This is a genomic window from Pseudoalteromonas sp. Z9A5 (assembly GCF_011378875.1).
Taxonomy (GTDB): Bacteria; Pseudomonadota; Gammaproteobacteria; order Enterobacterales; family Alteromonadaceae; genus Pseudoalteromonas.
The window spans coordinates 1-57,671 of record NZ_WTLC01000006.1; the positions used below are offsets into that span (position 1 = coordinate 1).

Annotated in this window: 46 protein-coding genes and 1 tRNA gene (1 of these 47 running past the window's edge); 12 read left to right on the forward strand and 35 right to left on the reverse strand. The window is 40.4% G+C overall.

Annotated features, from left to right (window positions below):
* From GQR56_RS04820 to deoC, 15 genes are all read right to left on the reverse strand, one after another.
* The coding region (locus GQR56_RS04820; RefSeq protein ID WP_240914468.1) for a GTP-binding protein at nucleotides 1-143 on the reverse strand (143 nt) is incomplete at its 3' end.
* A gap of 62 nt (nucleotides 144-205) precedes the next feature.
* Complete coding sequence (gene fusA / locus GQR56_RS04825; RefSeq protein ID WP_166109339.1) at nucleotides 206-2,320, reverse strand: elongation factor G; 2,115 nt, start codon at nucleotides 2,318-2,320, stop codon at nucleotides 206-208.
* Nucleotides 2,321-2,347: 27 nt separating this feature from the next.
* A complete protein-coding gene (rpsG, locus tag GQR56_RS04830) occupies nucleotides 2,348-2,818 on the reverse strand; it encodes a 30S ribosomal protein S7 (RefSeq protein WP_010392135.1) in 471 nt (156 codons plus the stop codon).
* 96 nt (nucleotides 2,819-2,914) lie between these two features.
* Nucleotides 2,915-3,289 (reverse strand): 30S ribosomal protein S12, encoded by a 375-nt coding sequence (rpsL, locus tag GQR56_RS04835; RefSeq protein WP_008165517.1) that lies wholly within the window; start codon nucleotides 3,287-3,289, stop codon nucleotides 2,915-2,917.
* Between the two features lie 194 nt (nucleotides 3,290-3,483).
* Entirely contained in the window at nucleotides 3,484-7,659 is a 4,176-nt protein-coding gene (rpoC, locus tag GQR56_RS04840) for a DNA-directed RNA polymerase subunit beta' (RefSeq protein WP_166109340.1), read from the reverse strand.
* Nucleotides 7,660-7,763: 104 nt separating this feature from the next.
* Nucleotides 7,764-11,789 (reverse strand): DNA-directed RNA polymerase subunit beta, encoded by a 4,026-nt coding sequence (gene rpoB, locus GQR56_RS04845; protein WP_024610768.1) that lies wholly within the window; start codon nucleotides 11,787-11,789, stop codon nucleotides 7,764-7,766.
* 273 nt (nucleotides 11,790-12,062) lie between these two features.
* Nucleotides 12,063-12,425: a 50S ribosomal protein L7/L12 gene (gene rplL, locus GQR56_RS04850; protein WP_002958882.1), complete on the reverse strand. Its 363-nt coding sequence runs from the start codon at nucleotides 12,423-12,425 to the stop codon at nucleotides 12,063-12,065.
* Nucleotides 12,426-12,499: 74 nt separating this feature from the next.
* Complete coding sequence (gene rplJ, locus GQR56_RS04855) at nucleotides 12,500-12,994, reverse strand: 50S ribosomal protein L10 (protein ID WP_024610769.1); 495 nt, start codon at nucleotides 12,992-12,994, stop codon at nucleotides 12,500-12,502.
* Between the two features lie 323 nt (nucleotides 12,995-13,317).
* Nucleotides 13,318-14,022 carry a 50S ribosomal protein L1 gene (gene rplA, locus GQR56_RS04860; RefSeq protein WP_166109341.1) on the reverse strand — a complete coding sequence of 235 codons (705 nt, stop codon included), beginning with the start codon at nucleotides 14,020-14,022 and terminating at the stop codon, nucleotides 13,318-13,320.
* A 3-nt stretch (nucleotides 14,023-14,025) separates the two neighbouring features.
* A complete protein-coding gene (rplK, locus tag GQR56_RS04865) occupies nucleotides 14,026-14,454 on the reverse strand; it encodes a 50S ribosomal protein L11 (protein ID WP_002958879.1) in 429 nt (142 codons plus the stop codon).
* A 212-nt stretch (nucleotides 14,455-14,666) separates the two neighbouring features.
* Nucleotides 14,667-15,224 (reverse strand): transcription termination/antitermination protein NusG, encoded by a 558-nt coding sequence (gene nusG / locus GQR56_RS04870; protein ID WP_024610772.1) that lies wholly within the window; start codon nucleotides 15,222-15,224, stop codon nucleotides 14,667-14,669.
* Between the two features lie 4 nt (nucleotides 15,225-15,228).
* Nucleotides 15,229-15,606 (reverse strand): preprotein translocase subunit SecE, encoded by a 378-nt coding sequence (gene secE, locus GQR56_RS04875; RefSeq protein WP_002958877.1) that lies wholly within the window; start codon nucleotides 15,604-15,606, stop codon nucleotides 15,229-15,231.
* A gap of 132 nt (nucleotides 15,607-15,738) precedes the next feature.
* Nucleotides 15,739-15,815: transfer RNA gene (locus GQR56_RS04880), tRNA-Trp, on the reverse strand.
* Between the two features lie 106 nt (nucleotides 15,816-15,921).
* On the reverse strand, nucleotides 15,922-16,770 hold the full coding sequence (locus GQR56_RS04885; RefSeq protein WP_166109342.1) for an SPFH domain-containing protein: 849 nt from the start codon (nucleotides 16,768-16,770) through the stop codon (nucleotides 15,922-15,924).
* A gap of 10 nt (nucleotides 16,771-16,780) precedes the next feature.
* Nucleotides 16,781-17,527 carry a deoxyribose-phosphate aldolase gene (gene deoC, locus GQR56_RS04890; RefSeq protein WP_166109343.1) on the reverse strand — a complete coding sequence of 249 codons (747 nt, stop codon included), beginning with the start codon at nucleotides 17,525-17,527 and terminating at the stop codon, nucleotides 16,781-16,783.
* Between the two features lie 280 nt (nucleotides 17,528-17,807).
* Between deoC and cysG the strand changes: the two genes are divergently transcribed.
* Together cysG and cysQ are read left to right on the forward strand one after the other, a co-directional pair.
* The gene (gene cysG, locus GQR56_RS04895; RefSeq protein ID WP_166109344.1) at nucleotides 17,808-19,235 is read left to right on the forward strand and encodes a siroheme synthase CysG; all 1,428 of its coding nucleotides are present in this window, start codon (nucleotides 17,808-17,810) and stop codon (nucleotides 19,233-19,235) included.
* A gap of 236 nt (nucleotides 19,236-19,471) precedes the next feature.
* Nucleotides 19,472-20,242: a 3'(2'),5'-bisphosphate nucleotidase CysQ gene (gene cysQ / locus GQR56_RS04900; RefSeq protein ID WP_166109345.1), complete on the forward strand. Its 771-nt coding sequence runs from the start codon at nucleotides 19,472-19,474 to the stop codon at nucleotides 20,240-20,242.
* 211 nt (nucleotides 20,243-20,453) lie between these two features.
* Here cysQ and GQR56_RS04905 read toward each other — a convergent pair whose 3' ends face one another.
* Nucleotides 20,454-23,255, reverse strand: coding sequence for a P-loop NTPase fold protein (locus tag GQR56_RS04905; protein WP_166109346.1), 2,802 nt, complete (start codon nucleotides 23,253-23,255; stop codon nucleotides 20,454-20,456).
* Nucleotides 23,256-23,562: 307 nt separating this feature from the next.
* Complete coding sequence (locus GQR56_RS04910; protein ID WP_166109347.1) at nucleotides 23,563-24,360, reverse strand: alpha/beta hydrolase; 798 nt, start codon at nucleotides 24,358-24,360, stop codon at nucleotides 23,563-23,565.
* A 539-nt stretch (nucleotides 24,361-24,899) separates the two neighbouring features.
* Between GQR56_RS04910 and GQR56_RS04915 the strand changes: the two genes are divergently transcribed.
* Nucleotides 24,900-26,183, forward strand: a complete 1,284-nt coding sequence (locus GQR56_RS04915) for an aromatic amino acid transport family protein (protein ID WP_166109348.1) — start codon at nucleotides 24,900-24,902, stop codon at nucleotides 26,181-26,183.
* A gap of 60 nt (nucleotides 26,184-26,243) precedes the next feature.
* On the opposite strand, the gene speD is transcribed toward GQR56_RS04915, so the two are convergent.
* The 8 genes from speD to GQR56_RS04955 form a co-directional block, all read right to left on the reverse strand.
* The gene (gene speD, locus GQR56_RS04920) at nucleotides 26,244-27,056 is read right to left on the reverse strand and encodes an adenosylmethionine decarboxylase (RefSeq protein WP_002958864.1); all 813 of its coding nucleotides are present in this window, start codon (nucleotides 27,054-27,056) and stop codon (nucleotides 26,244-26,246) included.
* An 88-nt stretch (nucleotides 27,057-27,144) separates the two neighbouring features.
* Nucleotides 27,145-27,558: an OsmC family protein gene (locus GQR56_RS04925; RefSeq protein ID WP_166109349.1), complete on the reverse strand. Its 414-nt coding sequence runs from the start codon at nucleotides 27,556-27,558 to the stop codon at nucleotides 27,145-27,147.
* Between the two features lie 87 nt (nucleotides 27,559-27,645).
* Nucleotides 27,646-27,993 (reverse strand): DUF3802 family protein, encoded by a 348-nt coding sequence (locus GQR56_RS04930; protein WP_166109350.1) that lies wholly within the window; start codon nucleotides 27,991-27,993, stop codon nucleotides 27,646-27,648.
* A gap of 125 nt (nucleotides 27,994-28,118) precedes the next feature.
* A complete protein-coding gene (astD, locus tag GQR56_RS04935) occupies nucleotides 28,119-29,588 on the reverse strand; it encodes a succinylglutamate-semialdehyde dehydrogenase (RefSeq protein WP_024610431.1) in 1,470 nt (489 codons plus the stop codon).
* A 15-nt stretch (nucleotides 29,589-29,603) separates the two neighbouring features.
* Nucleotides 29,604-30,620: an arginine N-succinyltransferase gene (gene astA / locus GQR56_RS04940; RefSeq protein WP_166109351.1), complete on the reverse strand. Its 1,017-nt coding sequence runs from the start codon at nucleotides 30,618-30,620 to the stop codon at nucleotides 29,604-29,606.
* Between the two features lie 85 nt (nucleotides 30,621-30,705).
* Complete coding sequence (locus GQR56_RS04945) at nucleotides 30,706-31,911, reverse strand: aspartate aminotransferase family protein (protein WP_024610429.1); 1,206 nt, start codon at nucleotides 31,909-31,911, stop codon at nucleotides 30,706-30,708.
* Nucleotides 31,912-32,290: 379 nt separating this feature from the next.
* Nucleotides 32,291-33,451 (reverse strand): HDOD domain-containing protein, encoded by a 1,161-nt coding sequence (locus GQR56_RS04950; RefSeq protein ID WP_166109352.1) that lies wholly within the window; start codon nucleotides 33,449-33,451, stop codon nucleotides 32,291-32,293.
* Nucleotides 33,452-33,498: 47 nt separating this feature from the next.
* Entirely contained in the window at nucleotides 33,499-34,080 is a 582-nt protein-coding gene (locus tag GQR56_RS04955; RefSeq protein ID WP_166109353.1) for an aminodeoxychorismate/anthranilate synthase component II, read from the reverse strand.
* A gap of 227 nt (nucleotides 34,081-34,307) precedes the next feature.
* Here GQR56_RS04955 and GQR56_RS04960 point away from each other — a divergent pair, with 227 nt between their 5' ends.
* A complete protein-coding gene (locus GQR56_RS04960) occupies nucleotides 34,308-34,550 on the forward strand; it encodes a YdcH family protein (protein WP_024610426.1) in 243 nt (80 codons plus the stop codon).
* Nucleotides 34,551-34,658: 108 nt separating this feature from the next.
* On the opposite strand, the gene GQR56_RS04965 is transcribed toward GQR56_RS04960, so the two are convergent.
* Nucleotides 34,659-35,012, reverse strand: a complete 354-nt coding sequence (locus GQR56_RS04965; protein WP_166109354.1) for an antibiotic biosynthesis monooxygenase — start codon at nucleotides 35,010-35,012, stop codon at nucleotides 34,659-34,661.
* Nucleotides 35,012-35,830 carry an SDR family NAD(P)-dependent oxidoreductase gene (locus tag GQR56_RS04970; RefSeq protein ID WP_166109355.1) on the reverse strand — a complete coding sequence of 273 codons (819 nt, stop codon included), beginning with the start codon at nucleotides 35,828-35,830 and terminating at the stop codon, nucleotides 35,012-35,014. The genes GQR56_RS04965 and GQR56_RS04970 overlap by 1 nt, the downstream gene beginning before the upstream one ends.
* 266 nt (nucleotides 35,831-36,096) lie before the next feature.
* Between GQR56_RS04970 and galE the strand changes: the two genes are divergently transcribed.
* The 7 genes from galE to glpD all read left to right on the forward strand — a co-directional run bounded on the left by galE (nucleotide 36,097) and on the right by glpD (nucleotide 45,120).
* A complete protein-coding gene (gene galE, locus GQR56_RS04975) occupies nucleotides 36,097-37,110 on the forward strand; it encodes a UDP-glucose 4-epimerase GalE (protein WP_166109356.1) in 1,014 nt (337 codons plus the stop codon).
* A gap of 1 nt (nucleotide 37,111) precedes the next feature.
* Complete coding sequence (locus tag GQR56_RS04980) at nucleotides 37,112-38,176, forward strand: UDP-glucose--hexose-1-phosphate uridylyltransferase (RefSeq protein ID WP_166109357.1); 1,065 nt, start codon at nucleotides 37,112-37,114, stop codon at nucleotides 38,174-38,176.
* Nucleotides 38,166-39,314, forward strand: a complete 1,149-nt coding sequence (gene galK / locus GQR56_RS04985) for a galactokinase (protein ID WP_024610421.1) — start codon at nucleotides 38,166-38,168, stop codon at nucleotides 39,312-39,314. Before GQR56_RS04980 ends, galK begins: the two co-directional genes overlap by 11 nt.
* A gap of 24 nt (nucleotides 39,315-39,338) precedes the next feature.
* Complete coding sequence (locus GQR56_RS04990) at nucleotides 39,339-40,349, forward strand: Gfo/Idh/MocA family oxidoreductase (protein ID WP_024610420.1); 1,011 nt, start codon at nucleotides 39,339-39,341, stop codon at nucleotides 40,347-40,349.
* Between the two features lie 29 nt (nucleotides 40,350-40,378).
* Nucleotides 40,379-41,707, forward strand: coding sequence for a dienelactone hydrolase family protein (locus GQR56_RS04995; RefSeq protein ID WP_166109358.1), 1,329 nt, complete (start codon nucleotides 40,379-40,381; stop codon nucleotides 41,705-41,707).
* Nucleotides 41,708-41,904: 197 nt separating this feature from the next.
* Complete coding sequence (gene glpK / locus GQR56_RS05000) at nucleotides 41,905-43,404, forward strand: glycerol kinase GlpK (protein WP_033024294.1); 1,500 nt, start codon at nucleotides 41,905-41,907, stop codon at nucleotides 43,402-43,404.
* Between the two features lie 210 nt (nucleotides 43,405-43,614).
* Nucleotides 43,615-45,120: a glycerol-3-phosphate dehydrogenase gene (gene glpD / locus GQR56_RS05005; protein WP_024610417.1), complete on the forward strand. Its 1,506-nt coding sequence runs from the start codon at nucleotides 43,615-43,617 to the stop codon at nucleotides 45,118-45,120.
* 54 nt (nucleotides 45,121-45,174) lie between these two features.
* On the opposite strand, the gene GQR56_RS05010 is transcribed toward glpD, so the two are convergent.
* Together GQR56_RS05010 and GQR56_RS05015 are read right to left on the reverse strand one after the other, a co-directional pair.
* Nucleotides 45,175-46,131 (reverse strand): 2-dehydro-3-deoxygalactonokinase, encoded by a 957-nt coding sequence (locus GQR56_RS05010; protein ID WP_024610416.1) that lies wholly within the window; start codon nucleotides 46,129-46,131, stop codon nucleotides 45,175-45,177.
* A 3-nt stretch (nucleotides 46,132-46,134) separates the two neighbouring features.
* Nucleotides 46,135-46,893 (reverse strand): SDR family NAD(P)-dependent oxidoreductase, encoded by a 759-nt coding sequence (locus GQR56_RS05015; protein ID WP_024610415.1) that lies wholly within the window; start codon nucleotides 46,891-46,893, stop codon nucleotides 46,135-46,137.
* 198 nt (nucleotides 46,894-47,091) lie between these two features.
* On the opposite strand from GQR56_RS05015, the gene GQR56_RS05020 reads away from it, so the two are divergent.
* Nucleotides 47,092-47,793, forward strand: coding sequence for a FadR/GntR family transcriptional regulator (locus tag GQR56_RS05020; protein WP_024610414.1), 702 nt, complete (start codon nucleotides 47,092-47,094; stop codon nucleotides 47,791-47,793).
* Between the two features lie 69 nt (nucleotides 47,794-47,862).
* On the opposite strand, the gene GQR56_RS05025 is transcribed toward GQR56_RS05020, so the two are convergent.
* From GQR56_RS05025 to GQR56_RS05050, 6 genes are all read right to left on the reverse strand, one after another.
* The gene (locus GQR56_RS05025; protein WP_166109359.1) at nucleotides 47,863-49,995 is read right to left on the reverse strand and encodes an alpha-galactosidase; all 2,133 of its coding nucleotides are present in this window, start codon (nucleotides 49,993-49,995) and stop codon (nucleotides 47,863-47,865) included.
* 322 nt (nucleotides 49,996-50,317) lie between these two features.
* The gene (locus GQR56_RS05030; RefSeq protein WP_166109360.1) at nucleotides 50,318-51,790 is read right to left on the reverse strand and encodes an SLC5 family protein; all 1,473 of its coding nucleotides are present in this window, start codon (nucleotides 51,788-51,790) and stop codon (nucleotides 50,318-50,320) included.
* 36 nt (nucleotides 51,791-51,826) lie between these two features.
* Nucleotides 51,827-52,588, reverse strand: a complete 762-nt coding sequence (locus GQR56_RS05035) for a SapC family protein (RefSeq protein WP_166109361.1) — start codon at nucleotides 52,586-52,588, stop codon at nucleotides 51,827-51,829.
* A 12-nt stretch (nucleotides 52,589-52,600) separates the two neighbouring features.
* Nucleotides 52,601-54,127, reverse strand: coding sequence for a tryptophan halogenase family protein (locus GQR56_RS05040; protein WP_166109362.1), 1,527 nt, complete (start codon nucleotides 54,125-54,127; stop codon nucleotides 52,601-52,603).
* Nucleotides 54,128-54,386: 259 nt separating this feature from the next.
* Nucleotides 54,387-57,158 (reverse strand): TonB-dependent receptor, encoded by a 2,772-nt coding sequence (locus tag GQR56_RS05045; protein WP_166109363.1) that lies wholly within the window; start codon nucleotides 57,156-57,158, stop codon nucleotides 54,387-54,389.
* A 188-nt stretch (nucleotides 57,159-57,346) separates the two neighbouring features.
* Nucleotides 57,347-57,671: the 3' portion of an aldose epimerase family protein gene (locus GQR56_RS05050; protein WP_166109364.1), read on the reverse strand. It continues 647 nt past the right edge of the window; 325 of the gene's 972 nt are visible here — the last part of the coding sequence; the start codon falls outside the window, past its right edge — the gene reads right to left on this strand; its stop codon occupies nucleotides 57,347-57,349.

Consider the following 57,671-nt stretch of genomic DNA (forward strand, 5'->3'; position numbering starts at 1 on the left):
GCGAAATCTTTAGCAACACCGCCGTATACTTTTGCAAGTACGTTAGTGATTGCTGCAGTTAGTGTAGTTTTACCGTGGTCAACGTGGCCGATTGTACCAACGTTTACATGCGGTTTTACGCGTTCAAACTTTTCTTTTGCCATCTTAAAAAATTCCTAATAAAGAAATTAAAGCCTGACTCACTATTGAGCCAGACAAGCTAAAATTATATAACAGCGCGAGCTGAAATTATTGTATCTGCAACATTTTTCGAGGCTTCAGCGTACTTCACAAACTCCATAGAGTATGAGGCACGGCCTTGTGTTGCAGATCGTAAAGCAGTCGCATAACCAAACATTTCAGAAAGAGGAACTTGCGCATTAATTTGCTTAAGTCCACCTAATGCATCTTCCATGCCTTCGATTATGCCGCGGCGACGGTTTAAGTCGCCAACTACATCACCCATATTTGAATCAGGAGTGAGTACTTCAACCTTCATTACTGGCTCTAAAAGTACAGGGTTAGCTTTAAGCGCCCCATCTCTCATTGCCAGTGAACCTGCTATTTTAAATGCCATTTCATTCGAATCTACATCATGGAATGAACCATCATATAAAGTCGCTCTAACGCCAAGTAATGGGTAGCCTGCCAGTACACCTTGAGACATTTGCTCTTGGATACCTTTGTCTACCGCAGGGACGAATTCTTTAGGAACAGAACCACCTACGGTTTCGTTAACGAACTCGTAAATTGGTGACTCATCATCCGTAATATCCATCGGTTCAAGTTTAATCCAAACGTGACCATATTGACCACGACCACCTGACTGACGTATAAACTTCCCTTCAACTTTAACAGTTGAACGAATAGCTTCTCGGTATGAGACCTGCGGCTTACCAACGTTACATTCAACACTGAATTCACGTTTCATACGGTCGACGATGATATCAAGGTGAAGTTCACCCATGCCAGAGATTATAATCTGGCCTGATTCTTCGTCAGTTTGTACGCGAAAAGAAGGATCTTCAGCAGCTAGTTTACCTAGCGCAATACCCATCTTATCTTGGTCAGCTATAGTGCGAGGCTCAACCGCAATAGAGATTACTGGTTCAGGGAATTCCATACGCTCAAGCGTAATAATAGAACTCGGATCACACAGTGTTTCACCTGTTGTTACGTCTTTAAGACCAATAGCTGCCGCGATGTCGCCTGCGAAAACTTCTTTGATCTCTTCACGAGAGTTTGAATGCATCTGTACGATACGGCCAAGTCGCTCACGCTTACTTTTTACTGGATTATATACCGTGTCACCCTGTTTAACAGTACCAGAGTAAACACGGAAAAAGGTCAAGGTGCCAACAAACGGGTCTGTTGCAATCTTAAATGCGAGTGCAGCAAACGGCGCTTTATCATTAGCAGGACGTTCTTCCTCAGTACCATTTTCTAAGATACCTTGGATTTGTTTCACTTGCTCTGGTGAGGGCATATATTCAACAACGCAATCAAGCACAGCTTGAACACCTTTGTTTTTAAATGCACTACCACAAGTAACTGGAACAATCTCATTCGCTAATGTTCGTTGACGCAAAGCATTTTTGATTTCTGCTTCGCTTAACTCTTCACCTTCTAAGTATTTATCCATTAGTTCATCTGTTGCTTCAGCAGCGCTTTCAACTAAATGAGAGCGCCATTCTTCAGCTAATTCCAGAAGATCTGCCGGTATTGCCTCATATGAAAAAGTCATACCCTGGTCCGCTTCGTTCCAGTTAATCATTTTCATTTTTATGAGGTCAATAACACCTTTAAAGTCGTCCTCAGCGCCTACAGGCAACTGAATTGGAACAGGCGTTGCTCCAAGACGAGATTTCACCTGGCTAACCACAGCTAAGAAGTCAGCGCCCGTGCGATCCATTTTATTTACGAAGATCATTCTCGGAACTTCGTATTTGTTCGCTTGACGCCAAACTGTCTCAGTTTGCGGCTGTACACCAGATGAAGCACAAAGAACAACTACCGCACCATCAAGTACGCGTAAAGAACGCTCTACTTCGATAGTGAAATCTACGTGTCCTGGAGTATCAATAATATTGATACGATGGGCGTCAAATTGAGCGTCCATCCCTTTCCAAAAACACGTTGTTGCAGCAGAAGTGATTGTGATACCACGCTCTTGTTCCTGCTCCATCCAATCCATAGTTGCAGCGCCATCATGTACTTCACCGATCTTATGAGAAAGACCCGTGTAGAACAGAACTCGTTCTGTTGTGGTGGTTTTGCCTGCATCTACGTGAGCTACAATACCTATATTACGATAGCGCTCAAGTGGAGTTGTACGTGCCATATGATCCTCTTAAAGGTTAAAGACAGATTACCAACGGTAATGAGCGAATGCTTTATTCGCTTCAGCCATACGGTGAACGTCTTCACGTTTCTTAACCGCAGTGCCTTTGTTGTCAGCAGCGTCAACGATTTCTTGAGCTAAACGTAAGCCCATAGATTTTTCGCCACGCTTACGTGCAGCGTCTACTAACCAACGCATACCTAATGCGTTACGACGAACTGGACGTACTTCAACTGGTACTTGATAAGTTGAACCACCAACACGGCGAGATTTAACTTCTACCTGTGGGCGGATGTTATCAAGTGCAGTTTCAAAGATTTCTAGGTGCGACTTGCCTGATTTCTCAGCAGCCACGTCTAGCGCACCATAAACAATTTTTTCAGCAGTAGATTTCTTGCCGTCTAACATCACGATGTTAACGAATTTAGCAAGAAGTTCCGATCCGAACTTAGGATCTGGAAGAATTTTACGTTGACCGATTACGCGTCTTCTAGGCATTTTGTATCTCCGGTTTATTCAGGTTTGCTCTTTCGAGTCAATCACCCAAAACAATAATTATAAATATTTAGTGCTTGGCCTTACTAACGGAAAACATTAGCCTTTAGGGCGTTTAGTACCGTATTTAGAACGAGCTTGACGACGGTCGCTAACGCCTGCACAGTCAAGTGCACCACGAACAGTGTGAAAACGCACACCTGGTAAATCTTTAACACGACCACCACGGATTAGGATTACACTATGCTCTTGAAGGTTATGACCTTCACCACCAATGTATGAAGTTACTTCGAAACCGTTAGTTAAACGTACACGAGCTACTTTACGTAACGCCGAGTTAGGTTTCTTAGGTGTAGTTGTATATACGCGAGTACATACACCGCGCTTTTGCGGACACGCTTTTAGTGCAGCTGAGTTACTTTTCGTAACCTTGCTACGGCGTGGCTTACGCACTAGCTGGTTAATAGTTGCCATTTAAATAGCTCCTGAAATTAAAATTACTACTGAAAAAAATAAAAAATCCGCCCTTTATTTACGAGTCTGCATTAAGCACACAAGTAAATGGGTGGCGGAATTTTAATGAGCAAAGTTTAACCTGTCAACCTAAACTAATAGTAAGACAGAAGATATCTGCCTTACTATCACTTAATCTATTGATTAAGAACAGTTTATTGATTTCCAGACAAATCAGCATTTAGAGCGTCAGTTAGTGCTTGAGTTGCCTCTTCTGCACTTACAGTTTGCTCTTCTACTACTACTTTGCTTTGTTTACGGCGAGCCATACGTTCTTGATGATACGCAAAACCGGTACCGGCTGGGATCAAACGACCCACAATTACGTTTTCTTTAAGACCGCGAAGTTCATCGCTCTTACCATTCACTGCCGCATCTGTAAGAACACGTGTTGTCTCTTGGAAAGACGCTGCAGAGATGAAAGATTCTGTTGCTAGTGATGCTTTTGTGATACCCATTAACTGGATTTCAAACTTAGCTGGTATCTTACCTTGTTTTTCAAGGTCACGGTTTGCGATATTAACGCGCGCCACTTCGATTTGTTCACCGGCTAAGAAGTCAGTATCACCGCCGTGCATAATGGTACATTTACGTAACATTTGACGGATAATTGTTTCAATGTGCTTGTCATTGATCTTAACGCCTTGCAAACGGTAAACCTCTTGCACTTCGTTAACGATGTAGTTAGCAACATGAGTCACACCACGTAGGCGTAAGATGTCATGCGGTGATTCAGGACCATCGGCGATAACTTCACCTTTAGACACTTGCTCACCTTCAAACACGTTAAGTTGACGCCACTTGTGGATCATCTCTTCGTAATGATCACCTTCTGGTGGAGTAATAACTAAACGCTTCTTACCTTTAGTCTCTTTACCGAAGCTAATTGTACCTGTGATTTCAGCTAAGATAGCTGGATCTTTTGGCTTACGAGCTTCAAATAAGTCGGCTACGCGTGGTAGACCACCCGTGATATCACGAGTTTTCGAACCTTCTTGTGGTATACGTGCAAGCACGTCACCAGGGTTTGCTGTAACGCCGTCAATCACTTCAATTGTAGTATATGAAGGTAGACGTGTTTCTTGCAGACCGCGCTCTTCACTTTCGATGATAAGCTTTGGTTCTTTCGTATTTACTTTAGCAAGGTCTTTTACAACTACACGGGTTAAACCGGTTAGTTCATCAGTCTGTGCTTCTGTATTTGAATCATCGATATCGCTAAACGATACTTTTGATTTATGCTCAAGAACGATTGGGTGACTATGCGGGTCCCAAGTAGCAACGATGTCGTTACCTTGAACTTCCGTATTGTCTTTAACTGTTAATACTGCACCGTAAGGCACTTTATAACGCTCTTTCTCACGACCATAACTATCAATGATAGTAATTTCCGTTGAACGAGAGGTAATAACAATCTTATCGTCTGTGTTAAGTACATACTTAGAGTTATGAAGTTTTAATGTACCGTTAGTTTTAACTTGTACATTATTTTCTGCAGACGCTCTAGATGCCGCACCACCGATGTGGAAAGTACGCATTGTTAACTGTGTACCTGGCTCACCGATTGACTGTGCTGCTATAACACCAACTGATTCACCCGCGTTGATGATATGACCACGTGCTAGGTCACGACCATAACAGTTAGCACAAACACCAAAGTCATTATCACAAGTGATAACAGAACGTACGCGAACTTCATCTACTGAATGCTCTTCTAAAAGGTCACACAGCTTTTCGTCAAGCATGATATTACGTTCAACAAGTACTGTATTAGTACCTGGAATCACAATATCTTCAGCAACAACACGACCTAGAACACGTTCACGAAGTGCTTCTACAACATCACCACCTTCAATAAGCGGTTTCATTGTTAAGCCATCTTCTGTGCCACAGTCATCTTCATTGATTACCAAATCTTGTGCAACGTCTACTAGACGACGCGTTAGGTAACCCGAGTTAGCTGTTTTAAGTGCTGTATCGGCAAGACCTTTACGCGCACCATGCGTTGAGATGAAGTACTGAAGTACGTTTAGACCTTCACGGAAGTTAGCTGTGATTGGCGTCTCGATGATTGAACCATCTGGACGTGCCATTAGACCACGCATACCCGCCAACTGACGAATCTGTGCAGCACTACCACGAGCACCTGAGTCGGCCATCATAAACACTGAGTTAAATGACGGTTGCTCTACTTCTTCACCTTGTGCATTGATAACTGTGTCTTTCGACAAGTTAGACATCATTTCACGTGATAAGTTTTCGTTTACGCGTGACCAGATATCGATAACTTTGTTGTACTTTTCACCAGCCGTTACAAGACCTGATTGGAATTGTTGGTTGATTTCAGTAACTTCAGCTTCAGCTGATTCAATTATCTGTGCTTTAACCGGTGGGATAACTAAGTCATCAATACCGATAGAAACACCTGACTTCATTGCATAATGGAAACCGGTGTACATAACTTGGTCAGCAAAGATAACTGTATCTTTAAGACCTAGACGACGGTAACACTCATTCAATAAGCCAGAAATCTGCTTTTTACCTAGCGGCTGGTTGATTGACGCAAACGGCATGCCTTTAGGTAAAATTAGAGACAGAATCGCACGACCAACAGTTGTATCGATAACAGTAATAGTATCTTCTACTACGCCGTCTTCGTTTTTAACTGATTGGCTAATACGTACTTTCACGATTGCGTGAAGGTCTGCATTACCACTACGGTATGCTTTTTCTGCTTCTTTTGGATCTTTAAATATCGCGCCTTCGCCTTTAGCGTTAATGCGGTCACGAGTCATGTAATAAAGACCCAATACAACATCCTGTGAAGGAACGATGATTGGCTCACCATTCGCAGGAGATAGAATGTTGTTTGTTGACATCATCAATGCACGAGCTTCAAGCTGCGCTTCGATTGTTAACGGTACGTGTACCGCCATTTGGTCACCATCGAAATCGGCGTTGTACGCCGCACATACTAATGGATGCAAATGAATCGCTTTACCTTCGATAAGCACAGGCTCAAACGCTTGGATACCCAAACGGTGAAGTGTTGGTGCACGGTTAAGTAATACTGGATGTTCACGAATTACTTCGTCAAGTACATCCCATACTTCCGGAACTTCACGTTCAACCATCTTCTTAGCAGCTTTGATTGTCGTAGCCATGCCGCGACGTTCTAGTTTGCCATAGATGAATGGTTTGAATAGCTCTAGCGCCATCTTCTTAGGAAGACCACATTGGTGAAGCTTAAGTGTAGGACCAACTGTGATTACAGAACGGCCTGAATAATCTACACGCTTACCAAGTAAGTTCTGACGGAAACGACCTTGCTTACCCTTGATCATATCAGCAAGAGATTTAAGAGGACGTTTATTAGAACCTGTAATTGCACGACCACGACGACCGTTATCAAGTAGCGCATCTACCGCTTCTTGTAACATACGTTTTTCGTTGCGTACAATAATGTCTGGTGCTGCTAAATCTAGTAGACGCTTAAGACGGTTATTACGGTTAATAACACGACGGTAAAGGTCATTTAGATCAGACGTCGCAAAACGACCACCGTCTAGAGGTACTAATGGGCGTAGATCAGGTGGCAATACTGGAAGTACTGTCATGATCATCCACTCAGGGTTATTACCTGATTGGTGGAACGATTCCATTAACTTAAGACGTTTAGTGATTTTTTTACGCTTAGTTTCAGAGTTAATTGTTGGTAACTCTTCACGCATTTCAGCAATTAATTGAGCAAGATCGAGTTCACGAAGCAAGTCTAAAACTGCTTCAGCACCCATCTTAGCTTCAAACTCATCACCATGCTCTTCTAGTGCATCTAGGTATTCTTCTTCACCAAGTAATTGACCACGCTCAAGCGTTGTCATACCCGGCTCAGTTACTACGAATGATTCGAAGTAAAGAACACGTTCAATATCACGAAGCGTCATATCTAGCATTAAGCCGATACGTGACGGTAATGATTTTAAAAACCATATGTGTGCAACTGGGCTCGCAAGGTCAATATGACCCATACGATCGCGTCGCACTTTAGTGAGTGTTACTTCAACGCCACACTTTTCACAGATCACACCACGGTGTTTAAGACGCTTATATTTACCACATAAGCATTCATAATCTTTCACTGGACCGAAAATACGGGCACAGAATAAGCCATCACGCTCAGGCTTGAAAGTACGGTAGTTAATAGTCTCAGGTTTCTTTACTTCACCGTATGACCATGAACGAACCATGTCTGGTGAAGCAAGACCAATGCGAATTGCATCGAATTCTTCGGTCTTATTTTGTTGCTTCAGAAACTTAAGTAAGTCTTTCACCTTAGCTCTCCTGTCGGAGTTAATCTTGAGGACGGGTATTCTCGTCCCTACATTCTATTCGGCCGTAACAGATGCTGCAGCGTTAACTGCAGCATCTAATTGGCTTAATTTTCTTCCAACTCGATGTTGATACCCAGTGAGCGGATTTCTTTCAACAATACGTTGAACGATTCTGGCATACCTGGTTCCATTTTATGGTTACCATCAACGATGTTTTTATACATCTTAGTACGACCGTTCACGTCATCCGATTTCACTGTTAGCATTTCTTGTAGAGTGTAAGCAGCACCGTAAGCTTCAAGTGCCCATACTTCCATCTCACCAAAACGCTGGCCACCGAACTGTGCTTTACCACCCAGCGGCTGCTGAGTAACAAGGCTGTAAGAACCAGTAGAACGTGCATGCATTTTATCATCAACTAAGTGATTCAATTTAAGCATGTACATGTAACCAACAGTTACTTGACGTTCAAACTGATCGCCAGTACGGCCATCATAAAGTGTAACCTGACCACTACGTGGGTAACCCGCAAGCTCAAGCATGTCTTTGATTTCGCTTTCTTTCGCGCCATCAAATGCAGGAGTAGCTATTGGTAAACCACCTTTTAAGTTTTCAGCCAAACGACGAATTTCGTCATCTGTGAAGCTAGCAATGTCTACAACTTGGCGAGATTCACCAATTTCGTATGCTTGCTTGATGAAGTCACGTAGCTCATGAAGCTCACGTTGCTCTTTCATCATTTCTTCAATGCGTTCACCGATACCACGTGCAGCTAGACCCATATGTGTTTCAAGGATCTGACCGATGTTCATACGCGATGGTACACCTAGTGGATTCAATACGATATCTACCGTACGACCTTTGTCATCGTAAGGCATATCTTCTACTGGTACGATAGTCGAGATAACACCTTTGTTACCATGACGACCCGCCATTTTGTCACCCGGTTGGATACGACGTCTAACAGCTAGGTATACTTTAACAATCTTAAGTACGCCTGGTGCTAAGTCATCACCTTGGGTAATTTTACGACGTTTGTTTTCAAACTTTTTATCGTATTCAGCTTTAAGCTCATCGTACTGTGCAGCTAATTGCTCAAGTTCAGCTTGCTTATCTTCTTCAGCAAGGCTTTGAGTAAGTAGTTTCTCAGCATTCAGCGATGTTAATTTGTCTTCTTCGAAGCCTGCATCAACAAGTAACTTGCGAGCACGTCCTAAAACGCCAGCTTCTAAAATACGGAACTCTTCATTGAAGTCTTTCTTCGCTTCGCGAAGCTGCATGTCTTCAACTTCTAACGCACGTTTGTCTTTTTCAACACCATCACGGGTGAAAACTTGTACGTCAATTACAGTACCAGTTACAGAGTTTGGTACACGTAAAGAGCTGTCTTTAACATCAGACGCTTTTTCGCCGAAGATAGCTCGCAGAAGCTTCTCTTCAGGTGTTAACTGTGTTTCGCCTTTAGGAGTTACTTTACCTACTAGAATATCGCCGCTCTTAACTTCAGCACCAATATAAACAACACCTGATTCATCAAGCTTGCCTAGCGCAGACTCACCCACATTCGGGATATCTGCAGTAATCTCTTCTGGACCTAATTTAGTATCACGGGCAACACACTGTAGCTCTTGAATATGGATAGTCGTTAGACGATCTTCTTCAACTACGCGCTCTGATAGCAAGATTGAATCTTCGAAGTTGTAACCGTTCCATGGCATGAATGCCACGCGCAGGTTTTGACCAAGGGCTAAATCACCTAAGTCAGTCGAAGGACCATCTGCTAACACGTCACCACGAGTAACCGGTTCGCCAACCATACAAGTTGGTTTTTGGTTAATACATGTATTTTGGTTAGAACGTGTGTATTTGGTTAAGTTGTAAATGTCGATGCCCGCTTCACCAGGAATGCGTTCTTCTTCATGTACATTAACAACGATGCGACTTGCGTCAGCATACATTACTTCACCACCACGTTTAGCAACGATAGTTACACCAGAATCTTTCGCTAGTGTTAACTCAATACCAGTACCTACTAACGGTTTGTCCGCTTTCAATGTTGGTACTGCTTGACGTTGCATGTTTGAACCCATCAATGCACGGTTAGCATCATCGTGTTCTAGGAACGGGATAAGTGCTGCCGCTACAGAGATCACCTGTTGTGGTGATACATCCATATATTGCTGATCCATACGACCCATAAAGGTAGATTCACCTTTGTGACGACATGGAATAAGTTCATCAACAAACTCATTGGTTTCAGTTAAGTTTGAATTCGCCTGTGCGATAACAAACTGACCTTCTTCAATGGCTGATAAATAATCAACTTCATCAGTTACAACACCGTCTACCACTTTGCGGTAAGGCGTTTCTAAGAAACCGTAGTCATTTGTACGTGCGTACGTAGACAACGAGTTAATTAGACCGATGTTTGGACCCTCAGGAGTCTCGATTGGACATACGCGACCATAGTGAGTTACGTGAACGTCACGTACTTCAAAGCCTGCGCGTTCACGAGTTAGACCGCCCGGACCTAATGCAGAGATACGACGTTTATGCGTAACTTCTGATAGCGGGTTATTTTGGTCCATAAACTGTGATAACTGAGACGAGCCGAAGAACTCTTTAACAGCTGCCGATATAGGCTTAGCGTTAATAAGATCTTGTGGCATTATTGCGTCAAGGTCACCTAAGCTTAAACGCTCACGTACAGCACGTTCTACACGTACTAGACCAACACGGAATTGGTTCTCAGCCATTTCGCCAACACTACGTATACGACGGTTGCCTAAGTGATCGATATCATCAACATCGCCTTGACCGTTACGAATAGCAATTAATACTTTCATAACAGACACGATGTCTTCTTTGCTTAATGTGCCTGGGCCTGTGTCTGTATCGTAACCAACACGGCTATTGAACTTCATACGACCTACAGTAGATAAGTCATAACGTTCTTCAGAGAAGAACAGGTTCTGGAATAAGGCTTCAGCCGCGTCTTTCGTCGGTGGCTCGCCTGGGCGCATCATGCGGTAAATTTCTACTAGTGCTTCTAAACGGCTGCTTGAAGAGTCAATGTTCAATGTATTTGACATGTAAGCACCGCTGTCCACTTCATTGATATATAACGTATCAATTTTAGTGTGACCTGCTTTAACCAATTCAGCCATTAGCTCAAGAGTTAATTCGTCATTCGCGTTAGCAATAACTTCACCCGTTGACTCGTCAACGTAGTTTTTAGCTATAACACGGCCAATAACATACTCATGTGGCACTTCTAATCGGTTAATGCCTTTCTTCTCGATGCTCTTGATGTGGCGAGCCGTAACACGACGACCGCTTTCAACAAATACTTCACCGTCTTCGCTCTTGATATCAAAAGCGGCAGTTTCACCACGTAAACGTGAAGGCACAAGTTCCATAAGAACTTTACCGTCCGCTACTTCAAACGTAGTATTATCGAAGAAGATTTCTAGGATTTGTTCACTAGAGTACTCAAGTGCACGTAGGATGATAGACGCCGGTAATTTACGACGACGATCTATACGTACATATAAGTTATCTTTTGCATCAAATTCGAAGTCTAACCATGAACCACGGTAAGGAATAACGCGTGCGTTATATAATACTTTACCTGATGAATGAGTTTTACCGCGGTCGTTATCAAAGAATACACCAGGGCTACGGTGTAGCTGAGAAACGATAACACGCTCTGTACCATTGATTACAAAGGTACCGGTATCTGTCATGAGCGGAATTTCGCCCATGTAAACTTCTTGCTCTTTAATGTCTTTAACTGTGCCTGGAGCTTCTTTGTCCATAACGATAAGGCGAAGTTTCACGCGAAGTGGAGCAGAATAAGTCACACCGCGAATTTGACATTCTTTTACATCGAAAACTGGCTCGCCAATACGGTAACTTACGTATTGAAGCTCAGAATTTCCCGAGTAGCTTTTTATTGGGAACACAGAACGGAAGGCAGCTTCCAAACCATGATCGCCATCAGCGTCCGGCACTAAGAATTTTTTAAACGATTCTAACTGTGTAGACAGTAAAAAAGGTATATCTAAAACTTGTGGACGTTTACCAAAATCCTTACGGATACGTTTCTTTTCAGAATAAGAGTAAGCCATGGGGTTCCTCAGCTTGCTGATCTTTGACCCGACCTGTTCTTGTAAGAACAGACTTAACTGGCAGCTATGCCAAGATTTTACAACATTCAATTGTTGCTCTAATTTAGCTCTCACTTTAACACTAGCAAACTATAAAGCGTTGAAAGTAAAGAAAAAAATCAGATTTTATTTGCGCTAAAAGAGTGGATCACTCTATAGCGCAAAAAGGCCGGTGATTAAATAATCACCAGCCCTTGCCTGATTTCTCAGGCAGCGAACTTAGCAAAAGCTAAATTACTTAACCTCAACTTCAGCACCAGCTTCAGTAAGATCTTTTGCAAGTGCTTCAGCTTCTTCTTTAGATACACCTTCTTTAACAGGTGTAGGAGCAGCTTCAACAAGAGCTTTCGCTTCTTTAAGGCCAAGGCCAGTTGCGCTACGAACAGCTTTGATTGCAGAAACCTTGTTAGCGCCAGCGCCAGTAAGGATTACGTCAAATTCTGTTTTCTCTTCAGCAGCTTCAGCAGCTGGACCAGCTACCATTGCAGCTGCAGCTGTTACGCCGAATTTTTCTTCCATTGCTTCAATAAGAGCAACAACGTCCATTACTGACATTTCAGCAATTGCGTCAAGGATTTGGTCTTTAGATACAGACATTACAAATTTCCTAATAATTAACGGACTTTAAGTCCAAATAAATTTTACACCGAAAGTGATTAAACAGCTTAAAATTAAGCAGCTTGCTCTTCTTTCTGTAGACGTACTGCTTCAATTGTTTTACACAATTTGCCAGCAGACGCTTCTTTCATAGCACTCATTAAGCGTGCAACAGCTTCATCGTATGTAGGTAATGTAGCAAGCATTGCTGCATCAACAACATTTCCTTCAAAAGCGGCCGTTTTAAGCTCGAATTTCTCATTCTTTTTCGCGAAATCTGAAAAGATACGCGCAGCAGCACCTGGATGCTCTGATGAGAAAGCGATTAAGCTTGGACCAACAAATGAATCAGAAAGACACTCAAAATCTGTTCCTTCAAGAGCACGTTTTGCTAGAGTGTTACGGACAACTTTCATCCAAACACCATTTGCACGAGCTTCTTTACGAAGGGCAGTAATTGCGCCAACTGTTACACCACGAGAATCTGCAACAACTGCAGATAGAGCACCATTGGCTGCTTCGTTGACTTCAGCAACTATTGCTTTTTTGCCTTGAAGATTTAAAGCCATGGGTGTTACTCCTGGTTTAATGGGGGTACCGATTATCGGTTTCCCCGGTTCTACTCTTCCCTACCAAACAAGGTAGAGATGCTTTTTACGGCGAGAGCCAGAAGGATTAGGAAAAATCTATCTGGGGTCTACACCGTCTACGTAGGTGAATATTAAGGCCGAAGCCACCTACGGTCTTGGACGGAAGCCTAATTTATCGTTTTACCCTAAGGTGCAACGAAATTATAGACTTCAACCCGAATTCTTTACTTTGCCAATTAATAAATTAATCAACAAAATGGCGCGAAATTATAGTACAAATTTCACGCCATGTAAACACTAAATTAAGCTACAGTTGTGCTTAAAGTGCCTTGGTCAACAGAAACACCTGCGCCCATTGTTGTAGAGATAGTTACTTTCTTCAAGTAAATACCTTTAGCTTGAGAAGGCTTAGCCTTCTTAAGTGCAACAATTAGTGACTCAAGATTTTGTTGAAGCTGCTCAGCTGTGAAATCAACCTTACCAATAGTAGTATGGATGATGCCATTCTTGTCATTACGGTAACGTACTTGACCAGCTTTAGCATTTTTAACTGCTTCTGCAACGTTAGGCGTTACAGTACCAGTTTTAGGGTTTGGCATTAGACCACGTGGACCTAAGATTTGACCTAGTTGACCAACAACACGCATAGCGTCTGGTGATGCAACAACAACGTCAAAATTCATCTCGCCTTTTTTAACTAGCTCAGCAAGATCTTCCATGCCTACTAATTCAGCACCGGCTTCTTTTGCAGCTTCTGCATTAGCGCCTTGAGTGAATACAGCAACACGAACGTCACGACCAGTACCGTTAGGTAGTACAGTAGCACCACGAACGTTTTGATCAGATTTACGAGCATCGATACCAAGGTTAACAGCAACGTCAACACTTTCTACGAATTTAGCTGTCGCTAACTCTTTTAAAAGAGTAATTGCTTCATTGATCTCGTAATCTTTTGTTACTTCCACTTTTTCGCGGATAGTACGCATACGTTTAGTTAATTTAGCCATTTCTTAGTCCTCTACGTTCAAGCCCATCGCACGCGCAGAACCTGCGATAGTGCGAACCGCTGCGTCCATATCGGCAGCTGTAAGGTCAGTTCGTTTTGTCTCAACAATTTCTTCAAGTTGAGCACGAGTTACTGTGCCTACTTTATCAGTGTTAGGACGGCCTGAGCCTGACTTGATACCAGCAGCTTTCTTAAGTAAGTAAGCAGCAGGTGGCGTTTTCATGTCGAACGTAAAAGAACGGTCGCCGTAAACAGAGATCACTACAGGAACTGGAGCGCCTTTTTCAATTGATTCTGTACGTGCGTTAAACGCTTTACAGAATTCCATGATGTTTACACCGTGTTGTCCTAGTGCTGGACCAACTGGAGGGCTAGGATTAGCCATACCAGCGGCAACTTGTAGCTTGATTAGAGCTTCAACTTTTTTAGCCATTATAAATACCTCATTAGGTGGGTCTTAGCCTTGTGCGCGCGAGGACGCGTACTCTAGCGGCTTCCCAGTTTAAAAATTGGTTTCGTACTTTTTGTAAAGTAAAAATAAATTTACCTTAATACAAAAAGGCCGTTGATTATAAGATAATCAACGGCCTTTTTCAAGCTTCATGCCAATATTTACTAAAATATTAGCGAAGCTTTTTTAATCAATTACTTATCTTGCTCAACTTGACCAAATTCAAGTTCAACTGGTGTAGAACGACCAAAAATAAGTACAGACACTTTTACGCGGCTCTTTTCGTAGTCAACTTCTTCAACTACACCACTAAAGTCTGCAAATGGTCCATCTGTAACACGTACAACTTCACCTGGTTCAAACAATGTAGCAGGTTTAGGTGCTTCAGCATTTTCTTGTAGACGGTTAAGAATACGTTCTGCTTCTTTAGGGCTAATTGGAGCAGGACGATCAGACGTACCACCAATAAAGCCCATTACGCGTTCAGTGCTGTTCACTAAGTGCCAGCTCTTATCGTTCATATCCATTTGTACTAATACATAACCTGGGAAGAATTTACGCTCAGATTTACGCTTTTGACCAGCGCGCATCTCAACAACTTCTTCAGTTGGTACTAGTATCTCACCAAAGCTCGCTTCAAGACCTTCGATTTTGATATGTTCGACTAATGTTTGTGCTACACGCTTTTCGTAACCAGAAAAAGCTTGTACTACATACCAGCGTAATTTAATTTCGTTATTCTCATCCGACATGGGATCAGATCTCCAATCCAGTTAAAAAGCCAACAGCGCGGAATAAAATGCCATCTAATCCCCAAAGGATAAGTGCCATAATCACCGTTGCAACCATTACAATTAATGTCGTGTGGGTAGTTTCTTGACGCGTTGGCCAAATAACTTTGCGTACTTCAATTCGAGCTTCTTTAGCAAAAGCAAGAAAGTTACGTCCCTTAAAGGTTTGCGAGGCAATTGCTAATCCAGCCGCTATTGCAACAACAACGCCGATAGCACGTAGCAATACAGACTGATCTGCATACATATGATTACCAACAACTGCGCCTGCAAGTAGCGCGATTGCTACTAACCACTTTACTGACTCCATCGCACTTGATGGTGTTTCTACATTCGTGCTCATAATATTATTACCTTAACTACAGACACAACAACCCTACACTACGGCAGGGTTAATCCATTAAAATCTAAACTTAAAAACAGACTTAATTTAAACCGGTTTTTAATCTCAGACTACTCAAATTCTAAGTAAAACTGGCAGGGGCGGAGAGACTCGAACTCCCAACCATCGGTTTTGGAGACCGCTGTTCTACCAATTGGAACTACGCCCCTGCAAAGTGGATGCCTATTATACTTACGCAAGCCATTAACACAAGCCTAAAAGGTACCCGTAATGCAAAATCTCTGTAAACAATTAAGAGCTTGATATTAAAAAGCCTTAATTGGCCCCTTTAACAATTGGCACGCCGTTGTTTCCAACCGGAATATACACTGTTGTATGATTAGGTGACGATGCCATTATTATTTGTGCATTAATCGCTTCATGTTGAATATAATTAGCCGTTAGCGTCGCATTAATTATTTTTTGAGCTTGAGCAATACCTTTAGCTTCTTCTACCCTAATTTCAGCGTCTTTTCGGGCTATTTCTTTTTGTGTTTCTTTTTCTGCCAATAACTGCTGAGCGGCTAGTTTTTTCTCAACTGCATTAGCAACAATATCGGGGTAATTAATATTACCAACGACAACATTTGCTAGCTTAAATGGAGTGGTCGATAAATAACCTTGCAGGCGCAGAGTCACTTCTTTTGCTATTTTCTCGCGATTTGTTTTAAGCTCGCCACTATCGTATTTTTGTACTGTATCACGCACATATGTTCTAAATGTTTCACGTACAAAACGCTTATACCAATTTTCGGCGCCATATTCTTCCACAACAGTTCTAACCGACCCACTTTCAATCGCAATTACTGCATGAAAATCAAATTTAATATTTAAATCATCATTAGCAAGTATTCTAAATGTCTCGGTGTATGTATTAGGTCGCATATCTATGTTCACTACTTCATTACGCAATAGCGACATACCATAATTAGATGGACCTTTCATTGTTCCTTGATAACCGCCCTCACCAAATACGCGCGGCTTTTCGAATACGTAACCTTCTTCTCCCGCAGGGGTACTTGGGTTAGTGCATGCCGTTAAGCTAAAGCCAACCACAGCAATTACTAAAACACCTTTAAATAAATTATTAAACAGTGTTTGTGTTCCTGAATTTCTCATTCTCATTATTCGTTCTCTATTTGCTCTTTAGTGTTTTATATACGTCACTTAATAAGCTTGATGCACCAAATCTAAAGGTATCAGCGTGTAAGTAATCATCGCCCATTATTGAACGCGTAAGTGCTAGATAGTCTGTTGCATCAGCAACTGTTTTAACACCACCCGCCGCTTTAAAACCAATTAACTTACCTGATTGTTTAATTGTATTTAGCATTATTTTTGTCGACTCAAGGGTCGCATTAATAGCAACTTTACCCGTACTCGTTTTAACAAAGTCAGCACCACCTTTAATTGCCAAGGCAGTTGCTTGCGCTATTAATGTCTGTGTTTTGAGCTCGCCACTTTCTATAATTACCTTAAGCCGTGCACGTGTACCACATGCCTTTTTACTCTCGCTAACGTATTCAAGCACCATGCGCTCATCGCCAGCAATTAATGCTTTATATGGAATTACTAAGTCTATTTCATCGGCACCACGCTCTATTGCTATAAGCGTTTCGTTAATTACATCACTTAAAGGAGCATCCCCTAACGGGAAATTAGTAACCGTGGCAACTTTTACATGGCTTAGTTCTCGTGCCGCTAATGCAATTTTAGCGTCATCAACAAAATCACTATAAACACATACAGCAGCAGGAGTGCCTAATACGGGATCAATGCTGTTAACTAAAGCCTCAATAGTTGCTTTGCTATCGTCGTCATTTAAACTGGTTAAATCCATTAACGTGACCGCTAAAACCGCATTTTTTTGTTGTTCAGACATTTAAACTCCATCATTTACTATGTGCAAAGTTACATAGCCCCATATTAACAAATTAAAATAAACTCGCTATAGCTCATAACCAAACACTATAAGCTTACTATTCACTTGCAATTATGTGTAAAGCCTTATTAAATAAGCCTTAGGTCTAAAAATAGCAGCAGTTATAACCTTTGGTTATATTAACTTGGTTTTAATTATTTTTTACTTATTGATAGCCACTATATTCTGCTTACTAGGTTAACGTGTTTTTTATTTGAATTTGTTTAGGGGTGTTATAAACGTGCAGTATTTACCTATCTTTACCAAACTCGACAACAAACCAGTATTGGTTGTTGGCGGTGGAGAGGTCGCATTACGCAAATGTCGCGCGTTTTTAAAAGCCCGTGCCAGCGTAACTCTAGTAGCACCTTGGTTTTGTGACGAACTAAAAGAACACGCACACAATAATGAAGTCACACTTATTGATGCCTACTTCGATGAATCACATCTCGACGGTAAAATGCTGGTTATTGCCGCAACTGACCGCGATGAGGTAAACAACAATGTGTTTGAACTTGCCAACGCGCGTAATGTGTTTGTAAACGTGGTTGATGATCAACCTAAATGTACGTTTATATTCCCTTCAATTGTTGACCGCGACCCAATTACTATTGCTATATCAAGCGCAGGCACTGCGCCGGTACTAGCACGCCGCTTACGTGAAAAACTTGAAACCCTTATCCCGCAGCATATAGGCCCACTTGCTACGTTAGTTGGCGGGTTTAGAAATAAAGTAAAACAACGCTTTAAACATTTTTCAGACCGTCGTCAATTTTGGGAAGGCGTTTTCGACTCATCCGTTGTAAGTAAAGTACAAACAGGCGATACAAAAGCCGCAGAGCAACAACTTGAGCAAATGCTAGATGCTAAAGCTGAGCCAGAAGGCGAAGTGTATGTTGTTGGTGCGGGTCCTGGCGATCCTGAGCTTTTAACACTTAAAGCCTTGCAACTTATGCAACAAGCCGATGTAGTCGTTTATGACTTTTTAGTCTCTGACGAAATAATGGAATTAGTACGCCGAGATGCTGACCTTATTTGCGTAGGCAAACGTTTGGGCGATCATAGCGTTGTCCAAGAAGATACCAACCAAATGCTGGTCGACCTTGCCAAACAAGGCAAAAAAGTATGTCGAATTAAAGGCGGCGACCCATTTATTTATGGTCGTGGCGGTGAAGAAGTACAAGTATTAGCAGCCAACAATGTAAATTATCAAATTGTGCCAGGTATAACAGCTGCCGCTGGTTGTAGCGCTTACGCGGGTATTCCGCTAACGCATCGCGACCATGCGCAAGCTATTCAGTTTGTAACTGGCCACTGTAAAAAAGACGGTCAAGAGCTTGATTGGCAGTCACTGGCTAAAGCCAATCAAACACTTGCTATTTATATGGGCGTAATTAAATCGCCACATATACAAGCTGAGCTTTTAAAGCATGGTCGTAAAGCCGATACACCCGTAGCGGTTATTGAAAATGGCACACGTAAAAATCAACGAGTAGTGACAGGCCATTTAGGTGAACTTGCTGACTTAATTGAACGCAACAATATTATATCGCCAGCATTACTTATTATTGGTGAAGTAGCCGCCCTACACTCGCAATTAGCTTGGTTTGGGCAAAACGAGCAAACAAGTAGCTTTGCACAACCACTAACTGATGTATCAAATACCTAACCAGTACCTAATCAAAAAATACGCTAAAACACTTTTAATCTGAACTTTGAATAATAAACCAATTAAGCAAAGTTCAGATTAATTAAACAGCAAAATAGCAGTTCCATTCATTAAAAAGACAAACCTGCATATAAAATAACTAAAAATAATTTAGATAGAAGTAAAACCAGCTAGACCAATCGCTTACTCAACTGATAACGTATCTAAAACAAAAGCACACAATATAGGTTAACCCCATGAACCAAACCGAACTGCTAGAAGAAACCCTAATACTTGCCCGCAAAGCAGGCCAAGCCATAATGGGTATTTACGAAAAAGATTTTAACGTTGAATACAAAGCTGATGAAAGCCCTGTAACCGACGCCGATTTAGCAGCTCATAAAATAATTATTGCTGGGCTGCATCAGCTCACTCCCGACATTCCTGTATTAAGTGAAGAAAGTGCTGATATAAGCTGGGATGTACGCCAAACATGGAAAAGCTACTGGTTAGTCGACCCAATCGACGGCACTAAGGAGTTTATTAAAAAGAATGGTGAATTTACCGTAAATATAGCTTTAATCGAAAACGGTATTCCTATCTTAGCCGTAGTTGATGCTCCCGCTCTTGGCGTATCGTACATAGCCGCAGAGGCTATTGGTGCATTTAAAGATAAAGGCGATGAGCGAATAGAGCTTAAGGTAACAACCAAGCCTAACAAAGGGTTAATACGTGTTGTAGGCAGTCGCTCGCACCCATCACCCGATTTAGCCGAGTTTGTAAAACGCTTTGACGATGTTGAAATGGTGTCAAAAGGCAGCTCACTAAAACTGTGTTTAGTCGCCGAAGGTAGCGCCGATATTTACCCGCGCTTAGGTCCAACCTGCGAATGGGATACCGGTGCAGGCCATGCTATTGCCGAAATAGCCGGTGCTAAAGTCACCCAGCTTGATGGCAGCCCGCTAATTTACAACACCAAAGATGAATACTTAAACCCGTATTTTGTGGTGAGTGCGATAGAAGAGTAAGAGCCTAGAGCTGCGAGTTTTAGCTACTAGCAGCTCAATGTCAATTTAAACACCGTAGGTTGGGTTGAGCGAAACGAAACCCAACAGGCTTAATATTTAAGCGCTAGTCGTTAGCCCCATACCCCGAAGGAAATGGCTTTAAACCGCAAAAATCTATACCGCAAATAATTTCACCACCAAGAACACCGAGGCGCTTCGCTACACAGAGCGATTACAACTCCTCAGAAAAACTTAGGTTTTTTATTGCCATATCAATACCTGAATTATTTTCTTGATTATCCCTAAGCTCTACGAGTGTTTGTAAAATATCTTCCTTCTCCTTAGGTGAAAGCTCTACATGCCCTATTTCTATATCATCTGACGTTATAGCCTTTATTAAATAATCAACAACTCGAGTATTTTTATTGTTGATTACAACTTTCAATAGATTTTTGATTAACTTATTTAAAAAGATAAATTCACCATCCGCCAACTGCGAAAAGGTTTTAAATTTTAGACATATTAAAAAAGATCGTTTGGATAACTTATGGCCATTTGAATTTAATAAATTACTAATATTAATGCCTTGAAAAAGCTCATTACTATAGCTTGCAGCTTCCCTTCTGTCGGCTTCATCTTTAATATCAATATAACTTCCATTTCCATCCCTTATTGGGATTATTCCTTCAAAATTTCGTAGCAACCTTTCCAGTTGTAACTCAAGCAACTTTTCTCCACTTTCTAAATTTACTAGCCTGTTTAAAACGCTTTCCAAATTGCCATTATCAATAGTTTGCTTTATATATTCTTCAAAAACACCCTCAGTCAAAAAGCCATTCTTATCTTTTCCAATATGCTCTAAAATATCAAAAGCTATTTTTTCTACCCTATTTTGATTTTTATCATCTAAAAGAAGTTTCCGACCAAAACGGTCAAATGCCTCTTGCCAACCGTAATCACTACAGATGTGTTGTGCTAACTCTTGTGTGGATGAAAATTTTATGGAGTCAATAACCACCTGATCTCTCAACTCACTTTTAGGAACAGTTTCCAGCAATACCCGCTTTAAATAATCAATAGAGTCTGGTTTTACACCTAAATGTTGCTCGCCACTATTTTTATTACTTTTTAAACCATTTCCGCTTTTATCAGTTATATCTTCTTTAAGATTTAGTAATTCCTTAAATAAAGCATTGTAAACATGCGTAGCTTCACTATTTGTAAAATCAGCTATCAAATCAGAGAGGGTTTCGTTAATCGTTTTTTGTTTCCCATCTTCTGTTTTTGCCACTGGTAGTGATTTTCCATAAACCAAGTTAATATATGAATTTACAAAAGCATTAAATAACGCAGGATTATCTTCACGTAATGTCGTAATTAATAACAAAGACCCAAAATCGACCTCCCCTAATAGCTTATCTCTAGTCCAGCATTTACTTACGCGTCGCATTACTCGTTTTAACATCCGAGCTGAGTCTATAACGTTATTAGAAATAATTGCTGGTTGATAGGAGCTCTGGCTAAAGGTATGTGGATTTTGCTTAGTATATTCGTCGATGTCATTTGCGGATGAATTTATTAGCTTGAGATTTTTATTAAATATTTCTTTAGTACATAATTTCGCCCAATTACTCAGTATTCTTTTGAAGTTTTGAGATACTATTGTCTCTATATGATCAGCAACTTTGCTTAGAACCACAGTATATTCTAACTTGTCATTACCCATTGCGACGATAAAGTTGATATGACTCAGATCTCGACTTTTCAATCTGTCCAACAATGCAGCGATATCATTTAAGCGTTTTTCATTTTCATCGCCTGTTCCGCGATCTACATCCTGAAGAGTAATCAATAATTTATGGTTTGTTGTTTTTAGTACATCATTAAGTTTTTGAAAACGTGTATCTGTATCAATAGGGCCTGCAAGTAATGTAGAAGCGAATTGAAATACGCTACCACCCGATTTTAGTGCTTCGGTATAATGTTTAGGTAGCGCACGAAATGCGCACATATCAATATGTTGGCTTATGCCATCGATAATATTGCTTAATACAACATGCGCAACACTGCCGCTGGCTGCGCCCCATGTTGATATATCACTGTGTATCCAAACACTCTCTTTTTCAGAGTTTTTTGCTAAATCATTCACAATACTTTCGACGATACTGCTTTTCCCGCAACCATAAGGTCCACATAGCGCTATGTGCTGTGCTAAATCCTTTTCATCTTTGTCATCTTTATCATCTTTATCACCGCCATTTTGTAGCCGCTCGGTAATGCGCGTGGCGTAAACCTGTAAATCGGGTTCTAATTCCTCTGTGCTTTTAATAGTTGAGTCGTCTTTGAACCATTCTCTGAAATCATCTAGATCGTTGAAATCATCGCCTGAATTAACTTCAACAGAGCTGCTTTCGTTGTGCGTTTGTTTTATCTCGCTGCTAGCGAACAATCTTAAAATAACCGCAAAACAGTACAGCAGGATAAATGTAGTGATAAGCGACCATGGTGTATGGTAATAACCTGATGCGAGCAATAGTGTTACTAAAGCAGCGAATAAGATAAACCACGACTTGCCACCCAACTTTTTGGCTTTCTCTTTGGTCTCTTGAAACAAAACAAATAATGCAGATGAAAATAGAGTGATGTGTAAATACTTCAAACTAGAAAAAAGTAGATCATCGTCAAGAAAGTACGGTCTATATGCCGTATTCACAAAAAGATAAACAAGTAATGCCGCTACTGATAACCACACAGCAATTGTCACTGGCGGATATCGCCAGTTAAACCCAATACTGCGTTTAGGGTGAGATATATAAAACTTATCAAGCAACAGCTTTATGCCAATACCTGCTAAAAAAGCGCTGCAGTAATATAAAATCGGATTAGCATTTAAAATAGTGCCCCAGCTTGCATAGAACTCTTGCACAAAACCGACTTTACTTAAAAATACAGTAATTGTGGAGGCTGTAATTGCGCACAATAAAAGAGAAAGCCAGCGTGTGGCTGTAATGGGGAGTTTTTTAACTTGTGACAACTTAATATCCTTATCAATGCGTTACCTTGCCAGTGTATATCAATTGAACATTATTGAATAAGCAAGTTTAATAAATAAAACCGCCCAATTGGCTTCACTAGTCACATGACGCTATGACATGTTGGGTTTCGCTTCGCTCTACCCAACCTACGCTTCATAAGTTGAGTTTTATTCCTTCAGGGGGCAGGTCTTGTTTTTAGTTTAAGACGAAAGTCAAAAAGAATGATCAGATCCAATTTACTAATGATGGCTGTTATAAGTTTTTAGGACTTGTCATTAATTAAAAGCTTTTTAAAAGCGACAACCCTTAACGATTTTGCTGGGCGATAAAAGCAAGCGAGTGCTTATTGAATAGATCAGGACGTTCCACATTACAGACATGGCCACAATGGTGAATAGTTTGCAGTACGCTATTTTTATGACGCTTAACCATTTCTTTAACAGGGCCAAGGAACATATGATCTTCCTTGCCCATAATGTAAAGAATGGGAATATCAATGTCTTTTTCTTTGAGGTATTGCATTAAAGGATTTACGTCCATGGCTAATTTAAACCATTTTATAAACTCTTTTTGGCACAAGCGTTTTGCTTCACGAACAAATAAAAGTCGAGATTCTTTATGACGCTTTTTCGGCATCATAATAAAAGCAAATAAGCGATACAGCCACATATAAGGCAAGAAGTGTTTAAAAGTATTACCTAAATAAACCAATGTATTACTGCGAGTATTAAAACGAGTAACCGCTCCACCTAGCACCATGCTAGAAACATATTGCGGCGCAATTTCAGCAATATTTCGAATAATAATTGTGCCCAATGAAATGCCAACAAAGTGTGCGCTGGTGATATTGTTATGATCTAACACATCGATAATGTCTTTAGAGACATTATTAAATGAATAATTATTATCAACAAAGTTTTGTACTAAGTTATTCGATTTGCCGTGACCACGAAGATCAAGCAACAACACATTATATTCTTTTTTATAAGCTTTAAGCTGACGAAACCAAATTGCCGAACTACCACCTGCGCCATGGACAAACACAACCCATGTTTTACTGGTTTCATGCGTAAAAATAGTATGGAAAAGAATTTCTTTGCTCATTGCAGTTAGCGGCCTATTTACTTCGTTTGGCATATTCAATTGCAGGAAGTATAACGGAGTTTAAGAAAAATCTCTTATGAAGTTCCGATCAATGGCTTCTACTTAACAGCTTTTGGGAGCAGATTTGATTTTTAAATGAAAACCAATAAAAATGACCTTCCCCTATCTTTACGTAAAAACATCCTTATTTTATGAACATCTACTAATAGCAAAACGTGTTAGTTAATATCAATTATAAGTATTATATTCGGATCAGTTGTTCGTTATGAAAATTGCCTATCTTGGCTTTACTGCTCGCGTGACGCTATAGCGTGTTGGGTTTCGCTTCGCTCTACCCAACCTACTCTTCAATTATAATATGGGTGTTGCTATTTAAGGATTTTGCTCACTTTTACACCGCTGTTTCGTATTCATGACACTTACCCTCCAATCGAGTCTAATTAATTAGTCTAAAAATCTCTTCAAAGCATGAAAGATGTCTCTAAAAACTATACTCTTCGGCGCAGTTATTATTATAAATAATGGATGAACACACACACATGACAACATCTCAAGATGCAACGCTTTCAAATGCATCAACAAACACACACACAAACTCAAGTTCAAACACAAAAACTAAATGGAACCTGCACGATACGCAGTGGACATTAAGCCTATTTGGTACCGCCGTTGGTGCGGGTATTTTATTTTTGCCTATTAACATTGGGATTGGCGGTTTTTGGCCGTTAATTATTATGGCGTGTTTAGCGTTCCCAATGACCTTTTTTGCGCATCGTGGATTAGCGCGCTTTGTACTGTCGTCAAAAAATAAAGATGCCGATTTTACCGATGTAGTAGAAGAACACTTTGGTGTTACTGCGGGTCGGTTAATTTCCTTGTTGTACTTTTTATCTATATTCCCAATTTTGCTTATTTATGGTGTGGGTTTAACTAATACTGTTGATAGCTTTATGGTTAATCAGATGGGGCTTGAATCGCCCTCTCGTGTTCTGCTTTCGGGCGTACTGGTAGCCGGTATGATTAGCTTAATGATGGGTGGCGAGCGTTTAATGCTGCGTGCCTTTGCTATTTTAGTGTATCCGCTTGTGGGTATATTATTCTTTTTATCGCTTTATTTAATTCCTAGCTGGCAAATGCCAAATGTGAGTGTGCCTGAAATAGGCAGCTTTGGTAAAACGCTGTGGTTGTCGATTCCTATAATTGTGTTTTCGTTTAGCCATGCAGCGGCTATTTCAAGTTTTGTAAACGTGCAACGCGGTCATTATGGGGATCAGGCTACACGTAAGTCTGAGGCGATTTTAAAGCGCACTAGCTTGCTACTTATTACGTTTGTACTGTTATTTGTATTTTCTTGTGTGCTGTCGCTTACAGGCGAGCAAATGGCGGCAGCTAAAGCGGCTAACGTATCGGTTTTATCCTACCTTGCTAACATTACTGATAACTCGTTTATTGCCACACTTGGACCGCTTGTTGCCTTTATTGCGATTACGTCATCGTTTTTGGGTCATTTTTTAGGTGCACGCGAAAGCTTTACAGGATTAGTGACAAAACAAACAAGCTTGAGTGCTAAGGTTGCCGATAAAATCGGCGTGTTTATTATGTTTTTAGCTATTTGGTTTTGCGCTGTTAAAAACCCAAGTATTTTAGATATGATGGATCAATTATCAGGCCCTATTATTGCAATGATTTTATTTATTATGCCAATGATTGCGGTTTATAAAGTGCCTGCACTTAATAAGTATCGTAATCGCTTTAGCACGCTATTTATATTAGCGGTTGGCTTACTCGCAGTGTTTGCACTTTTATACAGTATGCTTAAGTAATATTTTTTAAATAAAAAAATGGCGCTCATTGAGCGCCATTTTTAATTTAATTCGTTGCTATTATTCTGTATCTGGCAAGTTACGACCATAGAATATTTCTTGCATTTCACGAGTCAGTTTAGAGCGAATTTGCTCTTCTTCACCCTCAGACAAATCATCAGTAGAAAGACCGAATAAATACGTGTTTAAGTCGGTTTCTTTTAACATCATTTTTGTGTGAAACAGATTTTCTTGATACACGTTCACGTCCATCATTTGGTACGCTTCTTTTGTATCTTCTGTCATAAAGTTTTGAATCGAGCTAATAGCATGATCAATGTAATGCTTAACACCGTTAATATCGCGGGTAAAACCACGTACACGGTAGTCAATCGTCACTACGTCTGACTCAAGACTATGGATTAAGAAGTTTAACGCTTTAAGAGGCGAAATAATGCCACAAGTAGAAACTTCAATATCAGCACGGAATGTACAAATACCATCATCAGGGTGAGCTTCTGGGTATGTGTGTACACAAATATGACTTTTATCTAGGTGCGCAACGACTGAATCAGGTAACGGACCCGGCGCTTCGTCAGCATCATAATTTTGCTGTTCTTCTACCGGCTCTTCTGAAACCAAAATTGTTACACTAGCACCTTGCGGTTCATAATCTTGGCGCGCTACATTTAAAATGTTAGCACCAATAATATCAACAACTTCACCTAAAATGTCGGTTAGTCTATCTGCACTGTACTGCTCATCGATATATTCAATATATTCTTTACGTTGCTGCTCGGTTTTTGCATAGCAAATATCGTAAATACTAAAGCTTAAACTTTTGGTTAAATTATTAAAGCCATGAAGTTTAAGTTTATCGAAGGGTTTGTTCATAATAAACCAACCTATAAATTAGTGGGTTCTGCACCTGCAGAATGAAAAGTTCGCGGATTTTATACGAATTTTCCTCATGGAAAAAGCGTTATTTTCCTTGATCTTGCACAACTTCGTGGCTATGCGTAATTTCTACTGTTTTATCAAGCATTAATGCGACCGAACAATACTTTTCAGCAGAGAGTGAAACGGCGCGTGCAAGGTGCTTTTCAGATACATTATTGCCTTTAACAACAAAGTGTAAGTTGATTTTAGTAAACACACGGGGAGTGGTTTCGGCGCGCTCTGCACTTAGTTGTACTTGTACATCTGAAAAATCTTGTTTAGCTTTTTTTAAAATGCTTACAACATCAACTGACGAGCAACAACCAACCGACATTAAAACCATTTCCATTGGGCTTGGTGCTGCGCTATCACTGCCGCCATCAAAAACAACATTATGATTAGAATTCGAACGACCAATAAATGTATCGCCTTCAACCCATTTTACATTTGCTTGCATTGTTATATCTCAAAAAAATATTTTCTTGATTGTAAGCAAGTTAGCCGTAGTTGCAAATTAAAATATACTGCACGGCTATATAAAGAGTTAAGAGCCTTGTGTAACCGCATTATCGAATAAGTTTTTAACTAAACCGGCAAACTCATCTATAAATGCATGCTGTTCGACTGTGACAGGCTGTGAGGTGATGCTGCTGAGGACTTCTTCTAAATCGTAAACTATGCCGTCAACTTCACGAACAATAAGGCTACGCTGTTCTATATTGAGGCTTGTATGCTGTTGGCAAATTAGCATTACATTATGTGCAATAACATCTTCGATTAATTCCATAACCGTTGGTGCACCTGGTTTTATTTCGCCTGGTTTCTCAAACAATGCTAAATTTTGAGTTAGATACATGATCAAGTCGTTGTATCCTGGCCTATCTAAAACCATTTTTTTACCGCCTTTAAATAATTAATTATGTTGATTTAAGCAGAAAGCTCTGTTGATTACTAGCTTTGCACGGTAGCAATACAAAAAAAGCAGCCGAAGCTGCTTTTATAGTGATTAAGTAGTACTTAATCTATTTTTAAGCCTGGACTTAATGTTGCTGGCATAGCTACTTTTTCAAGCTCTACTGAAGCAACTGGGTATGCACAGTAGTCGGCTGCGTAATACGCGCTTGCTCTGTGATTGCCCGAAGCGCCAATACCACCAAATGGTGCTGCGCTTGATGCGCCAGTAATTGGTCGGTTCCAGTTAACAATACCTGCACGAATACGACGTAAAAAGTGGTCGTAATCTGCTGCACTATCACTTAATAAACCAGCCGATAAACCAAAGGTTGTATCGTTTGCTTTATCAATTGCTTGGTCAAAGTCGTCAAAGCGAAATACTTTTAAAAGTGGTCCAAAATGCTCTTCATCTGGGAAGTCACTAATATTTGTACACTCAATAATACCTGGTGTTACAAAACCAGTATTGGCTGTGTGCTCAAGCTCTACTAATACTTGACCGCCAAGCTCAACAAGTTCGTTTTGCGCTTTAACCATGCCTGAGGCTGCAGCTGATGAGATCATAGAGCCCATAAACGGCTGGTCTGCATCGTCATAGTTACCTACTTTAATCGCTTTAGTTGCTGTGATTAAACGCTCAAGTATCACATCGCCTTTGCTACCTGCTGGTAAAAATAGTTTACGTGCACACGTACAACGTTGACCACTTGAAATAAACGCAGATTGAATAATATCGTGAACAACGGCTTTAGTATCTTCAACGTCAGTAATAATAAGTGGGTTATTACCACCCATTTCTAACGCTAAAATTTTACCTGGCTGACCCGCAAACTGTTCATGTAAAATATGACCAGTACGAGAAGAACCCGTAAAGAACAAGCCATCAATACCTTTGTGAGCAGCAAGGGCTTTACCCGTTTCTACTTCACCTTGTACAAGGTTAATTACACCTGCTGGTAAACCTGCTTTTTCCCACAGTTTAAGCGTAAGCTCAGCCACTTTAGGAGTAAGCTCAGATGGTTTAAATACAACCGTGTTACCTGCTAAAAGCGCTGGCACAATGTGGCCATTAGGTAAGTGACCCGGAAAGTTATACGGACCAAACACAGCTACAACACCATGTGGCTTATGACGGATCATCGCGCGCCCAAGTGGCATTGCGTTTTCTACGTCGCCGGTGCGATCTAAAAATGCTTTTTCAGAAATGGCAATTTTACCAACCATAGCACCCGCTTCTGTGCGAGTTTCCCACAGTGGCTTACCTGTTTCTTGTGCGATAGTAATAGCGAGCTCTTCGCTGTTTTCTTTTAATTGCGCTGCGAATGCTTTAACTATTTCTAAACGCTCAGTAAAGCTTTTATCAGCCCATGCATAAAACGCTTCGCGCGCTGCATTTACTGCGGTATCTACTTGCGCCGCAGTTGCTGATGAGGCCTGCCAAATAACGTCGTTATTTGCAGGGTTTACTGAGTTAAATTCTGTGCCTTGGCCTTGTGACCATTGACCATTTATAAATTGTGCAGGATGAGTCATATACTTTCTCCTAAATTAAATCGTGGTTGCACTAACAATATCGCCAACTTGCAAATGCAATGCATCTGCTATTTCTTGCGATAAAATAAGACTTTTTGCTCGCTCGTCAAATGTCATTGGCGCAACGGTTGCTCTAAAATCTTCAAGCTTTTCGTTGGCTAGTAACACCATGGTGTCGCCAGTCATTTCGCCAATTTCAACGTTAAAGTGATTTGCATTACGAATAGTCGCAATGTTATCTACTTTTGCTTCAACCGTTGGGCCGCCGTCAAAAATATCTACGTAGCCATTAAACGTAAAGCCTTCGCTTTTTAATAATTCGATTGCTGGGCGTGTGTTGTCGTGTACTTTACCTATTACAGCTTGCGCATCTTTACTTAGCAAGTTTACGTAAATTGGGTATTTAGGCATTAATTCGGCAATAAAAACCTTTTGCCCAATACCTGTTAGGTAATCGGCTGTAGGAAAATCCATTGAGAAAAAATGCTCTTCTAGCCACTGCCAAAAAGGGCTGCTGCCATTTTCGTCAGACACACCGCGCATTTCTGCAATTACTGTTTGCGCAAAACGCTCTTGATGTTGCTTTATAAACATAAAGCGCGCTTTTGAAAGCAGTTTACCGTTACAATTTTTACGATAGCCATCTTTTAAAAACAGTGTGCAAAGCTCTGTAGCGCCTGTGTAATCGTTACATAACGTTAAAATATCAACGGCTTTGTATACATTCAATGTACGCGAAGAGTGAATCACTTTACTTAAGTGGTAATGGTAAAACGCATCATCAAGCCCTACCGCAGCTTCAATTGCAGACGTTCCTACAACTTCACCGGTTTCGCTATCTTCAAGAACAAACAGGTAGCCTTCGTCACCGGGTTGTGACGTTTGCTTAGCAAATGAACTTACAGAATGGTCTAATTTCTTTTGCAATAGTTCTTCGTTTAATGGCAAAGATGTAAAACCATGCCCAGATTCGTGGGCAATTTTCAGTAATGCTGAATAATCATTTTGCTGGATTGGGCGAAGGATCATCATGAGTCCGCTTGCTCCCTTATAAATAACGGTAAATAGGAATTGCAGGGCAAGCAGTGCTTGCCCTTAATTGGTTGGCTTAAGTCGCTTATGCGTTTACTACGCTTGCAACTGCTTTTTCAAAGCGTGCCATACCTTCGCGAATGTCCGCTTCAGGGATTACTAATGATGGAGTAAAACGTACTACGTCTGCACCAGCAACTAATGACATAAGACCTTGCTCAGTACCTGCAACTAAAAACTCTTTTGCACGACCTTTGTATTGCTCGTTAACTACCGCGCCAATTAATAAACCTTGCCCACGGATTTCGCTAAATACGTTGTATTTTTCGTTAACCGCAGTAATTAGCTCGTTAAACAATGCTGCTTTAGCTTTTACGCCAGCAAGTACTTCTGGTGTATTTACTGTATCAAATGCTGCTTCTGCAACAGCACACGCAAGCGGGTTGCCGCCATAAGTAGAACCATGAGTACCTACTTTAAGGTGCTGTGCAATCTCAGTTGTTGTGATCATAGCGCCAATTGGAAAACCGCCGCCAAGTGCTTTAGCTGAAGTTAAAATATCAGGTACTACGTTTAAGCCTTGGTATGCGTATAAATCGCCAGTACGACCAACACCTGTTTGTACTTCATCAAAAATAAGCAGTGCGTTATGTTTAGTACATAAATCACGAACGCCTTGAGCAAACTCGTCAGTTGGTGAAACAATACCGCCTTCACCTTGTAGAGGTTCCATCATTACGGCACATGTTTTGTCGCTAATAAGCGCTTCAAAAGCAGCTAGATCGTTGTAATCACAATGTACAATGTCGCCAGGCTTAGGACCAAAACCATCAGAATATGCAGCTTGACCGCCAACAGTTACGGTAAAGAATGTACGACCGTGGAAACCTTTATTGAACGCGATGATTTGTGATTTTTCTGCGCTGTATTTATCAAGTGCAAAACGACGCGCTAATTTAAGCGCTGCTTCGTTTGCTTCTGCGCCTGAGTTAGCAAAGTAAACTTTTTCAGCAAATGTAGCATCAACCATTTTTTTAGCTAGGCGAAGTGCCGGCTCATTGGTCATTACATTTGATAAATGCCAGATTTTTTCGCCTTGCTCTTTTAATGCGCCTACTAATGCAGGATGGCAATGGCCAAGACAGTTAACTGCAATACCACCAGCAAAGTCGATAAACTCTCGACCTTCTTGATCCCATACGCGAGAGCCTTCGCCTCGAACAGGAATTACGCTTGAAGGTGCGTAGTTAGGAACCATTACGTGATCAAATAATTCGCGATTGACTGTCATTTTATTTCCTCTTAATTGTGAGCAACACAAAACATCAAAATAGGTGTTTGGTTAATATTTGTAACCAACTTTATAGGCAAGATCAGTAACCTGATAATTGCGCAAAATTGCTTTGTGGTTCAATTTTCAGACGCACATTATTTCAGAATTACTGATATCTGTCTCGTTAAAAACTTTCATGTATCCCTTTAAAATAAAGGGCTAAAGATATTATTTCATAGATAGTGAATAACTATTTGCATAGTTAATTATGACCAGTTTTAAGTAACTAACCGCATGGGCACTGAGGCGCATGCGGTTTAAGCATTAAATATGCGATATAACAATAGGATTAGAATGAATGATTAGTCGCTAATTAATTAACAAAAATTTCAATTTTTTAGTCAATTTGAATAGCTAGATTGGTAAAATTGCTTGTTTCGAGGGTTTTTAGTTCCGTTTTAGTGAACTTAAAGTACGAAAACCACGTTGCTAATTCGTCGGGCTCAATAAGCTGATGCTCTTTTAAATTTAAATATTGAGCGTAACAACGCGCCTTTAGCATTACCTCAGTTAAAGGCAGTAATGTATCACCCTTATCGACCCCGTTTTCTAACTGTTGCATTACACCTTTAAACGGTAAATATTTAAAAGCCATTTTATCTATTACTTTGGCACTTACTGCTATCGATTTATTGCTAAGCAAGTTGGTTAAAAAAAGCGGATCTGGCTGTAACTCTAATAATGCTGTATGTAGATTTTTTTGATTTTCTTCACGAGCAATTTGTATTTTACGCTTCCATACTTGATCAAACGTTTTTAAGTACAAACGCACTAACGCAATTCGACCCACATCTAAAAGCATACCGAGAGTAAACGCATGAATATCGTTTACATTATTTATTTGTGCAATCTTTTGTGCCGCAATCGCATTTGCCATGGCGCTGTCTCGTAATCGGCGCTTTAATAATGAAAATGGCTCTGTGCTATGTGGCATCCAATGGCGTACTGCAAAAGTAGGGATTACTAACTGTAAATTATCTAAACCAATATAACGTAGCGCTAACGCGGGGCTGTCCACCTTTACTGAGGTGTTTTTACTACGCTGGTTTCGATAATACGGTAAGTTAACTAGCGTTACTAATTCTCGACCAAGCCAACTTAAATCATTAACCAGCGGCTCTAAACGCCCTACAGAAGCTGATTTAACAGCTAAAATATCAATTATAGTAGCAACACTGTCTTCAATTCCGATTGTACTTTTAATAACTGCATCTATGTCGTTAAGCTGTTTATATATTGCAGTTTCTATTACTTTATGAAGCTGCTCGCTCGCTTGAGCACGGTATTTGTGATGAGCTGTACTACTTTGTTGGCGTACATTTTGCGCTGCAATCTCTACCTCTAATAAGGTACGTTGCTTCATTGGTTCGCCGTAATCAATATCTAATGTATTAATAAAGCCAATTTGCTGGTGTGCAAAACTATGACCCAACAATAAATCGTGGGCTCGTTGGTCGAGCATTTTTGCAGTACGTTGTTGCGATACGAGTTCGGTCATTACATCCAGTCATTAGTAAGTATAAAATGCACTTAAGTATTATAACTTTAGAAGCGAGTTAAAAAGTTATCAAGCAGTTTTAAACCGTGTTGCGTTAAAATAGCCTCAGGATGAAACTGCACCCCTTCAATAGCTAGCTCTTTATGTAATAAACCCATTATTTCGTCAAACTCACCTTGCTCAGTTTGAGTCCATGCGGTTACTTCTAGCTCTTTAGGTAACGTTTGTGCTTTAACAGCTAAAGAATGGTAGCGACAAACCGTTAACGGATTAACTAAACCGTTAAACACACCTTTATTAGTATGAATTATTGGTGAAGTTTTACCATGCATTACTTTTTTTGCTCGAACCACATCACCACCCAGTGCCTGCGCAATAGTTTGATGCCCTAAACAGATCCCTAATATGGGATACAACCCTTTTAGTTGCTCAACTACATTTAACGAAATACCGGCTTCGTTAGGTGTGCATGGTCCAGGTGATAAAACTATGTGCTGCGGATTTAACTGTTTAATTTGTGCAATGCTTAGCTCGTCATTACGCTTAACTAATACGTCTTGATCTAATCGCTGAAAATACTGCACTAAGTTATAAGTAAACGAATCGTAGTTATCGATCATTAAAAGCATGTAATAAAGCACTCAAAGTAGTTATTTATCGCGGGTATTTCCGCACAATGCATTCTAACTCAAGCATGTATAAGTGTCAGTGATTTGTAAAAGTATATGAAGGAAATAAAAAGCCAGGTGGTTGATTTATGATTATACGAACCCCAGTATATTATATGAATAAGTAGTAATTCACTTAAACAACTCACTTACTTGTGAGTTCATTTATATCCTATTAAGGAGCGAATATGTTAGGCGAAGAACACTCATTAACTAATGATTTTCCAGATCACTTAAATACCATTGCAGAGCTAAATGAAAGCGACACTGAGTTTGCTAAAAAAGCGGATAAATACGATAAGCTAGATAAAGAAATTAGAGTATTAGAACTCAAGGATGCGCCAATTAGCGATGAGCAAATGCATCAACTAAAATATGACCGCTCAGAATTAAAAGACTGGCTATACCAGCGCTTATTACAAGCAGAATAAAGTTAAAGTATAAAGCTAAAGTAACTTTTATAAATAAGGGCTCACTGCAAACAGTGAGCCCTTACTCGTATTAAATCAAAAATGAGTATTACCTAACCAAAGCTCCGGTTACTTAGTAAAACCACCAACTGGATTCATAAACACAGTATTTGGACCTGCAAGAGCAGCTTTAAAATCGTCATTAAGTTCACTAAATACTGTTATTCTAGTCACGTCGACAACATCTAAAAACAGTGGTCCGTTAGTATCCCACTGCGCTAAATGAGCTTTAGCTGCATCTTCATTTATATAACGCTCGTATATATGTACGCTTGATTCATCGTCGCTTAGCGTCCATTCATACATTATGGTACCTACTTCATTTTTTGCTGCGGCTATTAATTGCTGCATAACCACTAAAAATTGATCTTTTTTACCGGCTTTAATAGTACCTTCAACAGTCCAGGTAATATCAGTATTCATTATAATTCACCTAATTTAAGCTGTGCTAAAACGCTATCTAATGTATCAACGAGTTGTTGGTTTTTAGTCTCGTTTAATGCATCCAAATGTGGTGGTGCAAAACACTCCGCATCGTTATCAAAATATAAACCTGCGGCATTATTAAATTCATCACTGAGCGCAGCTCGGCAAAAAATATCTGCACCTAATTTTAAATCGCCACCATCTAATCCGTACGCATCCTTAACCATTTTACTACCCAGTAGTGACTTTGGATTTACTGATACAACTAACGGACCGGTCTCTTTTAATTTAAGCCCTAAATAACGCGACCACATAGTAATAGCCAACTTACTTTGTGCATAAGCAGCATTATCTGAAATCGCTTTATTACCAATAAGCGCATCAAAGTTAACACTTGATTGTGCAGCAGATGACACGTTAACTACGCGTGCCTTTTTATTTAATAGCGGCAAAAGTAATTTAGTTAGTAAATATGGTGCAAATGTATTTACAGCAAAGCGCGTATCTAACCCATCGGGTGTGGTTATGTTTTCAAGCTTGTATACACCAGCGTTATTAATAAGTACGTCGAGTTGTTTATGATCAGCACTTACCTGCCCTGCCAAATAACGTACCTGTGTCATTTCGCTAAAATCACTCACATAAATTTGAGTACTTGCCTGCGGGTATTGCTCGTTTAGCATTGCTTGTACATTGTTAAGCTTTTCTTGATTACGACCATGTAGCAATACAGTATGACCTTGGGCTAGTAGCATTTTTGCAGTTTCTAAACCAATGCCGTCTGTTGCACCTGTAATTAAAATAGTTTTTTTCATTTATATGCCCTATCTGTGCAGCGTTAAGGTAGTAAAAAGTCTAACTACAATCTTAAAGTAAATTATGTAGCTATCGTAACACCCTTGCACAACACTGATAATTAGCCGCACAGTTGAATCACTTTATATAATTAATTGATAATGCTAAGAGCTAATGAGCGAATGTTTTTTATTCTTTTATTTGAATTTAGCTCAGATCATTACTATTGTTTTTACACCCCCTTAATAGTAGTATTTATCATATAAATACTCTTTCGAGAAAAAACATGAAGGTTTTAGTCACAGGCGGTATGGGTTACATAGGTAGCCACACATGTATTGCATTACATGAAGCAGGCATTACGCCTGTTATTTACGATAATTTGTCTAATGCGAGCCCTCGTGTACTTGATCAACTCGAAAAGATTACTGGCACCCGATTTGAGTTTATTTTGGGTGACATTCAAGACGAACAACAATTTAAACTCGCGCTAAAGCACACTAAAGCCGAAGCTGTATTTCACTTTGCTGCTTTAAAAGCGGTTGGGGAATCAACTGAGCAACCACTTCGTTATTATCAAAATAATGTGTCGGGCACATTAAGTATGTTACAAAGCATGCAAGAAGCAGACGTTAATCACATTATATTTAGCTCATCGGCTACTGTGTATGGCGAGCCCGACTACTTACCTATTGACGAAAAGCACCCTATACGCGCAACTAACCCATATGGTTGGACTAAAGTTATGGTTGAACAAGCCATGCAAGATGTATGTAATGCCAACAACAAATTTATGGGCATAGCACTGCGTTACTTTAACCCTGTAGGCGCACACCCAAGTGGTTTACTAGGAGAAAGTCCTAATGGCATTCCTAATAACTTAATGCCTTTTATTGCACAAACGGCGGTAGGCAAACGAGAGGTAGTTAATATTTTTGGTGACGATTACGACACTGAAGATGGCACCGGCGTGCGCGACTATATTCACGTTTTAGATTTAGCTAAAGGTCATGTTGCAGCATTTATGCAGCATAAAACAGATACCGCCTTTCATGCTTATAACTTAGGTACGGGGCAAGGTTATTCTGTACTTGATATGATTAAGGCATTTAGCGCATCAGCGGGTAAAAACATTCCTTATCAAAGTGCACCACGCCGTGCTGGCGATATTGCATGCAACTATGCCGATGCAACTAAAGCGCAAAATACGCTTAACTGGCACGCAAAACTAACACTTAACGACATGACAGACGATACATGGCGCTGGCAAACTAATTACCCTAGTGGGTTGGAGAGTTAATATGGCTTTATTAGAAAGTACTCACAGACGTAAAAATCCGCTAACGGGTCGTTGGGTATTAGTTTCACCACATCGTAATAACCGCCCATGGTTAGGCGCAACAGAAGCAGTTAGCGAAAGCGTATTACCAAAACACGATGAAAACTGTCCGCTTTGCCCAAGTAATACCCGTGCAAATGGCGACAGCAACCCAGATTATAAATACACACACGTATTTAGAAATGACTTTGGCGCATTAACACCTAATACCAGTAAGCAGCCACAAAGCACAGAGTCAGACAACGACTTATTTATTACCGACGAAGCCAGTGGCGAATGCCGCGTAATTTGTTTTTCTCCAGAGCATAATAAAACACTACCAGAGCTTAGCCAAAACGCGCTGCATGAAATAGTAAAAACCTGGAAACAAAATTACACAGAACTTACCGAGCAATATAAATGCGTACAAGTTTTTGAAAACAAAGGTGAGATAATGGGTTGCTCGCAGCCTCACCCTCATGGGCAAGTATGGGCTCACTCGCATTTATCAACCGAAATTGAAGCCGAAGACAACCAGCAGCTTGCCTATTATAAAAAGCACGGTACAGCCATGCTTGCCGATTACGTGCAAAAAGAGCAAGCAGATAAAACTCGCGTTGTATTCGAAAACGAACATTGGCTTGTTGTTGTTCCATTTTGGGCTGCATGGCCGTTTGAAACAATGCTTATAACTAAAGATAATATTCAAAACTTTAGCCAGCTAAATGATGCACAAACTGATTCATTAGCCCACGCATTAAAAGTATTAACAACTAAGTACGACAACGTATTTAATTGCAGCTTCCCATACTCAATGGGATGGCATAATGCTCCGGCTAATAGAGGCTCTGATGAGCAACATTGGTGTTTGCATGCACACTTTTACCCGCCGCTACTTCGCTCAGCAACCGTTAAAAAGCACATGGTAGGCTACGAAATGCTAGGCGAAAGCCAGCGCGATTTAAGCGCAGAAACTGCTGCCTCTATTTTACAAGCAGCGAGTACCACACATTATAAAGATACAGCAGGACACACAGATGAAGCTTAACGAATTCCAACAACAATTTTTGTCACTGTACGGTGCGCCTGCGCAAGGTATTGCTGCCGCTCCTGGTCGTGTAAACCTAATTGGTGAATTTACCGATTACAACGACGGCTTTGTTTTACCGTGTTCGTTGGAGTTTCGCACCCAAGTTATGTTTAAACAGCGCGACGACAACACAATTACAGTGCGCTCTTTAAATTACCCTGGTGAGCAAGACAGCTTCAGTATTGATGAGGCTATCAGCGAAGGTCAATCGCAATGGGGTAACTATATTCGTGCTGTGGCTTTTGTGCTTAAACGAGCAAGCCATACATTACGTGGTGCTGACCTACTTATTGATAGTAACTTACCGCAAGGCAGTGGCTTATCGTCATCTGCCGCATTAGAAGTTGCTGTTGGCGGCATGTTTAACCATATTGCACAATTAGGTTTAAAAGAAGAGCAAATAGCCCTGCTTGGTCAAGAAGCCGAAAATGACTTTATGCATTGCCAGTGTGGCATTATGGATCAGCTTATTTCAGCTAAAGGCGAGAATGGGCATGCACTTTTAATCGACTGTGAAAACCTAGCAACCAAATCGATTAAAGTACCTGATGATTTAAACATTGTTATTGTTAACTCAAATTACCCGCGTAAATTGGTTGATAGCGAATATAACCAACGCCGTATTGACTGCGAACAAGCCGCAGAAAAAATGGGTGTTAAAACACTTCGCCAAGCAACAATGCAAAAGCTGCAAGCTGCTAAAGTAACATTAAGCGAAAACGAATATAAACGTGCGCATCATGTTATTAGCGAAAACGATCGTGTAATAGCAGCAACAACTGCACTACAAAATAACGATATGGATGCGCTTCGCGAATTAATGGCTGCATCGCATCAATCGCTTAAACACGATTTTGAAGTAACCGTACCAGCAACCGATGGTCTAGTAGAAATTTGCAAAGAAGCTATGGGTGAGCGCGGAGCAGTACGTATGACTGGTGGTGGTTTTGGTGGCGCAATAGTATGTTTATGTCGCGATACTGAAGTGCCACTTATTAAAGCTGCAGTTAAACAGCACTACCACGCACGCTTTAACTTAAATGCTGATATTTACGTATGTTCAGCGGGCTCAGGGTTACAAATTACTTCTTTTTAAAACTAAAATAAAAAGGCAATAAATATGGCAAAGGTTAATTGGGGAATTATTGGATGTGGCAATATTGCCCACACCTTTGCTAAAAGCATTGCGCATTGCAGTGATGCACAACTTATTGGCGTGGCATCAACTAATAGCGATCGCGCTACTTCATTTGCAGCTCAATACGATGCTACCGGCTATGAGAGCTACCAAGCTCTTGCGCAATGCCCAAACATTGACGCTATATATATTGCTAACACCCACGACCAACACTTTAATGCTATTGCACTGTGCTTAACACACAATAAGCACGTGCTGAGCGAAAAACCAATTACCGTTAACGCCAAGCAATTACAAAACCTCAGTGAACTTGCAAAGCAACAAAACTGCTTTTTAATGGAAGGCGTGTGGATGCGCTTTTTACCGGCAATAATAAAGCTACAACAGCTATTAAGCGAAGGCATAATAGGTAAAGTACACAGCGTTAATGCTAACTTTAGTTTACCTGGTAGCTTTGTTGATACGCACCGCTTAATGAATCCTGCAACGGCTGGTGGCGCCCTACTCGATTTAGGTATTTACCCTATTTCGATTGCTGACGTGGTGTTTAACAAAGCCCCTGAGCAAATTAAATCATTAGTACATAAAAGCGTAACCGGTGTTGATGAGCGAAGTGTTGCTATTATTGATTACGGTAACGGACAATTTGCCCAGCTATCAAGTGCACTACAGCAAAGCGGCCCAACCGATGCATTAATTTATGGTGAGCATGGTTTTATTCGTTTACCTGAATTTGTAAGTGCTAAGCGTATAGAGCTATACATTAACAGCCAAGCTGCACAACAGTTTGATTTTGACTTTAACGATGATGAAAACTTTAAGTTTGAAATTGCGCATGTCACACAATGCATACTACAAAAACAAACTCAAAGTAGCGTACTTGGGCTTTCTACAAGTTTGCGCGTGATGAACATAATGGACTCTTTAAGAGCCCAATGGCAGCTGCAATACAGCCGTAACGTAGAATCAGCAGAGCTCAAAATTAAAAAATAAAAAATAAAAATACACAACAAGGATACACAATGACAACTACACACAAATTAAAAGGGCTTTCAAAAGCCATATTGTTAGCTACGTGCAGTCTATCTGCGAGTGTAGCTGTTGCTGCATCTAATGAGCCTGAGCAACTATATCCGCCAATCACTAGCGAAGTATTGCCAGAGCTTGCAGCTAAAGGAAGTTACAAAGTAGGCGTGCAGACACTTGATTTAGTTAACCCTGCGCAATTTGATCCTGCTACACAAACTCAAAAAGACCGCCCTTTAAAAATAGAAGTGTGGTATCCGGCTGCAAATACAGCCAATACTGAGCTTACAAGCTACAGCGATATAACTCGTACCGGTAAAAAGTTTACCCTGCAAGCCGACGCCATGCGCGATGTCGCAATTAATAATAAAGAGCACTACCCTGTTATAGTGCTTTCCCACGGTTATACCGGTTACCGCACAATTATGTACTACTTAGGCGAGCACTTAGCGTCTCACGGCTACATTGTTGCAGCGATTGATCATACTGATTCAACTAACGCTGATGTTGATTTTAAAAGCGCGCCGTTCTCAGGCTTTTTCAGCACCCTTATAAATCGCTCACGCGATCAGCAGTTTGTTATTAATTACTTTAACGAACAAAACAACTTTGCAAGTAAGCAAGTAGATAACAAAAGCGCTGGTGTAATTGGCTATTCAATGGGTGGCTATGGTGCAGTAAATACCATTGGTGGATGTTATGCATTTAATGAGCAAACAACGGCAATGTTTACTGGTATGAAAGACCCAACTCAAATTAAAAAAGTACAACAATTACTAAACAGCTGCGCTGGTGGGCAATATCAAAATCCAAAAGTAGACCCACGTATAAAAGCAATGGTTGCCTTTGCACCATGGGGCGGACAGCACGCTATATTTGATGCCAAAGCTATGCAGAATATTAAAGTACCTTCACTTTATGTAGCTGGTAACTTAGATGACATTTCGGGTTATGAGGGCATTAAAAGCCTATATAACCAAACAGGCAGCCAAGATAAGTATATGCTTACTTACAAAAATGCCCGCCACAATATTGCACCTCACCCTGCTCCCGCTATTGCAAAAAGCAGTAGTGAATTAGATATAGGTCATTACTACGAGCCATCGTGGTCTATGCGTACAATTAACGAAACCAACAAGCACTTTGTACTTGCAATGATGGACTGCCATGTAAAAGGTATAACCAGCCAATGTGAATATTTAGACTTGCCACAAAACGGCGACCAAGCTGTAGTTGACGCTAAGCCACTGCCACAGTGGCGCGGGTTTGATAATCGCTTTTCTACCGGCATGGATTGGCAGCAAGCTAAACCACACGCTAAGTAACTTAACCAACACGGCTATTTTTTTAAATAGCCGTGCTCGCACTTAAAATTATCTAAAGTAAAACATCTTTTACTAAACAGTTATTAGTAAAAACAAGTACGTTTACTTTTTAGTCAGATATTTTAAGAAAAAACCATTGCCATTAGTCACAGTTAAAGGCAATCTAGCTATATATAAGATAAATAATATTAATAAATATGTCCAAATACATACTCTCAATTGATCAAGGAACCACAAGCTCTCGTGCCATCTTGTTTACAAAAGATGCAGACGTTTTTGGTACAGCACAACAAGAATTTCCTCAGCATTTTCCACAAAATGGCTGGGTTGAACACGATCCTAACGATATTTGGCAAACAGTGCTTAGCACCAGCCGCGAAGTACTCGCTAAAAATGATGTAAAACCTGAAGAAATTATCGCTATTGGTATCACTAACCAACGCGAAACCACTTTAGTGTGGAATAAAAAAACAGGAAAAACTATTTATAACGCGATTGTTTGGCAAGATAGACGCACCAGCGACTACTGCGAAAGCTTAACTACCGATGAGCTTTGCCAAACTATAAGCGATAAAACAGGCTTATTGCTCGACCCGTATTTTTCAGCCACTAAAATCCGTTGGATTTTAGATAATGTTGAGGGCGCACGCGAACAAGCGCTTGCTGGCGAACTTGCGTTTGGTACAGTTGATACCTACCTACTTTGGCAGCTAACTGACGGAAAAGAACATCGTACCGATGCAACCAATGCATCGCGCACTATGTTATTTAATATTCATACGCAGCAATGGGATCAAGAACTTCTAGAATTATTCGATATTCCAGAGTCGATGCTGCCAGAAGTGATGGACTCAGCTGATGAGTTTGGCTCAACGAGCGCTGATATTTTTGGTGCACCAATTCGCGTATGTGGTATAGCAGGCGATCAACAAGCAGCACTTGTTGGTCATGCATGTTTTGAGCAAGGCATGGCAAAAAGTACGTATGGTACGGGCTGCTTTTTAATGCTTAACACCGGCGAAAAAGCGCTTACTTCTGAAAACCGCTTACTAACTACCGTTGCCTATCGTTTAAATGGAAAACCAACCTACGCCATTGAGGGCAGTATTTTTATGGCGGGTGCAACCATGCAGTGGATTGTTGAAGGCTTAAAGTTACTTAGTCATGCTGGCGAAAGTGAGTCGATGGTAAAAGATGTACCGCTCGATCATGGTGTGTTTTTAGTTCCCTCGTTTACTGGTTTAGGCGCTCCTTACTGGGACCCTAATGCACGCGGCGCTATTTTGGGTCTTACGCGTGACTCAGGTATTAGCACCATAGTTGCTGCAGCGCTGCAATCGGTTGGCTATCAAACCAAAGATTTACAAAAAGCGATGGAACGTGACGGTTTGCGCCCAAGTGTGCTTCGCGTAGATGGCGGTATGGTTAAAAATAATTGGGTAATGACCTTTTTATCAAACATTTTAGGTGCCACTGTTGAGCGCCCTACAGTAACCGAAACAACCTCCTTAGGTGTTGCTTATTTAGCAGGCTTACAAACAGGTGTTTACGAGTCAACTGAGCAGCTATCTAAAATGTGGACATGTGACCGTCGTTTTGAACCAACCATGAGCGCCGACGAGCGCAACGATTTATATGCAAAATGGCAGCATTGCGTAGCCCAAGTGTGTTTAACAAATAAAAACTGCCCGCAGTAAATCCAAATGGCTAAAGCTACATTTTTAGTCATTTTGCCTTTTTAACCTCGTTAAATATTAGGTTAAAAAGGCGTGTTTTACTGCCCTAAATTACAAATGGATCAGCGCAAAAGTTGACTAATAAAAAACTGAGTTTTCTATTGTCAAATGAAAACAGCGGCTTTATGATGCTATATGTATTATTTATATTACAAATAAAAAGGGTGCTCGGTGAAATTAGCAGATAACGAATATGACTTACTAGTCATCGGTGGCGGCGTAAACGGCACAGGCATAGCTGCAGATGCTGCAGGGAGAGGACTTAAAGTACTTTTGTGCGAACAGTCAGACCTAGCGTGTGCAACGTCTTCAAATAGCTCTAAGCTTATTCACGGCGGTCTGCGCTACCTTGAGCACTACGAATTTAGATTAGTAAAAGAAGCGCTAGCTGAGCGTGAAGTACTTTTAAAAAACGCTCCACACATTATGTGGCCGCTTACATTTAGATTGCCACATCAAAAGCATTTACGCCCAGCTTGGATGATTCGTATTGGCTTGTTTATGTACGACAATTTAGCTAAACGCGTTACCTTACCAGCATCTAAAAGTATAAAATTTGGTGAGCATAGCGTGTTAGAGCCTTCAATTACTAAAGGGTTTGAATACGCAGATGGTTGGGTTGATGACTCTCGTTTAGTTATTTTAAATGCACTAGCAGCGCAACAAAAAGGTGCTGTAATTGCCACGCAAACCAAGTGTGTAAAAGCGCATCGCGAAGAAAACAAATGGCAAGTAACTCTTGAGCAACAAAGTACTCAATCTCGCTATGCTATTTCGGCTAAAGGTATTGTAAATGCGGCGGGTCCTTGGGTTGCTAAATTATTTGATGAAGCACTTGAAGAAAAGTCGCCACAAAATATTCGCCTTGTAAAAGGTAGCCACATAGTAGTACCGCGCATTCACGACGAGCCACAAGCTTATATTTTACAAAACAAAGATCAGCGTATTGTATTTGTTATTCCGTTTGAAGATGACTTCTCACTTATTGGCACAACCGATGTTGAGCACAAAGGTGCCCCACAGGATGTAAAAATTAGTGAAGAAGAAATTGATTACCTTATCGATATCACTAATAACTACTTTAAAACGCCAATTAAACGCCAAGACATAGTGCATACTTTTTCGGGTGTACGCCCATTACTTGATGACGAATCAGTTAATGCACAAGCAGTTACTCGCGACTATAAACTAGAGCTTTCTAGCGAAGGTAAACACACGCCATTACTAAGCGTATTTGGCGGAAAAATTACCACTTATCGTAAACTTGCAGAAGCTGCGGTTAATAAGCTTGAAGATTTTTACCCACAAATGAGCGAAGCATGGACTAAGCATAGCGCTTTACCAGGTGGCGATTTTAGCTCGGTAAAAGCACTCAAAGCTCAATTGCAAACCCGCTATAATTGGTTACCACAAATACTGTTAAACCGCTTTTTACGTACTTACGGTACACGAGCTGAAAATGTTTTAGGTAACGCAAAGCAATTAAGCGATTTAGGGCAAGACTTTGGTCATAATTTATTTGCAGCAGAGGTCGATTTTTTATTAAACGAAGAATGGGCAGAAAACGCATATAACATATTATGGCGCCGTACAAAGTTAGGTTTGCGCTTTAATGAAGCCCAAACTGCATCGCTTAATAATTATATTGAACAAAGCAAAGCAGCTAAAAGCGCTTAATAATCTTTAATAATTTTTAATAACTTCCCGTAAAACCCCTTTATAGCTTAAGCGTTATAAAGGGGTTTTATTTTCTCGGTTATATAAAAAGTTAAAACCGCTCAATGTGGCTGCTTTAATATCAAACTCAGCACACTTAACGCCTATTTGATTAAGCGCAGTAGAAAAACATTTATTGAGCTGTTTAGTCCCCACTACTACAACTTGGGTATCACTTAGTAGCTGCCACTCGCTTGCATGGCGAGCTGCTCGTACGTCGCTGCCAATTAACACGCCCGATAAATAAGCTTTAGCTTGCACCGGTGTTAACTCTTTTGAAAGCTGACGAGTACGCACACTAAAAATACCATGCGCTAAATTACCGCTATCACTACCAAGAGTAAGCTCGCAGCCTTGTTCAAATGCTCTCCAATCAAAACAGCCTTCTTCACAGTCGCTTGGTATTAAAACACTTTGATGGCACAGTAAATCGTATAACTCGCCCGTCATTGCGGTTTTAAAGCAGATTATTTCACCATGGTTTATAAGTACCCACTTAGTATGTGTACCTGGTAAACACAGTAATATTTTACCCTGTTGATACTCTGGATTTTGTTTTAAAAACCCTAATATTTGCAGCTCTTCACCGCGCATTACATCAAACAACGTATTTTGTAAGGTGCATTTTGTGCCCGGTAACGCTTTAATAGTATGCCCTGCACAATCAAAGCTAATAGCAGCATCAAGTAAGCTTTCTGGATTAATAGGGCATTCTAAATAAGGCGTTTCATGCCAACCTATACTTGAGGTAATTTGCCCTGCAATGTAAACAGGTACTTTTCCGTATTGCTCACTCCAAGGCTCAATAGTATTGAGGAGAGTTTGCTCAAAATTTTGGCTAGATTTTACAACACCAGGTCCGTCTCGTTGCTCAAGCAACATGAGTGGTTGTTGTGCGTTAACACGGCACAAATAGGCGCGCAAATGACTGGTCCCCCAATCTACGGCTATAAAAAGAGATGAAGTAGTCAAACTTTAGAGTCTCCCACCGTCAATTTTAATACTTTGCCCGGTGATCATACTGCTTTCATCCGCCGCTAAAAACATCGCTAAGTTAGCAACATCTTCTGGAGTAACGAGCTTTTTAAGTGCCATGGCTTCCATCCATTTAACCTGCTCGGCTTGGGTAAACCAGCTTGCTAATTGGCGGTCGGTGGCAACCCAACCAGGTAAAATAGCATTTACCCTAATACCAAATTCGCCATAATCACGTGCTAATGCTTTGGTCATACCTATAAGCCCAGCTTTAGCTGTTACATAACCCGCCATTTGAGGCTGCCCCATAATGGCATTAATAGAGCTAAAGTTTATTATGCTACCGGCACCTTCTTGCTGCATAAACGACATAGCAACTTGCGAGGCAAAAAAAGCTGGATTTAAATTAATTTGCAGGCACTGATCCCAATCTTGAACGGTAACGTCTTCACTTGCTTGGCGACGATCGTTAGCTACGTTGTTAACTAATACATTTACGCTTCCAAGGGCTGCACACGCATCAACTAATGATTGCTGCAAAGCATGGGAGTCGGTTACATCTACTTGCCTATACCATATGTTAGCATTTGGGAGATCGTTAATGAGCGCCTGCGCAGAATCATCGTCGATATCAATAAAAGCAACTTTAGCCTTTTGCTTAGCAAATGATTCGACCATTGCTCTTCCGATGCCAGAAGCACCACCAGTAATAAAAATAACTTTACCAGAAAGACTATGATATTGAGCTAGGGTGTTCAAATTCAACTCTCCATACAGCGCATTTTCAATTTTATTTAAACTCTTTATAAACTTACATTTACAGTATAAAGAGCCAAACTAAGTTGTTATTGCTGTGTTAAAATATTTAGCTAATAAAAAGTTTATATCATATCCTTGCGTACATTAATATGATATATGATATATAACCAAGCAATAATGAACTCGGAAATTCGCACAATGAAAAGCCAACCTCGCCAAAACTTAACACACCAACTAACCCACGATTTGGGTTTTGCTATTGTGCGTGGCGTTTATCCTGTAAGTGAAGGTCTGCCATCAGAGGCTGACTTATGTATTAAATACGATGTGAGCCGCAGCGCCACTCGCGAAGCTGTAAAAATGCTCTCTGCTAAAGGGTTAATTTCATCACGCCCTAAGCAAGGTATTCGCGTATTGCCAGAAAGCAGCTGGAACATGTTTGATACTGACGTACTGCGTTGGATTTTAAGCAGCAAACCGTCACTTTCATTATTAAAAGAATTTACTCAGGTCCGTGTTGCTTTAGAGCCACAAGCCGCAGCGCTTGCTGCAATGACCGCAACTGAAGAGCAATTAGCCGAGATTGATAACGCCCTTGCACGCATGGCTGATGCCGATGAAGGATTAGACGATCCTCTTGAAGCAGATATTGCTTTTCATACCAGTATATTAGTGGCAAGTAACAATCGCTTTTTTGTACAATTAACTGAATTTATTAGCACCGCATTACGCGTAAGTATTCGCTACACTAACCATATTAAAGGTGTGCCAGGTGCTGATGTAGCAAAACATGCTGATATTTTAGATACAATTAAATCGCGTAATCCTGAGCGTGCAAAAAAAGCGGTAGAAACTATTTTAGAAGAAGCACTTGAGCTTATTGAATCAAAGCTGGTGTAGTAAAAAGTTACTTTTAACAGATTAAAAAAGGGAGCTAATTAGCTCCCTTTTTGCTGCCTACGTTAAAAACTAAGCTTTTGTAAGTTCAAAAATAAGTGATGTTTGTGGGAATGAGATTGGCATTTGTAAACCAAACTGCATTAGCGCTTCACCTGTAAACGTTTGACCATTTACCGCAGTCATAGAAGAGGGACGATATTCTTCAAATTTTACCGGCCACACTAAGTTAAGTGTGTACTGCGTATCAGTATCCAAACCAACAAAACGCAATTTATTAGGCGCTGTACGCGGTGTTTCACGAACACTGTTATACGCAAATAACGCTTTTGTTTTTTGCTCATCAATTAAACCAAAGTTAATTGATAAATCGTCGCTATCAAGGCGGTATAAATCGGCGCTATGAATAAAGTCGCGATGCTCTTTGTGAAGTGCTATTGCCGCTTTAAGTGCATTGTATTCGTGATCGTTCAGTTCACGTGGGTCCATTTCTATCCCCATATGACCAAACAGTGATACCGCAGCACGCATTTCAATACTGACGTTACGCCCTGTAATATGACAATCTCGCGGACCTACGTGAGCGCCCATTACCGACGATGGGAAAAAGAACGAACACCCACGCTGTATTTCAAGGCGATCTAGCGCATCGTTAGAATCTGACGTCCATACACGGTCTGTGTGTGCCAGTACGCCATAATCTACACGCGCACCACCAGACGAACAGCTTTCTATTTCAAGCCCTGGATGCGCGGCTTTAATGCGGTCAATTAAACGATAAAGCGCCAATGTTTGCTGGTGCACCGCTGGTTTACCTGCAAAGTTTCCTGCATGGTTAATATCACGGTTCATATCCCACTTAATGTACTTAATAGTTGGATATTCAACTAAAATATCGTCAATTGCTTTGTATAAGTACTCAACAACCTCAGAGCGAGTTAAATCAAGTACTAACTGATTTCTAAAGCTCAATTGTTCGTTGTTTTCAGAGCCTAAAACCCAATCTGGATGCGCACGGTATAAATCGCTATCAGGGTTGACCATTTCTGGTTCAAACCAAATACCAAACTCCATACCCAAGCTATTTACATGGTCAATAATTGGCGATAAACCATCGGGGTAAATTTCATAATCTACTGTCCAATCACCCAGCCCCGCATTGTCGCCACGACGACCCTTAAACCAACCATCATCAAGTACAAAACGCTCAATACCTAACGGGGCTACTTTGTCGGCTAGTTGCTTAAGCGTGTCTACGTCGTGATCAAAGTATATGCCTTCCCACGTGTTGTAATGCACAGGGCGTGTTTTTTCACGTTGCGCTTGGCTAAGTAAATTAGCTTTAACAAAACGATGAAAATTACGAGAAAGCGCACTAAAACCCTCGCTCGAAAACGAGCCATAAATACTTGGGCTTTGATATGTTTGACCTTTAGCAAGCGTAAGCTCACCAGGTAATAATAACTCGCCCATTTGCACGTAACGACGACCTTCAGCTAAAAGCTCTGCGCGTAGTTTATTATTGCCGCTCCAACCAAAGTGAAAACCATAACACTCGCCGTGCTGCTCGCCTGCATTTTCGTTATGCACTAATAAGCCAGGGAATACATCGTGTGATGTTTTGCCTTTACGGTTTTCGCGTACAAAACTTCCTAAAAATAAATCAACCGATTGACGTTGAAACTCGTTTGACCAACGACCTTCAAAGCTCACTATTTTGCTTACGCTATCTGGTAACTGAAAAGTAGGTGCTGCACAGTAATTAACTTGTAGCGGTAAATCGCTTAAGTTAGTTAATACCGTATGCGCACTCAGTACATCGCTGTTGTAGTCGAGTGTAATGCTATGCACAAGTTCAATACCACGTAACTCATCAACACTTACAAACTCAACAGTTGAGCTGGTAGGTTGGCGAACTTCTTTAAGCGTTGGACCTGCTGACCATGCGATTGAGTCATTTACTAGTTCAAGACCTGGTGCGCCAGTAAAGCCTTCGCCCAATAATGGAGAAAGAGAAATAGGTGCCTCTTCAACAACTGCACATTTAACTTCTTGGCGAGTAGCAAGCTGAGTTAGCATTGCTTCTGTTGTTTGCTCAGATAGGCGCTTACCAAAATACAGTAACGCCGGTGTTTTGCTCTGGCAGTCGAAAATAACGGTGCTGTTAGCGCTGTCTAATCGAAAGAATGGTTTAATGTCGGCCATAATTCTCCTATCCTCTTAATCTATTACGAGTTAAATAATGCGAGTGTGTGAGTCAGTGATTTTGTGTGTAAACTCATTTATTATTGCTTGAGACACGATCGGTCAGACAGTGACTTTCAATAATAATAGTATATATCATATAAATTAGGTTTTAATAGTCTTTACATCACAAATAGTCAGATAAACTCACTGGAAGTACCACTGCAATAAAAAGTATTAAATTAACCTTAACTCAAAAGTACAGTTACTGCTTTTTGATATATATAAAAAATCGGCCAAGGAATTCCTATGACCGATTTTGTCAGCTTAAATTATCTTTAATCTATTTTTGTACTTGCACTGCGCTATCTAGCTCCGGTGTTTTACCTGCCCACTGCGCGTTTAAGCCAAACACCACTTTATTTACTATTAATGCAAAAGCCACACATACAATGAGTGTAATTGGCATTAAGTGAATGTAATGAATATCAGTATGTAGTGGTGAGTTTGCAAACGTAAGCATACCGTACATACCCACACCTAAAATTACCGCTGCAATACCCGCACGCGCATCAACATTTTTAAATAATAAGCCCACTACAAAAATAGAGAATATCGGCATACTTAATAAGCCATTTAATTGTTGTAGTAAGTTAATAATACTATCGGCTTGCTGATAAATTGGCACAAGTACAAGCGTTAAGCTTGTTAGTAGCAATGTTACGTAACCACTTAGCTTTACAACACTTGGCTCTTTATTAAAGTAAGCTTCGTGAATATCACACACATACAATGCCGTTGCTGAGTTTAATAAGCTGTTGTAAGTAGATAGAACAGCTGCTGCCATTGCGGCTGCAAATACACCAGTCAACCATGTTGGCATTACGTCACCAACAATTCGACCATAAGCTGCGTCACCAATATCGCCATAAAGTTTAAAAGAAATAATACCCGGTAATACTACAATTGCAGGTACGATTAAAAAGCGAATGCCTGCTGCTGCAAATATACCTTTTTGCGCTTCTTTAACATTAGGTGCAGCCATTGCTCGTTGTGTAATTGTTTGGTTAGTACCCCAGTAATACATTTGAATAAAGATCATGCCGGTTAAAAGTGTTGGCCACGGAATAGGTGAATCAGCATCGCCAATTAATGTTAAACGTTCCTGTGGTATACCCGTAAAGTCATAATCAATGGCATTAAGTGCCAAAAACACCACTAAAACTGCCATACCGAGTACAAGCAAGCCGTTGTAAGTATCAGACACTGCAACTGCACGTAAACCACCAAAAAACGCATAAACAGCACCAACAATGGCAAATGCAGTGGCAATGTACATTAGCGGAATATCCACCTTAAACATGGTTTGCATAAATAGCGCACCAGAATAAATTACAGCCGGCATATAAATAAGCGCATTACCTAAAAAGAATAACCCCCCAATAACAGCGCGAATATGTTTGTTGTTATAGCGCTTTTCTAAAAGCTCCGTGGTGGTTGTACAGTTGTATTTGTAATAAACAGGAATGAACACTTTGGCTAAAATAATCAAACCTATAATTGCTGCAAGCTCCCACCAAACAAGCAAAGCCATTTGGTTACCATTCATACCTACAAGTTGGTCAGTACTTAAATTAGTTAATGTGATTGAACCTGCAACAAACATCCAAGTAAGGCCACCGCCTGCTAAAAAATACTCTTTGGTTTGGCTTTGTCCGTTATTACGATTTTGGCCTCGGCATTTCCAATAAGTAAGGCCACCAATTAAAGCGGTGACAAAAACAAAAACCACCAGCTGTAAAATGTTATCTGACATGTGTGTGTCTCTTATATGTGTGTGAAAATAGACACGCTATAGCGCGTGTGCATCCCGACTTAGTTCTAATTTAATTTGCTTTAAAGGCTTAAGTTCTGGATGCAGATTATGAAGTTTTACTAAGGCATTGAGCTGAAAAAGTGAAATTAACATGCTATTTAGCACATTTAAGTAACCTTGCTTTTGTAAGCTAACAATAGTGTCGTTATCGAGCGTTTGCAGTTTGTCTTCGTCAACAGTGCTCAAACCTTGAATAGTTTGGGTTTCGCCTTGTTCAAACTGCAAAACAATATCAATATTTTTTATGAGTCCTAAACGTGCTAACTCTTGTGTAAATTGATAAGTGAGGTAGTCGTTTTTTAAATCGCCTTCAAGTAGCTTTTGTTGTGCGCTTAAAAATAAACTTGGGTTTGCGTTTCCATCAAATAACGCTTCACCTTGAGTTGTATTTACTACTGAGCTTTGCTCATCTATAGCAACAAAGTAATCACTGCTATTAGCTTCGCGCGTTAATAAATAAAGTGGGTAGGATTGCATGCACACTGGTGTGTAAAGTGCCTGCCATTTTGTGTTATTTACCAATAAATTTTGATTTGCATTAAAACTTGTTAGCGCCGACAGTGTGTAGCTACCATTTTGTGCATTACGTGCAAAAAACACAGGGAGGTCGCACGTCATTTTAGCTACTTCAGTTGCTCTTAAATTAAGTAAATGCTGAGTTGAAGCGTAAATAGCTGCCGCATCGGGACTAATTTTTAATGCTTTGTGCTCTGTGTTTGATAATTCTTTAATTGCCATCTTCACACATCCTTAAACTAGGTTAGCTGCCAACCACTGCTCTATATAAGCGCGGTGCGGCGGCAAAGTTTGCAACATCTGCTGTGTTAGCTGGCTGTTACGTTCAATAATTTGTTTTGCTTGCGTATGCTGTGTATGTAAATACGCTTGCTTAGTAAAATCTGGCTTAAAGCCCATGCCGTATAAAACATATTGATAACTAGCGGCGGGAAATAACTCTAATGCGCCATGAAAGTCTTGAATAAGTGGACCGCGACTCCCCCAAACCAACAGGTCTTCTTGTAAGCTTTGTGGAATAGTGTCGGGTTTAACATGTGCTTGCCAATAAGGTTCTGAACGCTTAGTTAGCATGTAATGCAGCTTTAAAAAATCAATAATACGCTGCCAACGGTAACCCATTTGCTCGTTAAAGCGTTTAGCAACAATAGGCATTACTTGTGTATCGGCTGGCATATGCTCTGCAACAAAGCGCGCTGAAATTTCAACAAGCATAATAGCCGTCGCTTCAAGTGGCTCAACAAATCCTGCCGACATACCTATAGCAACACAGTTTTTATGCCAAAACTTTTCACGGTACCCTGATTCAAAACTGATTTTTCGCGCAGTTAAACCTTTTGCAGCATCGCCTAAGTAATGTCGTAGGTTTTGCTCAGCTTCGTCATCTGATAAGAACTTGCTTGAATATACATGCCCTACGCCACGGCGGTGAGTTAAACCAATATCCCAAATCCAACCTGCATTTTGCGCCGTTGCAATGGTATGACTGGCAAGTGTACGCTCGTTTTCATCGTAAGGAACTTGCATAGCGAGTGCGCTGTCGTTAAATAGCACGTGGTCCATTTTTTTAAATGGTACGTTGAGCGCTTGACCCAATAACAAAGATGAAAAGCCGGTGCAGTCTATAAATAAATCGGCGTTTATAATGTGAGTTTGATCTTTTAAGGTAAGGTGATTTATAGCGCCATCGTCATCAAGCTTAACGTGATCAACAGTGCCAATAATATGCTCTACGCCAAGCTTACTTTTACAATGCTGTTTAAGCATTTCAGCAAAAGCGCCTGCATCTAAATGATATGCGTAATTACAATTACCTTGATATTCACCCTGAGTAATTCCACGAGGAGCTAAGCTGGATTCGCAAATGTCATGCTGAAAGTTGGTTTGCTGTGCAAAGTTTTCAACATTATCTAAATAAGGGGCTAAATCTATTCGGCCATAGCCTAGCGGTACAGTAAATGGGTGGTAATAAAAGTCATCATTTCCATGAGTCCAATTTACAAATTTACCACCTTGCTTAAAAGTTGCGTTACAGGCTTTAAATACATCAACTTCGCGCAAACCAATTTGCTGAAGTGTATTTTTCATTGTTGGCCATGTGCCCTCGCCTACTCCAATAGTTGGAATATCAGAAGACTCAACTAGCATTACCTTTAAACCTTCACCAGATTGGCTTTGGTGATAAGAAGCAATAATAGCAGCACTTAACCAACCAGCTGTGCCACCACCTATTACTGCTACTGTTTTTACTGCTTTATTCATAGTGCGCTACTCTTTGAGTATTTATTGATAATATTTTATGTAACAAGTGCCCTTTTGGGCACTTGCTAAAATAGCTTTCATTAAAACAAATTTAATTAACTACACACTTAATGTGAGAGCAACCTTATTAGTAGCAGTACCTCATGAGGACTGCAATGAAAACTAAAAGGCTAACTAGGGCGTGTTTTGCCTAAAAGCAAAACACGCATCCGCAAATTTAATCTCGAAAGATAAACATGCCCTAACCTCTTTTTATCAATTAAAACGTTCCGCGAATACCAAATGCGTAACGTGAACCGTTATCTTCTACTGAGTAAATTTGATTATCGAAGCGTCCAGTTTGCACTAACTCTTCTTCGGTAATATTGATACCTTCAGCAAAAACCGTAAAGTTCTCGTTAATATCGTAACTTGCACTAATATCCCATTGACCGTATGTATCAACGTTCACTGGTTCACCATTAAAACCATTATCAACTAAGCGTAAAAAGCCTTCTCGGTTGTTAAATGCGATACGTGCTTGCCAGGTATCTTGCTCATAAAACAAAATTAAGTTTTGTGAGTCGCCTAAACCTTCAAGTGCAAATGTTTCTGTAGAATCTTCAGAAATACTAATGTCACTATCAACTACAGTTGCATTAGCAATAATACCAAAGCCATTATCAAAGATATGCGTTACACCAATTTCGTAACCAGTAACCTTAGCTGATTCACCATTTTGAGGGCGTGTTACGTTATATACTTCTGAACTACCATTTAGCTCATCAGTTGAAGCAACCACATCGCTTGAACATAAATCTGAGTTTGCAGTGCTACAGTTAAAATCTGGACCTGTTCTATCAGTAATATTGTATGTTTCGTCGTTCGTTAACGTCACAATAAAGTCGTCAACTTCTTTACTAAATACAGCAAAGCTAAACAAGTTAGCGTCGTTGTAATACCACTCATAAGAGATATCCCAGTTTTCTGATTGGAACGGCTTAAGGTTTGGATTACCACCACTTGCTGTTAAGTTTTGACGGCGAGGTTCGTTAAAGTTAGTTGCTGGCGATAACTGAGACATCGTTGGACGAGTAATACTATCGTACGCAGCAAAGCGTAAAATCATATTATCTTGTAGTTCAAATTTAACATTCATTGAAGGAAGTAAATTAGAGTAGCTAGTTCCCTCAGCAATATCTGTAGCCGGGCCAAATACGTTTGCAAATAATGTTGCATCAGATGTTGGAACAATATCAGAGATAAAACTTTGTACTGCCGCTACTTCAATATCAGTTTCAGAGTAACGCGCACCAAAGTTAATTGTTACAGGCATATCGGCTAAGTCAAAGCCCAGCGTAAAGTCCATGTATAAACTAGTAACGTCTTCGTTAATTTTATAACGGTTATTTTGCAGAGTTGGCTCAACAGGGAAGCCTTGATCCGCTAGGTAATCAAGCATTTTATCGCCATCGTAGCTGTAAAATGTATCAATTAAACCTGGAAAATAGTTACTTGCTGTATAGGCTTCAAAATCAATTGCATCAAGTGGTGCTTCTGTTCCGTAACCACAAAATTGACATTGGCTACCAAATACTTGAAAGCTCGCTTTTTCACGTTCTTGACGGTATGCACCAAAGTTTATTGCCTCAAGTGGTCCTCTGTCTGGTACGTATACAAAATCAGCTTTAAATTCTGTAATTTCATCTTCGTCAGTAAATTGATTACCAATTTCGTTATAGTGAAGACGTGCAAGGCTCGGATCTGGCAATGACCCATTTTCAAAACCATCATGAATAACTGAAGGTACACTTCCTGTCCCATCAAAACTATAGCTATTAATAATGCCAACTACGTTGAAGCGGTCTTGACCCGCACGGTTATTTTCAGCTGTAGAATGCGATACATCTAAAACTGCTTTTAGCGATTCATTTACTTGCCAATCAACATTGATGCCGTACGCTTTATTAGTTACATCGCGTGAATTACGTGTATGCGATACAAAGTCAGATGCCGGATCGCCACTACCTGAACTTAAACCAATTTCTTGTGTGAACGATAAAAGAGTGCCTGTTTCTGGATCAATCGTTGCACTACCAACACGATCTGGTTCAAACCAAGATGCTAAATCGCGTACTGTTGAGTCAACTTCAAATTTAGAAATTAGACCATCAACAGTTACTGTTACGTCTTCAGATGGTGCGTATTGCAATACTAAACTTGCGTTAGTACGTTCACGGTCTTGCTCATCAACTACTTGATCCCAGTTACGAGGGATATAAGCGTCTTCAAACAATACACCATCACGAGAGTTTGAAATTGTTTGACCACCACGCCAACCTGCTGTCAATATTTGGTTGTTTTGTAGTTTGCGTTGCTGATTCGTAATAGCAAAAAGTACGCCCAGCTTATCTTCATTAAATGTATTACTAATTAAAAACGAAGCTGATGGAGAGGTTTCTTCAGATAAGGTTTCATACATTCCCTTAACAGAACCAATTACATGTAAGCCACTAAAATCAAAAGGTCGTGCTGTGGTTACGTTAACCGTACCGCCAATGCCGCCTTCTTGTAATTTTGCGCTATTACTTTTATAAATATCAGCACCGGTAATTTGGTCGGCTGCTAATACATCAAAATTAAATTCACGACCTGAACTGTCAGTCGCTAATTGACGACCATTCACTAATACAGTATTAAATTGTGGGCCAAAACCACGAATAGTTACGGCTTGCCCTTCACCACCACTACGGTCAATTGCAACACCCGTAATACGCTGTAGTGATTCTGCTACATTTAAATCAGGAAATTTACCAAGGTCCTCTGCTTTTATCCCGTCGGTTACAACATTAGACGCTTTTTTATCTAACATTGACGAACGTAAACTGCTGCGGATACCCGTTACTGCGATAACTTCAACATCTTCATTTACTACTGTAGGTGTGTCGCCTTCAGCTCCTTGGGCTGCAACGCTCCCGCTTGCCAATATGCCGGTGATAGCAATACTGAGTACGGTTTTCTTGTTGAACGATAACGTATTGTTAATTATCATTTTTAAAAACTCCTGATTGTGTGTAGTCATTGTGTCGTTGTGTGGTGTAAATAGCTTCAAATACTATTTATATTATAAATACTTTAAATTGATAAAAAGTGCAACCTTTTACTCAAGTTTGAGTAGCTTTTAATTACTATATTTTTTCTTTTTGTTTTCTTTAAATTAACATCAAAACATTGAGTTTGTTATGAAAATGCGTAAATAATAGTCTGGTTATATACTTCACCAGGTAATAAATTAGCTTTTGGAAAATTTTCACGGTTTGGAGCATCAGGCCAATTTTGCGCTTCTAAGCATAGCGCTTGGCGTGCTTTAAAAGGTAAATCAACAAAATTAGCCGTGTAAAGCTGCATACCAGGCTGGGTACTAAACAGTGCTAAATTAATATTGGTAAGTGTAGATGTTAATTTAGCCATTGCCTTAAGTTTGTTGTCATTTTTGTATACATAACAATGATCAAACCCAAAACCTGCGTCTAACTGTGGATGATTTTGTGACAGTGCACCACCC

Bases quoted from the DNA above. Each gene is read 5' to 3' on its own strand.
- fusA (WP_166109339.1), bottom strand. From the start codon at position 2,320: ATGGCACGTACAACTCCACTTGAGCGCTATCGTAATATAGGTATTGTA.
- rpsG (WP_010392135.1), bottom strand. From the start codon at position 2,818: ATGCCTAGAAGACGCGTAATCGGTCAACGTAAAATTCTTCCAGATCCT.
- rpsL (WP_008165517.1), bottom strand. From the start codon at position 3,289: ATGGCAACTATTAACCAGCTAGTGCGTAAGCCACGCCGTAGCAAGGTT.
- rpoB (WP_024610768.1), bottom strand. From the start codon at position 11,789: ATGGCTTACTCTTATTCTGAAAAGAAACGTATCCGTAAGGATTTTGGT.
- rplL (WP_002958882.1), bottom strand. From the start codon at position 12,425: ATGTCTGTATCTAAAGACCAAATCCTTGACGCAATTGCTGAAATGTCA.
- rplJ (WP_024610769.1), bottom strand. From the start codon at position 12,994: ATGGCTTTAAATCTTCAAGGCAAAAAAGCAATAGTTGCTGAAGTCAAC.
- rplA (WP_166109341.1), bottom strand. From the start codon at position 14,022: ATGGCTAAATTAACTAAACGTATGCGTACTATCCGCGAAAAAGTGGAA.
- rplK (WP_002958879.1), bottom strand. From the start codon at position 14,454: ATGGCTAAAAAAGTTGAAGCTCTAATCAAGCTACAAGTTGCCGCTGGT.
- nusG (WP_024610772.1), bottom strand. From the start codon at position 15,224: ATGTCGGATGAGAATAACGAAATTAAATTACGCTGGTATGTAGTACAA.
- secE (WP_002958877.1), bottom strand. From the start codon at position 15,606: ATGAGCACGAATGTAGAAACACCATCAAGTGCGATGGAGTCAGTAAAG.
- GQR56_RS04885 (WP_166109342.1), bottom strand. From the start codon at position 16,770: ATGAGAATGAGAAATTCAGGAACACAAACACTGTTTAATAATTTATTT.
- deoC (WP_166109343.1), bottom strand. From the start codon at position 17,527: ATGTCTGAACAACAAAAAAATGCGGTTTTAGCGGTCACGTTAATGGAT.
- cysQ (WP_166109345.1), top strand. From the start codon at position 19,472: ATGAACCAAACCGAACTGCTAGAAGAAACCCTAATACTTGCCCGCAAA.
- GQR56_RS04910 (WP_166109347.1), bottom strand. From the start codon at position 24,360: ATGAGCAAAGAAATTCTTTTCCATACTATTTTTACGCATGAAACCAGT.
- GQR56_RS04915 (WP_166109348.1), top strand. From the start codon at position 24,900: ATGACAACATCTCAAGATGCAACGCTTTCAAATGCATCAACAAACACA.
- speD (WP_002958864.1), bottom strand. From the start codon at position 27,056: ATGAACAAACCCTTCGATAAACTTAAACTTCATGGCTTTAATAATTTA.
- GQR56_RS04925 (WP_166109349.1), bottom strand. From the start codon at position 27,558: ATGCAAGCAAATGTAAAATGGGTTGAAGGCGATACATTTATTGGTCGT.
- GQR56_RS04930 (WP_166109350.1), bottom strand. From the start codon at position 27,993: ATGGTTTTAGATAGGCCAGGATACAACGACTTGATCATGTATCTAACT.
- astD (WP_024610431.1), bottom strand. From the start codon at position 29,588: ATGACTCATCCTGCACAATTTATAAATGGTCAATGGTCACAAGGCCAA.
- astA (WP_166109351.1), bottom strand. From the start codon at position 30,620: ATGATGATCCTTCGCCCAATCCAGCAAAATGATTATTCAGCATTACTG.
- GQR56_RS04945 (WP_024610429.1), bottom strand. From the start codon at position 31,911: ATGACAGTCAATCGCGAATTATTTGATCACGTAATGGTTCCTAACTAC.
- GQR56_RS04950 (WP_166109352.1), bottom strand. From the start codon at position 33,451: ATGACCGAACTCGTATCGCAACAACGTACTGCAAAAATGCTCGACCAA.
- GQR56_RS04955 (WP_166109353.1), bottom strand. From the start codon at position 34,080: ATGCTTTTAATGATCGATAACTACGATTCGTTTACTTATAACTTAGTG.
- GQR56_RS04960 (WP_024610426.1), top strand. From the start codon at position 34,308: ATGTTAGGCGAAGAACACTCATTAACTAATGATTTTCCAGATCACTTA.
- GQR56_RS04965 (WP_166109354.1), bottom strand. From the start codon at position 35,012: ATGAATACTGATATTACCTGGACTGTTGAAGGTACTATTAAAGCCGGT.
- GQR56_RS04970 (WP_166109355.1), bottom strand. From the start codon at position 35,830: ATGAAAAAAACTATTTTAATTACAGGTGCAACAGACGGCATTGGTTTA.
- galE (WP_166109356.1), top strand. From the start codon at position 36,097: ATGAAGGTTTTAGTCACAGGCGGTATGGGTTACATAGGTAGCCACACA.
- GQR56_RS04980 (WP_166109357.1), top strand. From the start codon at position 37,112: ATGGCTTTATTAGAAAGTACTCACAGACGTAAAAATCCGCTAACGGGT.
- galK (WP_024610421.1), top strand. From the start codon at position 38,166: ATGAAGCTTAACGAATTCCAACAACAATTTTTGTCACTGTACGGTGCG.
- GQR56_RS04990 (WP_024610420.1), top strand. From the start codon at position 39,339: ATGGCAAAGGTTAATTGGGGAATTATTGGATGTGGCAATATTGCCCAC.
- GQR56_RS04995 (WP_166109358.1), top strand. From the start codon at position 40,379: ATGACAACTACACACAAATTAAAAGGGCTTTCAAAAGCCATATTGTTA.
- glpK (WP_033024294.1), top strand. From the start codon at position 41,905: ATGTCCAAATACATACTCTCAATTGATCAAGGAACCACAAGCTCTCGT.
- GQR56_RS05020 (WP_024610414.1), top strand. From the start codon at position 47,092: ATGAAAAGCCAACCTCGCCAAAACTTAACACACCAACTAACCCACGAT.
- GQR56_RS05025 (WP_166109359.1), bottom strand. From the start codon at position 49,995: ATGGCCGACATTAAACCATTCTTTCGATTAGACAGCGCTAACAGCACC.
- GQR56_RS05030 (WP_166109360.1), bottom strand. From the start codon at position 51,790: ATGTCAGATAACATTTTACAGCTGGTGGTTTTTGTTTTTGTCACCGCT.
- GQR56_RS05035 (WP_166109361.1), bottom strand. From the start codon at position 52,588: ATGGCAATTAAAGAATTATCAAACACAGAGCACAAAGCATTAAAAATT.
- GQR56_RS05040 (WP_166109362.1), bottom strand. From the start codon at position 54,127: ATGAATAAAGCAGTAAAAACAGTAGCAGTAATAGGTGGTGGCACAGCT.
- GQR56_RS05045 (WP_166109363.1), bottom strand. From the start codon at position 57,158: ATGATAATTAACAATACGTTATCGTTCAACAAGAAAACCGTACTCAGT.